The following is a 50,185-nucleotide window of genomic DNA, read 5'->3' as shown; positions in this document are numbered from 1 at the left end:
GCTTGAAGTATGAGGAAGTCTACTTGCACGAGTATACCTCGCCCAAAGAAGCGCGCCGCGGCATTCATCGGTACTTTGAATTCTACAATCATTATCGGCCACATCAGTCGTTAGATTACCGAACACCTGCAACTGTATACATGGAATAACATATCCACAGAGGGTGACTCCCGCGCCTTCGCTTGGGCTTTGTCCTCCACCAGTGGACATTATCATTGAGTAATTATACACATTACTTTTTCCAGTTCCCGGCGGGGGATCTCCCCTCCAACAATATATCAAAAGAACGCTTCGTGAATGATTTCACACCTTAAAAATTAAAAAAACTGTCTTGACTTCTTGTGCCACTATAGGAAAAACGAGGCCGAGAAAGCAATTGGAAAGATCAAGGTAAAAAACGATTCGCTCGTCTTTAACGGAACAACCATCATGGATAACCAAGTCGTTGAGGAAAAAGCGCCAACGCCTGGCGCGATACCGGCACCGACGATGATCGGGCAAGATGTGTTGTATGGCAAAGGATATTTTATCGACAAGTCTAAAACAAACGAAGCAAGTCAGCCAAGCACAGGTACGATATCGTATTCTCTGATTAAAGGCATTGGCGGCGGTGGAGACAAAACCTATCCGATAAACGGTATCAATCCTGTGACCGTGCATACGCCGGTGGTGAACTACGCCTCGGTGTCGGACGACCGGGCGCATAACCAGAAAACACAACCTTCTGCCGGACGTTCAGCGCTCATTTTGGATCGGCCCTTTACTGTGACGATTCCGACAAGCGGTCAGCACAAGGACATCAAGGGCTACGGCAATCGGGATTATGCCAAATACGTGAGAGACAAACAGGTTTGGTTTCCTTTCGATGTATATAAAGCGGATCGTACAACGTTCGTCCCGAAAGAAACATGGGTGTCCATCCCGGTCGGACAAACGCAGACGACCTTCTACTTGCCCGTTTGGGTGGATGAGGGCAATTACGACGTGTTATTCCGAACGTTTGCTGAGAACAGTCCGGCTTCCTTTACATCTCAAATGAATGCCAATCTGGACTTGATACATCATGTGGCTACGCAGGTGGTTCCGGTGGAAGTCATTGGCCGTCTCTATGATTTCCGGATCACCGACATTGCTGACTTTGCTTGGGAGTCGGTGTTCCGTACCCAAAAGGGCAGCGCAACGCCGACCGGAAACGCTTATTGGGTCGGAACGAAAGGCATTGACGGCGCACCGCGCGGCAATACGCCCCCTTACGTGCTGCCGGTACGGCAGGGCAGTCACCCGGAGGGCGGCAAAAAGAACGTGGCGGTCAAAACGGGCTACCATTTCAAATTCGAAGTCATGACGAAAGGCAACATGTTCGGCGCGGGAGACGGCATCCGCATTACACCGACCTTTTATTTTGTGGACAGCAAAGGGAAGAATCGGCAGGAAGTCGATCTTTACTATCATTCGGGCAATCAACGGTTTATTCGCATCGGCTCCAGTGATGATACGGAAAAACGATATGTGACGCTCGACGCTCGCTTGCGCAATGTGCCAAGGCAGGAGTTGACCGATACCGCCGCGACCCTTTGGTTGTTAAATGGTTCGCCCGGAGCGAGGCAGACGTTTATCAATCAATATATGAAGGATGTGCAGAAACCGACGTATGTCGGCGGCTATGACATTATGCTGCTGCCGTCGCAGCTTCGGACGTTTGTCGGCAGCATGAACGTGCCTTCCGGCGTCCATGTAGCCCGCGCCAACGCTTCGGTGCAGAAGTGGCATGGCGAATACAGTGTGCCTGCCGCGCCGTATGTGGTGCCCAAAGGTTTCAATCTGGCTGAATATGGGCGGAAAAACCGGCTGGATGATAAGTCGCCTATTTTCTTGAAGGATGGGTACATCGTCGTTAATCTCAATCTCGAAACGATCCGCAACAAGGACTTGAACCATCCTCATTTGCAGTATATATACGGACCGCTGAACAACCAATGGCAGATGGAAGGGTTTCAGCGAAGTTTCACCGATCCGTATGGCGTGACGTTCCAGTTGAAGGACGGGGATATTGTGTTTTATCATGCGAATCTATCCTCCTATGACGACTATGGCACAGGGGGAACCCATTAAAGAAAACTGATTTTTATACCAGCCGGGAGGAAAAGAACATGCTGGAAAGATTGCAAGCGGCCGTGTCGGAAGATGCGGTCTATGTTTATTCCGCTTCAACGGACAAGGATTCCGCACGCGGATGCATCGGGCACCTTCGCGGCTATTTTGGCAGCAGCGGCGAGACGTACTGGGCAACTTGGTTCGATCATGCGCCTGCGCTCAAAACGCCGTCCTTTCGGGCGGAACTGGATGCGGTGGTGCAGGCATTGACCGAGCAGGGACTGCTCCAAAGCCGCAGCCGGATGAACCGCTATTGCTTGTCGTATCCAGAGGCACGTTTATCCGGTGAGTGGCATTCCGGCGTTTACGGCTTTTGTTTTCAAACGGAGCGACATCGATACTATCTGCGCTGTTTTCCGCATACGGGAGATTACAATTTCTATCTGTACTGCTACGTCCGGCAGGATCGTTTGTCGGAGCGTTAGCGCTTGCTGAGGAGGAAGACCATGAACGATCTCGCGAGGTATAAACTGCTGGCGAAAGCGAAAGTCCCGCCTGCCGCAAAACTGCCGTACAGCTACCTGATGGACCGCGCGGGCGGACGGCATAGCTGCGTCTTGTTGTCCGGTAAAAAACTGGCTTTGGAGGTGGGCGTTTCCCCTTCCACTGTCCGCCGCAATCTTTATCGCTTGCAACTTATCGGACGCCTTCGGATTACGTCTCGTTATTCCGAAGAAGGCATTCGCCTGACCAATCAAATTACGCTTCTGTAAGGGAGGTGCTCTCATGACAGCCAAGTTGCAGCGCATCGTCGAACTGGCTACCGGCACGGCTCGCACGGTGACGAACCAGCCTGATCGCTGGGCAGATTTTTTGCGGACGGCGGCCTGGAATTATAAATATCCGTTTCAGGATCAACTGTTGATCTACGCCCAACGTCCTGACGCGACGGCTTGCGCGCCGATTGACGTTTGGAACAAACGGCTCGATCGCTGGGTGAAACGCGGCGCAAAAGGGATCGCCCTGATCGAAGATCGGGGCAACCATTTGGGCCTGCGTCATGTGTTTGATGTATCGGATACCCAGAGCAGACGCCAACCGGAGTTTTCGCTATGGCGCTTGCAGGACAGCGTACGGCTCATGTGATCGAGACGCTGGGAAATGCGTTCGGCGCGTCGGATGAGATGGAACCACATGCGGATCTGCCTGCTGCGCTCCTCGCAGCTGCACGAAATGCGGTGGATGACAACAGCGCCGATTATGCGGCCGAGTTGATGAAAGAGCGGGAGCACAGTTTACTGGAGGACCTGGACATCCAGCATGTGGAATTGCTGTTCAAGCAAACAGCCGAATCGGCCGTCGCTTACATGGCAATGACCCGTTGCGGACTCAATCCCGCACATTACATCAGCATCGAGGATTTGTCCGGCATCGGGTATTTCAACACGCTTCCTGCATTGTCCCATTTGGGCGCAGCGATTAGCGATGTGTCCGAGATGATGCTGCGAGAAGTGGAATCGACCGTCCGGGCGCTGCACCGGGATGCGCAGCGAACAAATGAGAGGCAATCGTTTCACACCCTTGCAAGACCCGATTCCTTGCCGCACAATGAAGCTACTCGACAAGAAAGGAAGGATGAATATGGAACTGACCTACACGCCGCAAGGGGATTATTTGCTGCCCAACCTGACGCTGAGCGAAGCGGAGACGACGATCGGGAAGTACGGAATGATGCGCAAGACGTTTCTGAAAACCGAGCGGAAGGGCATGTACGCCCATCTGATGTTGTCGGAGCAGTTGAACCAACATCTGGCGGACATCGACCAGACAGCGCGGGAGCAGATCGAGCGGACGATACAGGAATTGCTCGCATCCCACCCGGCTCCGGACAAGACGAGCAATCCGCTGGCCTGGACGGGACATATGAACAACTTGAAGCAACAAGCGGAGGAACTGATTCTCACGGAACTGATTTATCATTAACATGGTTTGATCGGGAAACGGAGGACCGCAGTCTTCCGTTTTTTCATGACCAGGCCATCATCAACGACATGCTCCGAGCAGCGCCGCTAAGGGAGAGCAAGACGGACATTGCGGCGTTTTTCCATGCACATGAGGATGAGCGCGAGCGACTGTTGTATGTGCGCGGCTTGTTTCCGGCTGGCATCACTGAGTTGACGCTTGATGAAGGCTTACAGGCTGGGTTTGAACCGTATCAAAACGTTTTGCATCAATGGATGGGTACGGCGGATGAACGCACGGCGCAAAGCTTTTACGATTGGGGTGTCATCACCGGGCATATCGCCAGCATGGTTCTGTTAAATGAATTTGACTTATCGCGAAAGACAGAACCCTCCATCCAGCAACAGACGCTGTGGATGGATCAAGCGGAGGACGCAAAAGCCTCCGCTTTTTTAATCCCGCAAGCGGTCATTGACGCTGTTTTGCAAAACGGCAGCGGTTTTGAGAACGGCAAGTATCGCATTGCGCTGCATTTCCAGCAGTCGCTGTCTGCGCAGGAGAACGCTGATTTCCTGAAACGGGAATACGGGATCGGCGGGCGTCTCCCTGCGCTGACCGGCACGGATATTCATATGAATTATGACAGCAAAGGCATTACACTCACTCGCGGTTCCATCATGAACCCGGATGCGCAGGTCGTGCTGCCGTGGATGAAAGTGCAGAAACGTATCGGTGAATTGTTGGCGGCGGGACGTTACTTGAATCGGCGGGAAGCCGAGCGATTGCCCGCCTTCGCTGAGGAACAGGAGGAAAAGCGGCGGCAGCAAGCGGCGGAAATGGCCAGGCACGAGTTGCCGCAGCTGGATGCATCGTCATCGGATGTGCTTCCCCAACCGGACGCGCAAGCGGAACTGGAACATATGACACCGAATCGGGAACGGGCGCGCTACGGTTATGATGTGGGGAGCATCGTCTGGATTGGTGCGGACGAATATGAAGTCGCGCAATTGGAATCGCAAACGGTGGTGCTGCAAGACCGGCAGTTCCCACTATTCATCAAAGAGTGGAATCGTCGGGATTTTGAGCGAATGCTGCGCGAAAATCCGCTGAACGATCATCTGATTACCGGGGAGCTAGAACCGGGATTAACAAATGAGGAAGGTTGGGAGCCGGTAGCGGAAGAAGATGTTTCGTCGACTAGATTAAACGATGAGCAGGAGCAACAGACAAAACAAGCGAATGTCCATTCACCAACTCAAGCATCGGATCGTCCGGCTACTCCGGCGGTTAACTACCGGATTACGGACGATGAACTGGGACATGGCGGCGCAAAAACGAAATTCAAATGGAACATAGAAGCGATTCGTCTGTTGAACAAGCTGGAGAAGGAGCAGCGGCAAGCGACAGCGGAAGAGCAGGCGGTGCTCGCTCGCTATGTCGGATGGGGCGGCCTTCCGCAGGCATTCGATGAAGCGAACACGCAGTGGGCAGCCGAATATGCGGAACTTCGAGAATTGCTGGAGCCGGAGGAATATGCATCCGCTCGTGCATCGACGCTAAACGCCCACTATACGTCCCCAATCGTCATCAAGGCGATGTATGACTGTTTGGAATCGATGGGCTTTCGCAGCGGCAATATTTTGGAGCCGTCCTGCGGCATCGGCCATTTTTTCGGTCTGGTGCCGGAGTCGTTCCAAGACTCGAAATGCCGGCACTGAAGTAACCGCCGATATTATCTTTTTACAAAAACGGGATCGCATGGTCACCGTAAGCGAGCAAACCGAAACATGGCTATCTCTATCCGAGACAGTGGATGGTGTGCTGGTGAACAGCTATTTCGCCGCCCATCCCGATATGGTGCTGGGCACGATGGTTTTTGACGACCGGATGTATGGCAATCGTCAGGAAACGTCCTGCAAGCCGTACCCGGACGCCAACCTGAATGAATTGCTTCGCGAGGCGCTTTCCAATATCCATGCCGAATGGGTGGAACTCGAACGGGAAGACCAGCTGGAGGAGGAAGAACCTTCTCTCCCTGCCGATCCGTCTGTCCGCAATTTCAGCTTTGCGCTGGTGGACGGTCACATTTACTTTCGGGAAAACAGCCGCATGCGTCGCGTCGATACATCAGCAACTGCGGCGGGCCGTATCAAGGGCATGATTCAGCTAAGGGACACTGTGCGCGAATTGATCGAGTACCAAACCGAAGACTATAGCGATGAGATGATTGGGCAGCAGCAACGCAAGCTGAATGCACAGTATGATCGGTTTACAGCGCAGTACGGCTTGATCAACAGCCGAGCCAACAGCCTTGCCTTTTCGGATGATAGCTCGTATTTCTTGCTTTGTTCGCTTGAAATCGTCGATGAAGAAGGATTGCTGCTGCGCAAGGCAGATATGTTCACCAAACGAACCATCCGGCAGCGTATTCAAGTAGAACAGGTGGATACCGCTTCGGAGGCACTTGCCGTTTCCATCGGCGCAAAAGCCCGTGTCGATTTGCCTTATATGGCAGAGCTTACCGGTATGACGGAAGAACAACTGATAGCGGAACTGCGTGGGGTCATCTTTCCCAATCCTGAACATCTGGACGAGGAAGGTCAGCCGATCTATGAAACGGCGGATGCGTACCTGTCCGGCAATGTACGGGAGAAGCTCCGGATGGCCAGACAGTTTGCGGCCTATGATGCTGAACGTTACAGCGAAAACGTTAAAGCGCTTGAAGCGGTGCAGCCAAAAGATCTGGATGCCTCCGAAATTGATGTCCGCTTGGGCGCAACTTGGCTTCCACCGGAAGACATTCGGCAATTTCTGTTTGATCTTGTGGACACGCCGCCGATGTACCAGACCTACATCAACGTAATGTATTCCGAATATACGGCTGCTTGGAATGTTAAAGGCAAAAGCGATGACCGCAGCAACAATATCAAGGCGAACGTCACGTACGGCACAAACCGCGTCAATGCGTACAAAATTCTCGAAGATACGCTGAATTTGCGGGACGTGCGCATATTTGACACGGTTTATGAGGATGGCGTAGAAAAGCGCGTGCTGAACAAGCAGGAAACGGCCATCGCCCAGCAAAAGCAGGAGATGATGAAAGAAGCGTTCCGCGACTGGATATGGCGAGATCCGCAGCGGCGCGAACGGCTGACAAGGCTGTATAATGATCGGTTCAACGCCATTCGTCCCCGCGAATACGATGGCAGTCATATTCGTTTCACCGGGATGAACCCGGAAATTCGGCTGCGCCAGCATCAGGTTAATGCGGTCGCCCGCGCGCTGTATGGCGGTAATTCCCTTTTCGCTCATTGCGTCGGGGCTGGAAAAACGTTTGCTATGACCGCCGCAGCGATGGAGAGCAAGCATTTGGGGCTGTGCAACAAGAGCATGCTGGTCGTTCCGAACCATCTGACCGAACAGTGGGCGGCGGAGTTTTTGCAGCTTTATCCGTCGGCGAATATTCTGGTGGCGACCAAAAAAGATTTTGAAACGAAAAACCGCAAAACGTTTTGCGCGCGAATTGCCACCGGCGACTACGACGCGATCGTCATCGGCCATTCGCAGTTTGAAAAAATACCGATTTCGACGGAACGTCAGCGACAGCAACTGTACGAGCAGATTTCGGAAATTACAAACGGCATCCGGGAACTCAAAGATGCCAGAGGCGAACGGTATGCGATCAAGCAGCTTGAAAAAACGAAAAAGACGCTGCAAACCAAGCTGGAAAAGTTGAACGATACGAGCCGGAAGGATGATGTCGTCACCTTCGAGGAACTGGGCGTAGACCGGCTATTCGTAGACGAAGCTGATTCGTACAAAAACCTGTTTCTTTACACGAAAATGCGCAATGTGGCCGGGCTATCGCAAACCGAAGCACAAAAGTCGTCGGACATGTTTGCCAAATGCCGCTATTTGGACGAACTCACCGGGGGCCGGGGCATTATCTTTGCGACGGGTACGCCGATCTCCAATTCCATCACTGAGATGTACACGATGCAGCGTTACTTGCAATACGAGCGGCTCAAACGGCAAGGCTTGCAGCATTTTGATGCATGGGCTTCGACATTTGGCGAAACCGTCACGGCGATCGAGCTTGCACCGGAGGGAACGGGCTATCGGGCGAAAACCCGGTTTGCTCGTTTTTACAATTTGCCGGAGCTGATGAACGTCTTTAAGGAAGTGGCAGATATTCAGACGGCGGACATGCTCCAGCTTCCGGTTCCAAAAGCCCACTTCCACAATGTTGCTGTGCCGCCAAGCGAGTTCCAACGCGACATGGTCACCGATCTCGCCCGCCGCGCCGAACGGGTGCGAGCGAAGCAAGTGGAGCCGCACGAGGACAATATGTTGACGATCACCAATGACGGACGCAAATTGGCGCTCGATCAGCGGCTGGCCAATCCGATGCTCCCCGACGACGAAGGAAGCAAGGTCAGCGCTTGCGCGGACAACGTCTACCAGCATTGGACGGACAGTCTGAAAGAGCGGCTCACGCAACTGGTGTTCTGCGATCTATCTATTCCGAAACAGGATGGCACTTTCAGCGTGTACGACGAGCTGCGGCGTAAACTGATGGATAAGGGCATACCGCCTGAAGAAATTGCCTATATTCATGACGCTAATACGGAAGTTAAGAAGAAAGAACTATTCGCCAAAGTACGCAGTGGGCAGGTTCGGGTCCTGCTCGGATCGACATTCAAGATGGGGGCGGGTACGAACGTGCAAACGAAGCTGATTGCCCTTCACGACCTTGATTGCCCTTGGCGTCCGCGCGATTTGGAGCAGCGCAGCGGGCGCATTATCCGGCAGGGGAACCAGAACAGCGAGGTGCATATTTTTCGCTATGTGACCGAGAACACGTTCGACGCTTACCTTTATCAAACGCTGGAAAACAAGCAGCGGTTTATCTCGCAGATCATGACCAGCAAGTCGCCGGTTCGGTCTGCCGAGGACATTGATGAGACGGCTTTGTCCTATGCCGAAGTTAAAGCGCTTGCGACTGGAAATCCGTACATCAAGGAAAAAATGGATCTCGACATCCAGGTATCGAAGCTCAAGCTGCTCAAAGCGAATCATTTAAGTCAGCGTTATGCGCTGGAGGATCGGCTGCTCAAAATGCTGCCGCAGCAAATCAAGTCTACGGAGGAACGCATTGTCGGGTATGAGCAGGACGTGGCCTTGTTCATGCGCGCCCAAGCGTCGGAAAAGGATAGCAGCGACGATTCCCGTTTTCCCGGTATGACCATCAAAGATTACACGTACTCGGAACGTGCTACTGCGGGCGTTGCCCTGCTGGAAGCCTGCAAAGGCATGACCTCTCCCGATCCGCAGGAAGCAGGCAGTTACATGGGCTTTTCCTTATGGCTATCGTTTGATAGCTTTGCAAAGGAATACAAGGTGACGCTGCGCGGCGCATTGGGCCATACGATTACGTTAGGACCGGATGCAGGCGGCAATATCACGCGAATAATCAATACATTGTCGGATTTGCCGAATAAGCTCGCCTATTGCCGTGACCAGCTCGCAACACACAAGCAACAGATGGTAACGGCGAAGGAACAGATCGAGGCACCGTTCAAGCAAGAACAGGAACTGCAAACGAAGTCCGCGCGGCTCGCGGAGTTAAATGTGCTGCTGAACATGGACAAACGGGAAAACGAAGCCGTGGACAGCGTGTCGGATGAGGAACCGGAAGCACCCGAACGGCGGGTTGCGGATCGAGAGCGATAACAGCAATGGAAAGGTATAAATCACATGACGAAATGGACTCCGGCTTTTGGGGTCCTTTTCGCATTTCTGGAGGAACGCACATGTTGTATGCCATCCCAAGCGGCGGCGGATGCTTTTGCCCGATTCTACCGCCTATTTGTTACGGAACCGATCCGACCGAGGAGGGAGAAACCGTGCCGGAATTGGAATTGATATCCAAAGGGAAGAACGGATTTGGAGACACTTATTATTACATCCGTGATTCGAACGGGGTGACCAGTCAAGTCTATGAAAGCGAGTTAGACGCATTCATGAAAAAGAAAGGCGCTACAGAGTTGAGGGAAAGAAGAGCTTATCTGTATCCCAAAAAGAAGGGTAAGGCACGATGAACAAATGAAGCAGGATGAAAGAAAATCAGCCTTACAATTAAGAGACACGATTTTTAAATCCCGTTGTGGCTAATTTACTTTTTTCGAGAGGAACTACGGCAATGAGCTATGTAAGCAAGGAACAAATCGAACGTGCAAAGCAATTGGACCTGCTCACCTATTTGCAATGTTTCGAGCCATACGAACTGGTGCGATGCTCGCGCAACGCCTATTCGACCCGCTCCCACGACAGCCTTAAAATCTCCAACGGTAAATGGTTCTGGTGGTCTAGTGGGATCGGCGGTCGTTCTGCGCTGGACTACCTCATTAAAGTAAGAGGCATGTCGTTTCCCGATGCGGTGCTGCAAATTGACGGTAATCCACCCGTTCACATGGATCCAGCTACTCCTGCCATCCAGCAGGATGGTTCAAATGCGCGACTGGAGCTTCCCGAACCGTATGAGAATTCGAATCGCGTCATCGCTTATCCCTCCAAACGCGGCATTTCCCGCGACGTAATTGATTTTTGTCTCAAAACGGGACGACTGTACGAAAGCCGAATGTACCACAACGCGATTTTTGTTGGGTTTGATTTGCAAGGCACTCCGCGCTATGCGGCGATTCGCGGGACAACCAAAACCCGATATATGGGCGAAGCGCCAGGCAGCGATAAACGGTATTCGTTCGCTATACCGGCCGATGATAACGGCACAGAGTTGCACTTGTTTGAAAGCGCGATTGACCTGTTATCGTACTGTACCCTTTCGGAAATCTCCGGGAAAGTCTGGCGACAATCGCATCAACTGTCGTTGGCCGGCATATACAGCCCAAAAGAAAACAAGGATGAGGACATTGCCCCGGCTGCACTTACCAACTATTTGCAAAGCTATCCTGAAGTGGAGCACATGGTGCTTCACTTGGACAACGACGAACCGGGCCGTTCTGCGGCAGCAATGATTCAGCAATTACTCAGCCAAACCTACGAGATTTCCGATGAACCGCCAATCAGGAAAGACGTTAACGACGACCTGATGATTTATCGTAAACAGCGCGAGGAGCCAACTCGATAGCACCGCTCGGTATAATGGTAATCAGAGCAGTGTCGGGCGAAAATAGAGGTGGCTTCAAAATTCTAATTCCGAGGAGGTAAGGCATGAGCGAACAGGGAAAAAATGAGCAGGCCGAGGAAATTGAGAAAGCACTTTTGGAGGCAGAGGAAGAAGCGCGAAACGATCCGACACGTTTAGGTCATCAAACGGTGATGGATCGTGTACGCCGGGTAATAGGCAAGGAACGTTGATGGAAGCCAAATACCATTATGTTTCGCACGAAGACGCTGAGCGATCAGCGTCTTTTTGTCGTTTCGATACCCCTCCCCTTTTTCCCGGCAGGTGCCTTCAGGGCGACGCGATCGTTACATCCAACCGGATGTAACGATCAGGACCGACAACCCCTATCATGTTGCGGATAACGACGAGTTGCAGGCCATCGCGGAAAGCTTTCGGAAGCATGGCGTGATCTCGCCGCTTGTCGTGCGACCGCGGGATGGAGGAGGTTATGAAATCATATCCGGACACCGACGAAAGGCGGCTTGTGAAAAAGCGGGAATCGCTGCGGTCCCCGCCTTCTTTCGTGAAATGGACCGAAACGCCGCGATTATCGCCCTGGTGGACAGCAATCTGCACCGCGAGCATGTGTTGCCGTCCGAAAAAGCATGGGCCTACAAGATGAAGCTGGATGCCATCAAACGGCAAGGGCAGCGCAACGATTTGGCCGATAGCGGAACTCCTGACCAACTCGGACAGAAGTCGCGGGAGCGCGTTGCCGTTGATGTAGGAACGAGTGCGACGCAGGTGCAGCGCTATATCCGGCTGACTGAATTGATTCCGCCGCTTCTGGAAATGGTGGACAGCGGCAAGGGGGCGTTCAGTCCTGCCGTGGAGCTGTCCTATCTGTCCGAAAAAGAACAGGAAGCCTTGCTGGAAACGATGGGTAGCGAGGGACGCACCCCTTCCCTTTCCCAAGCCCAGCGCATGAAAAAACTGAGCGCGAACGGCCTGCTCGACATGGACGCGATTTTCAAAATCATGATCGAGGAAAAACCGAGTCAACGGGAACAAATCAAGCTGCAAAAGGAAAGCATCAAGGACTATTTTCCGAAGGGCTATACGGCCCAGCAGATGGAACAGACCATATTGAAGCTGCTGGAGGAATGGAAGAAAAGGAGGGAACGGGGCCACGAGAACAGCCGCTGACTTTTTCCCGGCTGGTATTTGGGGTAGTAGTACCAGCGAAGCTGACACCATCCGCAAAGTAGATGTAATTAAATGGGAGCAACAGCTACCGGATGAAAGGGAAGCTGCCACTTCCCCCAAGCGCAGACGGTCAGCGAGTGGGTCATTTTTAAGTTGGCGTTAGTGGGTCAATTTAAATCCGGCCTTGACATACGCAACAGTCTTGAATTTTTTTCCGTAAATCTAAGCTCCCAATTTCGCTTCAAATGATCCCCTCCGAGAAAAGTTACCTAAAATGGTCAAAATCGATATACCGAAGCATACTTAATGAGACAAATATGGGAATAAATGATGCGAAGTTCTAATTCCCGAATCAAAGCTGGAACTTTATCGAAAGGAAATTCTGAAATGAGTAATTTGGGATGAAAATGAAGAAGATGGGAAAAGTAATGGTACTGCTTCCATTTAGTGCTTCACAGGGTAAGGTGAGTTTGATGCCGAAAATTTCAGTTTTACAGTCATACATGATCATAATACTTTCTGTCGGTTTGCTGAACCACGTCATCATCATACCGTTACTGCTCGGTTCATCAGGGCGAGATGCCTGGCTTGTAGTACTTCTTGTATTAATCGCTTCGCCAATTTGGATTGGCATTCTGAGCCATATCCTAAAAAACATGAACGGAATGCATGTTAGGGATTGGTTAAAGCAACAATTCGGAATGGTTCTCTCGGCAACCTTGATTGTCCTATACAGTGTACTTGTATGGCTTATGGGACTCATTTCCTTTAAGGACACTATAACATGGACAATTGCAACTTATATGCCTCAATCTCCAATGCTTGTTCTCGCAGGAACAACGCTTTTCGGATGCTTCTTCGCGGCATTTCAAGGGCTTCGCACCATTGCAATTTTAAGCGGGATATTGTTGCCTTTTGTTGTTATTCTGGGTGACCTTGTCATGACTGCAAACTTTCAGTTTAAAGACTACACCATGCTTTTTCCTCTACTCGAAAATGGGATATCTCCGCTTTGGAAAGGCATTCCCTACGTAGCTGGGGGATTGTTGGAGTTGTCGTTGCTGATTTTGTTTCAGCACAAGTTAACGAAAAAACCAGGTTTCAAAAGTTTAATGCTTATTTGCATCATATTATCCGGGCTAACGATCGGCCCTTTGATGGGCTCGATTACCATGTACGGCCCTGATGAAGCGGCACACCAACGATACCCCGCTTTCGAACAATGGAGAATGGTTCGACTGGGCGAGTATGTGGAGCATGTTGATTTTTTCTCGATTTACCAGTGGTTATCCGGTATGTACATTCGAGTTTCCCTTTCCCTGTTACTCTTAAGCGAATTGTGGAAATTGCAAAAGTATAAGTGGTTGCCTATGTTTCTGGGCGCTTTATTCATGCTGGTTGCTACATTGTTGCCAATCAGCGATATGCTTTTTCAAGACCTGCTCAGCCGATATTACTTTCCTTCGTTTTGTGTCTTTACCATTGGGGTCATGTTCGTATATTTCGTGCGAATTTTAATCTCAACACGGAGTAAAAGGAGCAATTGAAGATGATAAAGCTTTTCAGAAATAAATGGGCAAAGGACATAAAATCGTCGACACAACAAGGGGCGCCTGATACACAACCGCTTAATGAACAAACACTTCTTCAACGTTTCCAGATGTGTCGTGATGTAAAGGATCATGTTTACAAATTAAAAACGGGCGACGATCAATCAAGGATCGTTTTACTGTATTGCGATGGGTTATGTGACAACCAACAACTCATTCAGGATGTGGTGCTTCCTCACTTGACTCGGTTTTACGAAAATCACGGTTTTCAAAAGAACAAGGAAGTTCTGGAGTCGTGTCAATTACAGCTTGAGAGCATTTCCTTCGAGGAGTGGGGGCAGAAATCCGAAACGGACATTTTTGAGGGAAAACTGCTTTTGTTTATTCCGACACTAACTTCTTTGTTCTCCCTCGACATATCGAAAAAACCGGCACGCCAGCCCGAAGAATCCAATATCGAAGTCTCTATTCGCGGGCCGAGAGACGGTTTTGTTGAGGAACTCGGTGTCAATGTTGCGTTAATTCGGAAACGAATCAAGTCAACAAGCATGGTATACGAAACGAAAACAGTAGGTGTCCGGACAAAAACAACCATTGCAATTCTCTATATGCAAGACATTGTTGATCCGAAAATTGTCCAAGATATTAAGGCGAAATTGGATCGCCTTCACATTGACGGAGCATTCAGCGCCACTCAACTGGAAGAGCTAATGGAACCGGCCAAAGCTTTGTTTCCTTTGATGGGCTATACGGGAAGACCAGACTTTACCGTTAACTGCATGATGAATGGACGTGTAGCGCTGATTGTGGATGGTACACCGGCTGCATTGATCGCTCCGGCCAATTTGTTCCTGCTCCTGAAAACGCCAGAAGACATCCACTTTACTGCTTTGTCTGCTACGTTTGGACAATCGCTTCGTTTGCTTGGATTATCCGTATCACTTATGCTACCCGGTTTTTGGGTCGCAATTCTTGCGTATCATCAAGATCAACTACCCTATTACCTTCTTGCAACACTTGGCGTCAACCGGCTAGGTATTCCTCTTGGCGTGGCAGGGGAAATGTTTCTCGCGCTCATCTTTTTGGAAATATTGCGGGAAGCCGGTGTTCGATTGCCCTCCGCGGTTGGGTCTACAGTTGCGGTAGTAGGAGGGCTCATTTTAGGGGATGCAGCCATTCGTGCAGGATTTTTGTCCCCCGGCATCGTCGTCATAGGTGCAATTACGCAAGTATTCGGTTCAACTTTATCCAGCTTGTCACTATCTGGGACAATAAGCATTTTGCGCTTTTTTCTGTTCGCTATGTCATCGATTTTGGGGATCTATGGTTTCTTACTTGCGTTGTTTATCGTAATAACTCACTTAGCCTCTTTACATTCATGCGGTTTGCCTTACCTGGCTCCGGTTTCGCCTCCATATAAAGATTTCGCCAATGCCTTGTTTCGATTACCTTGGAAATGGCGGAAAACTCGGCCAGACATGCTAAATACTCAAGATTCTACAAGCCAAGGGGATAAGCAGAAATGAACGCATACAAATTTACCGCAGTTCTTCTGCTTCCCTTCTTTCTCACCGGATGTTGGAGCAGATACGAAGTGCAAAACATGAATTATGTAACTGCTGTTGGAATTGACTATGCGGATGGTCAATACATCATTTATGCGCAGTTGCTCGATTTCTCGACAGTGGCAAAACTGGAAGGACAACAGAAAGCGGAACAGCCTCAGGTCTGGATCGGTAGAGGAAAAGGTATCTCATTTACAGAAGCAGCGAATGATTTATACAGCACTTCGCAACAAAGGTTAAACTGGGGACAAATCTCTGCAATCTTGTTTAGCGAAAGGTTATTGAAGGAACGAAAAGTCGGTGAAGTGTTGGAACTGATCGACCGATATCGTGAGATAAGGTACTTAGCTTGGGTGTTCAGTACGCGCGATCCCCTTGACGAGGTCTTAATTGCGACTCCATTTTTCAGATTATCGCCCAAAGCATCGATTCTACATAACCCCGAACAGAATTATCGGCAGCGTTCTATCCTCGCTCCGATCCGCCTGCAAAAATTTGTAATGGATTCAAACGAAAAGGCGAAGACAAGCTATATACCAGAATTATCTATTCGAAAGGATCGATGGAAGGAAAATCAAAAACCGCATGAGCTGCTTAGATATTCTGGCATACAAATATACGATAAGGACAAATATTACGCACGCATGAGCCTCGAAGAAATAAAAGGATTGCCATGGCTGAATAAACACACAATCCGACTGCCCGTTGACTTGTTTTCCGATAACAAGCTTGTTGCAGTTCTCGTCGCAGAAAAACCCGAATATGACGTCAAACCAAGGGTTAAATATGACAAAGCATATTTCGATATTTCCGTTAAGGTGAAGGCCGGAGTAAATGAGCTACATGCAGACGTTACGGAGCAAGAACTCACGCAACTGGCTCAAAAAGAAATTGAGCATCAAATTAGGCAGACCTTTCAAACCGCGTTTGAAAAGAGAATAGATATTTATAATCTAGGGGAATCTCTTTTTCGCAGGAATCCGTATGCGTGGAAACGGATTGCATCTGGGACTGTACTAAACAAAGATTCCTTACGAACGATCAACGTTAACGTACAAATCGTGTACTCTGGCAGGTATAAACTTTCACCTTGATATTTGGTTGTGATTTACTTTGCGGGTGGTGTCAGCTTCGCTGGTACTGCCCCTATATGGGGCATTGGGCGACCGGTGCCCGTTTCATTTGAGTTATAACCTCCTTGACAAACTGCACCGGAAGGAACGGGCTATCGGGCGAAAACCCGGTTTGCCCGTTTTTACAATTTGCCGGAACTGATGAATATGTTCAAGGAAGTGGCCGACATCCAGACGGCGGACATGCTTCAGCTTCCCGTGCCGAAAGCTCATTTCCACAATGTTGCTGTGCCGCCAAGCGACTTTCAGCGCGATATGGTTGCGGATCTTGCCCGCCGCGCCGAACGGGTGCGAGCGAAGGAAGTGGAGCCGCACGAAGACAATATGCTGACGATCACCAACGACGGACGCAAACTCGCGCTCGATCAAAGGCTGGCGAATCAGATGCTTCCCGACGACGAAGGCAGCAAAGTGAGCGTTTGTACGGACAACGTTTACCGGTATTGGGCGGAACATCAGGAGCAGCGTTTGACCCAGTTGGTGTTCTGTGACTTATCCATCCCCAAACAGGATGGCTCCTTCAACGTCTACGATGAACTGAGGCGCAAGCTGATGGAAAAAGGTGTTCCTGCCGAGGAAATCGCATATATTCACGATGTTAATACCGAGGTGAAGAAAGAGGAACTGTTCGCCAAAGTGCGCAGCGGCCAAGTTCGGATACTGCTCGGATCGACGATGAAAATGGGTGCGGGCACGAACGTGCAAACGAAGTTGGTTGTACTGCACGATCTCGACTGCCCGTGGCGTCCGCGCGATTTGGAGCAGCGCAGCGGGCGTATTATCCGGCAAGGCAACCAGAACAGCGAAGTGCATATTTTCCGCTATGTGACAGAGAACACGTTCGATGCGTATTTATACCAAACACTTGAGAATAAGCAGCGTTTTATCTCGCAGATCATGACCAGCAAGTCGCCGGTTCGTTCCGCCGAGGATATTGACGAGACAGCCCTTTCTTATGCTGAAGTCAAGGCGCTGGCGACCGGAAACCCGTACATTAAAGAAAAAATGGACCTGGATATCCAGGTATCCAAATTAAAACTGCTCAAAGCCAACCACTTGAGCCAGCGCTACGCGCTAGAAGATTGGTTGCTCAAAATGCTGCCGCAGCAAATCAAGTCTACGGAGGAACGGATCGCCGGCTATGAACAGGATGGAACTTTGTTTTTAAGTTCTAAATCGACTGAGCGGGAGAGTGCGGAGGAATCGAAATTCCCCGGCATGGTCATCAAGGATTTTACCTATACGGAGCGGACGGCAGCAGGCGCGGCTTTGCTGGACGTTTGCAAAGGAATGACATCTCCTGATCCACAGGAAATCGGCAGCTACCGGGGATTTTCCTTGTGGTTGTCCTTTGACAGTTTCCACAAGGAATACAAGGCGACGTTACGTGGTGCGCTGGGTCATACGGTCGCATTAGGCGCTGATGCGGGCGGTAACATAACCCGCATCACCAATGCCTTATCCGACTTGCCTGCAAAACTGGAGCATGCCCGCGATCAGCTTGACACCTTGCGTCAGCAAATGGAAACGGCGAAGGAACAAATCGCGGCTCCTTTCGAAAAGGAGCAGGAATTGCAAACGAAGTCGGCGCGTCTTGCGGAACTGAATGCCCTACTCAACATGGACAAACGGGAAAATGAGGGCGTTGACAGCGTGCCGGACGAAGAATCAGAGATGCCGGAACGGCGGGCTATGGGCCGTGAAAGATAACGGCTTGGCACCGTCGTTCCCTCCCCTCCTTCCTGATATAGTGAAAGCAAGGAGGGGACGCAGATGGAATCGATAAATTTATCACAAATGGAGTCCATATTTGACGAGATTGAAAACAGGATAGTCAACCGCCTGCGCGCCAACGAGGAGGCATATGTTCAATTGCTCCGGCAAAGAAACGGTCTGAAAGAGCGGCATCCGTTCGTCAAATCGGTATTGGAAGGATACACTGCGGTCTTTCCAAGTGCCGAAGATCATCAGGCATGGCTAGACTACAAACAGGCGTTAGACGAATCCGATCAATTGGAGCTAATGGCGCTTTATATGCAAGGACATGCCGATTGTTTCGCTTATTAGCGTAAAATTGGCGCGTTGTAGCAAGATACACACCATTGAAGAGGCAATAGGACTGAAAGATACGGAGATTCAATCATAATATCCGCCTCTCAATAACGCGACGCCGCTATGGTTCGCAACGTCTTGTCGTACTCACGTGGTTTCTGGAAAGGGCTGTTCACCTGCTACGATCATTACTACATTCCGCAGACGAACAACAATCTGGAGCAATATTTCCGCAGAACAAAAGCTTGCCGCCGCCGGATCAAAGGACTTCGAAATTGGAACAGCTAAATCATGCGAAACGGAGAAATGATCGTCCATGTCAATGATGCGCTTCGACAAAAACATATCATTGCCCGCCTGCGGCCCGTGAGCTATGAAGCGTACGCAAAACGAAAAGCAAAATGGGGCGATCGCCTATCCGTTAGTACGACGTAGACGGTTTAATCGAGATCCCATAGTCTACCTGCAACGAACGGCTTGATACCGCTCAAACATTTTTCTGCTCTTCTCATGCTTTAGTCTTTGCTCCACGAATAAGAAAGAGGCGTGACTGGGAGACGTACCGGTCACGCCTCTTGCATATAATTCTGGCTTTATCCATTACCGTGAGTCTTAAACCCGATCCAAGTACAGATGATCAGAACGGCCATGAGAAGGGCGCTGGTAATCGCAACCGCTTGGAAGCCTTGTATGAAAGCATGGACCGCTAATTGCGATAGATGCACAGCTATTTCCTCGGGCCAACGATCCATCGTCGCCAGGGCGTTCGCCCACGATTCCCGGATGGCAAGGCTGGCGTCGAGCGGAGTAGGCGGAATCTGTCCATTCAATGAGCTTTGGTACACCGCTGTGCCGATACTACCCAATACGGCTACGCCGAACGCGATGCCGAACTCCGCGCTTGTCTCAGAAAGGGAAGAGGCTGAGCCGGACTTCTCCGGCGGTGCGGAGCCGATGACGAGGTCGGTACAGATAACGCCGATCGGGCTAGCCCCAAAGCCAACGAAGAACAGACCGAAGATGATAGGGACGAAGTTGTCAGCGTCTGCCCTGATCAGAATAAGGCAACCGATCAACGCAATGGCAAGATACAAACACAGTGCATTGCGTGTCTTCATTCGATGGACCCAAAGAGGCGCCGTTAATGATGAAACAATCATGACTCCGGAGGATAACAACATCCAAGTGCCGGCAATCAGAGGAGTCATGTTTTTGACCATCTGCAAATATTGCGTCGTGAATAAGAGGATACCGCTGAGGAAGAATCCGCCGAACAGCATAAGCGTCAGTGCAGTGTTGAATTGTCGGTTTTTGAACAATGACAAGTCCAGCAACGGAGAAGCCGCTTTACGTTGGCGATGAACGAATGCGACACCGACTGTAAGGCCTATCAGAATAGCGATTCCGGATTGCCAAACGTGATGATCCATCGTGACCTTCTTCAATCCGTAGATTATCGGCAACAAGGTGAATAGCGATAACATGACGCTGAGTATGTCGAGTTTGCCTGCACCGGGGTTTCGATATTCCGGAAGCAAGAAGGGGGACGTGATGAAAACTAACGCCATTACAGGTACACCGAGCAGGAAAACAGCGCCCCACCAAAACCGCTCCAGCAGCAGTCCTCCTATGACGGGACCGATAGCAGTACCGACTAGGAAACAACTCATCCATATGGCGATCGCAGCGGACCGTTGCTTGCTGTCTCGAAACATGCTGCTTATTAAAGCCAATGAATTAGGCATGATGGTCGCCCCCGCGATACCCAGGAAGGCGCGAGCGATTACTAACATCTCGGGATTCACGGAATATGCCGCAATGACAGAGGTAATTCCGAATACTGTTGCGCCAGCCAGCAGAACTTTCTTACGTCCGACCCGATCCCCGAGAGAACCCATAGTCACTAGGAATCCGGCGATCATAAACCCGTAGATGTCTAGAATCCATAACGTTTGGCTGGCGGACGGCTTCAAATCCGCACTAATTTGGGGGATCGCGAGATAAAGAACGCTTAAGTCAATCGATAGCAATAATGTGGGCAGAGCAAGCGTCGCAAGTCCGAACCATTCGCGAGGCCCTGCGGCGAGGGGGAAAACCTGGGGAACTTTGGCCATAGAAAACTCACTTCCTTTTCACATCATCATATTTCAGTTGCATTATGAAACTGAAATGAGTATAATCAGAATAGATAAATCATGTCAAGGGATGATCGCGAATGGCGTCAGAGAACAATCCGTACCGGTCGGATTGCCCGATTAATTATTCACTCGAAATGTTGGGCGATAGTTGGTCGTTGCTGATTATCCGGGATATCATTTTTGCTGGAAAAAGAACCTATGGAGAATTTCTGACTTCCGATGAGGGAATTGCCCGAAACATTCTTGCGAATCGGCTTCAACAACTGACGTGCAAAGGAATTCTCGAGAAGAAACCGCATCACACGGATAATCGGAAGGATCTTTATGTCGTGACGGATAAGGGGTTGGATCTCATTCCGATTTTGCTTGAATTGTCAGCATGGGGAGCCAAACACGAGCCGTCGACAAGCCACGGTCAGTCATGGGTGGCTGAGACGAATCTTGACCGAGAGCAGCTTGTGCAACGTATTCGTCAATCGGTTCTCGAAGGAAGATCTGTTTTTGACAGTGTTGGCGATTGATATTACTGATGATGAAGGGGATGGTTGCATGCAGGCAAATCATTGGAGTAGCAACATAACGGAGATTACGCTTTTCGTGGAGAGCCTACAGCGGTCAAAGCAGTTCTACCAAGAAACGTTCCAGCTTTCGACGAGATATGAAGATGAAGGTTGCGTCGTGTTTGATTACGGCAATACTTGCATTAATTTGATCCGCCATTCGAATGCGGGGGAATTGATTGAGCCGACTGTTGTAGGCCGCGCCGAAGATGGCGCCCAGACGTTGTTTACGATCCAAGTGCCGAATGCAGACCAGGTTTGCGAAGAGCTTTTGTCACGAGGCGTGAATCTGTTAAATGGGCCGACGACACGTCCTTGGGGACGGCGGACGGCGTGTTTTGCCGATCCTGACGGATATGTGTGGGAGATTGCGCAGTTGCTATAGGGGGATGGAAATGTCTGGAGAATCGATGGCGGTTATTAAGCAGTACGTGCGTGATCTGGAGTCATACACAATTGACCAGTTGCGTTGGAAGCGCACGGACGATGTATGGTCGATCGGACAATTGTATGTGCATATGGTCGAAGTGGCAAACGAATATATCGGTTACATTGAAGCATGCGCCAAAGAAACGCAACTGGAGTCTCGTGGCAAGACGGAAGACGGCTTGACGGCTTTTGCCGAACGGATGTGGCCGGATGTGCGAGTGAAGCTCGAGGAACCTGCGAACGCCACGCACAATCCCGAAAGCAAGGAAGGCATCCATGCTCTGCTGGAGCAGGTGCTGGAGAAGCTTTATTATTGGGCGGAACGCGTAGATCAGATCAATCCCGCTTGCAAGGCGCGTCATGGTTGGTTTGGCTGGCTCAACGCGCGCGAATGGTTTGAGATGGTCGGCATGCACAGCAGGCACCACTTGCGTCAGAAAGCGATACTCGATAAGTTGCTGGCAGAGTATCGGAGTTGAAACTCACAAGGAGGAGATTATGATGAAATTCTTGTATGTATACCGAGGCGGAGAAGTTCCGGAAAATCAATCCGATCAGAATATTCGTGAGCTATGGGAGTGGCTGGACCGAATGAAGGAATCGGGATATGAGAAGGTTCGTTTTGCAGGGTTTGGGCGGAAAGTCGTAACTCAGCATGCCGTCACAGATTACGCGGGAGATCTATTCGGCGTATCCGTGATTGAAGCAGATTCGCTGGAAGAGGCGATTAAGCTGACATCCGATTGGCCGGAGCTGCGGTACGGCGGCAGGATCGAAATAATGGAAGCGCTAGATGATTAGCGTGGCGATGGGTGCATTGGCAAATGTGGCACGTGACCGTTTAATACGAGAATCGTACATGTTAATAGTTCTGTCATTATGTTCTTGCAATGTTACCTGTTTTGGCATAAGATAACAGCATTTCAATATGCAAAGTGGCGAGTAACGCCCTGGTATTCCTTCGAATATGAAGGGGAAACTGGGGCTTTTTTTCGTTTAGAAAATGATGTCTTCGACGTGCGGCATTTCACAGGTCAAAGATAGCTCGCCTATGAAAGTTATCAATTACACTGCGAATGGACTCCAGATTTGGGGTCCTTTTCTCATTTTTGGAGGAATGCACATGATGTATGCCATCCCAAGTGGCGGGTGCTTTTGCCCGATTCCACTGCCTTCTTGTTACGGAACCGACTTGACCGAGGAGGGAGAGACTGCGGCAACATTGGAGTTGATATCCAAAGAGAAGAACGGATTTGGCGATACGTATTATTACATCCGACATTCGAACGGGGTGACCAGTAGGGTTTATGAAGGCGATTTAGACGCCTATATGAAAAAGAATGGCGCGACGGAGTTGAAGGAAGGAAGAGCTTACCTGTATCCCAGAAGGAAGAATAAGAGTAAGATACGATGAACGATAGACCATCTTACACTATTTGGATCTCGATTAGTTATGTGGACATGACGATGAAGGGATACGACTTGTTAAAGCAGTCGTGTCTTAGTTACTTCTTCGGAAAGGAGCTGCGGCGATGAGCTTCGTAAGCAAGGAACAGGTCGATCGAGCCAAAAGACTCGATTTACTCCCATATTTGCAAATGTATGAGCCTGCGGAACTGGTACGTTGTTCTCGCAACGTCTACACTACCCGAACACATGACAGCTTGAAGATCTCCAATGGCAAATGGTTCTGGTGGTCGCGTGGAATCGGCGGGCGTTCGGCGCTGGACTACTTGATCAAAGTGCGGGGCATGTCTTTTCCTGATGCGGTGTTGCTAATTGAAGACGTTCATCCAGACAGCGCGCCTGCATTTTCTTCGCAGCTATCGCAACATCGCCCGACGCAGTTTGAGCTTCCCGAACCGAATCGAACATCGCATCGCGTCACGGCTTATCTCAGTCAACGCGGTATCCATCGCGCGCTGATTGACTATTGTCTTGAAACAGGGAGATTGTATGAAAGCCGACGCTATCACAACGCGGTATTCGTTGGTTTTGACCTAGAAGGGTCGCCGCGCTATGCGGCGATACGCGGGACGACAAGCACCCGTTACATGGGGGAAGCAGCTGGCAGCGACAAGCGGTATTCGTTTTCCATTCCGGCTTCGGAAAACAGTACGGAACTGCATCTGTTTGAGAGCGCCATTGATCTTTTATCCTACTGTACGCTTGAATATCTTGCAAGCCGGGATTGGCGGCAGGCGCATAAGCTATCGTTAGCCGGAATATACAGACCCAAAACAATTGGAGAAGACTATACTCCCCCGGCTGCCCTAACGCAATACTTGCAGAGCTATCCGCAGGTAAATCGACTGGTGCTGCATCTGGACAATGACGAGCCGGGGCGATTGGCGGCGGCCACGATACAGAGACTCCTTTCTCCCGTCCTTCTCGTATCCGATGAGCCGCCTAAACTTGGAAAGGATGTAAACAATGAATTGATGGAATTACGAAGAAGACGCGAGGCGCCATCTCGATGAGCGGTTACGAGCACAGCATGTGGATGAGATGTGGACAGATTGGGGATAAGCGCAACCTCATTGAATGTATAGAATGTAATAGGTATAATAAAGTCAATATACAGCTATGCAAGGAGTGAGCAATATGATTATCAAACCTTCCGCCAGTATCCGGCAAAACTATAATGAAATCGCCGATCTATGCAAAACATCCGGGGAACCGGTTTATCTAACCAAGAACGGTGAAGGCGATCTTGTCGTAATGGACATCGAGACGTTCTCTCGTCGCGAGAAGATGTTAAAGCTGCGCGAAGAGCTGCTCGCTGTGCAAGAAGATCGTTTGGCGGGCCGTGCTGGCGTGACGCCGGATGAACTGGACGCTTACTTGGAGGGCATTATTGACGAGGTGCAGCATGGAAAAGATGCCCCGATATAAGATCATCGTTTCCGATCGCGCCCGCCAAATGCTGGCGACTCATGTGCGATTTCTTGCGGAGAAAAGTCCGGATGCGGCGCGAAAAACGAAGAACGAATTGCTGCAAGCGATACGTTCCTTGGCGCGAATGCCAGAACGCTATCCTTTTCTGGAAGCGGAATTTATCCCCTCAAACAAGTACCACAAGATGTTCGTGGAAAAATGGTATTTGGTGTTGTATCAAATTCAGGATGAAATCGTGTTTGTAGATTTCATTGTAGACTGCCGCCAGGATTACCGCTGGTTGGTGAGATAACAAAAAAGTTCGGAGAAGACGCTGAGTGGATCGGCGTCTTTTTGTTGTTTATTGGGGTTCCTCATTTTCCCGGCAGGTGCCTTGAAGGCGACGCGAGACGAATGTCTTGCGTTGCAGCAAGCACTGAATTTGGCTGGCCACCAAATTCGCTTGTTAGGGGCGATGCCCCTAAGACCCCTGCTTCTTGAAACAAATGGTTTCTGAACAAGTGAGTCTCAACGACGAAATGATTTCTGAGAACGAATTCGTTCTATACTGCTGATTTTCGAAAGGAGGTTTCATATTGCGTGAACGAAACATCAAAATCATGGTCCGATTAAACGAAATGGAGCGTAAGCACCTTGTTGCACAAGTGAAGAAATCGGGACTTTCTCAAGAAGCGTTTATTCGCTGCCTGCTCAATGGGTACGTGCCGAAACCGTTGCCGCCACCGGATTATTTCGCAATGATGCGCGAGCTTCACGCCATCGGAAACAATCTCAACCAACTGGCTGCGAAGGCGCACACGACCGGACATCTGGATCGGGCTGCTTTTCAGCAGGAGGCCGACCAGCTGCGCCGTGCCGTCCAGCAAATTCAACAGGCAGTGACCGAACCGGAGCGAAGAAGCGAATTGCCTGGAGGGCTTGCAAGCGGACAACCGCCGTAAGGGGGTATGACAAATGGCAACCACCGCAATTTGGGATGTGACCGACCGCTTGAAGCGTGTACTGGATTATGCCCGAAATCCCGACAAAACGGCACAGGATCGCCGGACCAGACAGCTTGCAGCAGGCGCTTGGCTATGCGACGGCAGATGCGAAAACGGAAAAGCAACTTTACGTAAGTGGCGTCAACTGCGATCCGTTTACCGCATATGAGCAAATGCAGCGCACCAAACGGCAATATCAAAAAACGGATGGCATTGTCGCCTTTCACGGGTACCAGTCGTTCGCGCCGGGTGAAGCGACACCGGAAATTGCCCATGCCATCGGCGTCAAGCTTGCCCAGGAGCTATGGGGAGATCGCTTTGAAGTTGTGGTAGCGACTCATCTGGACAAAGATCACTTGCACAATCACTTCGTGCTCAATTCCGTATCGTTCATAGATGGCAAACGGTATTACGACAATAAAGCTTCTTATGCCCGTATGCGGCAAGTGTCCGATAGGCTTTGTAAGGAACATGCGCTATCGGTTATCGAACAGCCGGAATCTAGCAAGACGAAACATTACGGAGAATGGAAAGCGGAACAGGAAAACCGCCCCACCTGGCGGGGACTGATACGTGAGGACATTGACACCGCGATTGCCGCTTCCATGACGATGACCCAGTTTTTCGCTACTTTGCAAAAGCAAGGATATGCGATCAAAACCAACGGAAAACATTTGGCGGTACGTCCGCCCGGTAAGGAGCGATTCGTCCGTTTGCGCAGTTTGGGAGACGATTATACGGAGGAAGCGTTAAAGGAGCGCATCTTGCAAAACCGCCAGCCGAAGCGCCAGCCGCCGCTTCCGTTGCCGCGCCGAAAGCGAGTGATCAGGGTGCGCGGCAGCTGGCGGTCTGGACGTAAATTCACTGGCTTGCAGGCGTTATATTTGCGCTATTTATATGAGATGGGCATCCTGCCCCGTCATCGTGCGTCCCCGCGAAGGACGCATTTTTTGTTGCGTCAGGAATTGCGCCACTTGACGCTCATCACCGAACAGACGAGGTTGTTGTGTCGCCGTAGCATCACCACGAAGGATGAACTTCTAGTCTATCTCGCTGGGCTTCGGGAGGAAATGAAACAAGGTTACAGTTCGCGCAAGGCATTGTACAACCGGCTGCGCCGCTGTAAGCAGCCGGAACAGCGTGACGCTATCAAATTGCAAATTGCTGAGACGACTCGCCAGCTTGCGAAATTGCGAAAGGAGGTGAAGCTTTGCACGGGCATCCTTACCCGGTCGGAGGGTATAGTCCATTTGTTGCGTGAATGCGAACCCGAATCTCATTTTCGAAAGGAGATGAATGCCGATGAGCGGCGGAAACGAAGCAGCCGATCAAGTCGTCAACATGAGCCTGCGGGGCATCGAGATGATGGCCAAGATTTCCGGCGAAGGCGCTAAGCATTTAGCGGTGTATTTATTCGCTGCCTTGCAAGGACAGAAAAAAACAAAAGGACGTATCCGTTTGGAGAGCTTGCTGCGCAGCGGCAAGGAATTAAAAGTATTTGCAGTCAAAAATGAAGATTTGCCAACCTTTTGCAAAGAAGCCAAGAGGTACGGCGTACTTTATTGCGCGCTGCGCGACAAAAAGAACGTGGACGGGCTTTGTGACGTAATGGTGCGAGCCGAGGACGCTTCCAAGATCAACCGGATCGTCGAGCGCTTCAAGCTGGCGACGGTAGACACGGCCAGCATCAAGCAAGAGATTGCGAATGCTCGCAGCGAAAAGCAGCTGGAAGAGAACCAAGCGGCACAGACGCCGAAGCAGATCGGCGAAACGCATGAAAGCGAGGCGATGTCGCCGCCTTTTCACGGAGGAAGCCAGGGAAGATTTTTTGGACGAATTGCTGGGAAAGACCGAACCGCCGGAGGAAGTTCAACTAGCAAGCGAGCAACCGGTAGTCGCACCCTCGGAACCGGCTATTCCGGCAGCCGAGCCGACAGTCAACGAACAGGTGCAACATCAGACGCCGCAGATCTCTCCCCCGATGCAGGAGGAGAGAACGAAGGAACGGGCTATTCCGTCCGTGCCTACCTCAGAGCGCAGCGCCGACAACGCAAAGGATACGACTGACCGCCAGCCGGCGCAGGAAAAAGTGTCGATACGAGAGCTGTTAAGTGAAATCCGGGAAGAAAATCGCGCAGCCGAAAAAAGACGGCGGGAAATGGAGCGTGAGCCGTCTTTGCCTAAACGCAGGGATCGCGGCAAGGCAAAATCGGGCGTCAAATCGCCAACACCCACTACCCGTAATCGAAAGCGAGGGAAATCCAAATGAACGATCTGGATGCATTATTCTCTGCCTCTTCCAATCAGCGAGAGCAGCCGTTTGACAAGGAAGCATGGGTAAAACAAAAACAGGAACAACGTCAGTGGACTTATGACACGATCGATACGACGTCGATGGCTATTGTACAAAACAGTGAACAGTTTCAGCGTTATCTGGATGTGCAAAGCCGTTTTGACCGGTACAGTGTTTCCAATGCGCTATTGATTTTGGCGCAACGTCCGGAAGCGACACGCATAGCGGATTTCGAGAGTTGGAAGGAACAAGGCGTATCAATCCGCCGTAAGGAAACCGGTTTTTATATTCTGGAACCGGGCGAGGAATACAGGCGGGAAGATGGAAGTACCGCGATCAGCTACAACCCGAAGAAGATGTTCGATATTGCCCAAACGACTGCAAAGAAACCGGAGCAACCAGTTTACCCGGATGATCGGACCCGCATCAAGGCGCTTATGGATCGCGCGCCTGTTCCTATATCAATCAGTGAAACGCTGCCTTCGGACGTGCATGCGCTCTACCAACCGGATGTGCGAAACATTATCGTTCGCCGCGGTCTGGCCGCTGGAGATATCTTCCGCGCACTGGCACAGGAACTGGCACATGCGGAAATGGATCGCTGCGATGGCCGCTACAGCAGATCGGAAGTTCAGTTTCATGCCTACAGTGCTGCCTATATCCTTTGCAAACAGGCTGGCGTTGAAACGACCACCTTCCGGTTCGACCGGGTGACTGAACGGTTCAAAGACATGGAGCCGCAGACAATTCGTGCGGAGCTGGCGACGATGAAAGAAGCTGAGCAGACGATTTCCCGGCGAATGCACCGCATACTGACCCCGCAGCGGCAACCGTCGCAACCGAGTCGTACCGATGCTGCCCGCTAAGGAGCGTGAGGAGCCATGAAATCGGAAGAACGTATTCTCAGTCTCGATCATTATGAACATGGCATTGTTATTAATGCGCTAAATAAGCTGCGCAATGACCTGATAGGCGAACGGCGACCGACCGATGCGGTGGACGATCTTCTGCTGAAAACGATGGATGCGCCCTATCAAAGAACGAAACGCCGGAGCCGCCATGAAACGCGCTAAAGCCGCAAGGAGTAATCTTTTACTCGTTGCGGCTTTTTACATCCCAGTCATTTGGCTGGCTCTTCTTGTCGCCCCGGCGTTATCCGGGGGTTTGCCTGCAATCTTGCTTCATCTAAGCGAGGCGAGTCCTTTGCAACTTCAGTGGGTCGAGGATTCGCTTCGGAGCCTGCTCGTCTGTACGCTGGCTTATGGACTGGCGGTTGGCGCGTATTTGGCTTCGCCGCGCAATTATCGTCGTCGCGAAGAACATGGCAGCGCCATGTGGGGCAAGGCGAAATCGATCAACGCTAAATACCAGAGCAAGCAAGCGGAGCAAAACAAAATATTGACGAAGCACGTGCGCATCGGGCTGGACGGACGCAAGCATCGCCGCAATCTGAACGTGCTCGTTGTGGGCGGTTCCGGCTCCGGCAAGACGCGGTTTTATGCAAAACCGAACGTGATGCAGGCGCATACGTCGTTTGTCGTTCTTGATCCAAAAGGCGAAATATTGCGCGACACCGGTCATTTGCTCAAAGCCAAAGGGTACGACATCAAAGTGCTGGATTTGATTCATCCGCATCGTTCCCACGGCTATAACGCGTTTGCCTATTTGCAGGACGACAAAGATGTACTAAAGCTTGTTACCAATCTCATTCGCAACACGACGCCCAAAAACAGCAACACGAATGACCCCTTCTGGGAACGTTCCGAAACCGCTTTGCTGGAAGCGCTCATGCTGTACTTGCTCTATGAAGCGCCGCCGGAGGAGCAGAATTTCCCGATGATTATGGAAATGATTGCTGCTGCCGAGGTGCGGGAAGAAGACGAAACGTACCAAAGTCCGCTGGACGAGTTGTTTGAGCGGCTGGCGATGCGCGACCCGGAACATTTGGCCGTCAAGCAATACAACATCTTCAAGCTGGCGGCGGGAAAGACAGCGAAATCCATTCTGATCGGGCTAGGCGTGCGCTTGGAAAAGTTCAATTTGCACAGCATCGCCGGAATGAGCTTGGTCGATGAAATGGACTTGCCGCATATCGGCACGCGGAAGACGGCGCTGTTTGCCGTCATCCCCGATAATGACAGCAGCTTTAATTTTATCGTGGGCATGCTGTACACACAGCTTTTTCAAAGCCTCATGTACGAAGCGGATTACCGGCACGGCGGCCGTCTACCGCTGCATGTGCATTTTGTCATGGACGAGTTCGCGAATGTCGCCCTGCCCGATGAGTTTGATAAGCTGCTCTCTACCATCCGCAGTCGGGAAATATCGGTGTCCATTATTTTGCAAAACTTGGCGCAGCTTAAAACGCTGTACAAGGACGCATGGGAATCCATCGTCGGCAACTGCGACATGTTTCTTTATCTGGGAGGCAATGAACAGTCCACGCACAAATATGTGTCGGAATTGCTCGGCAAAGAAACGATCGATACGAACACTTACGGCCAAAGCAAAGGACGTAGCGGCAGCTATTCGATCAACTACCAGCAGTCTGGCCGCGAATTGCTGACTCCCGACGAAGTGCGACTGCTCGATAATCGCTATGCGCTGCTGTTTATCCGTGGGGAACGACCGGTGCTGGATGACAAATACGAGGTGCTGCGCCATCCTCATGTCTCGCTGACGACAGACGGCGCAGGTCAGGCATATCAGCACGGCGGTACGGAGCTTGCGCTCGATTGGCGGACGGTGCAATTGGATGAGAACGGTGAATATGAGCTTTTGTCAGAAGAAGAACTGGAGGCGTTATTTTTATATGAAGGGAAGGATCGCGTTTGAAACGGAAAACGAAATGGCTGATGGCTTTCTATATGATGACAATACTTTTCGGGACGATGCTGGTTTCCACCGTCTATGCCCAAAGCGACCCGATGACGACAGTCAACAACTTGTCCAATTTTATATTCGGGTTGATTCGTGCGGTCGGCATGATTATTTTGGGATTTGGCGTTGTGCAGATCGGCTTGTCTCTTAAGTCGCATGACCCTTCGCAGCGCGCGAACGGTTTTTTAACCTTGGCCGGGGGCGTCATCATCACGTTTACCAAAGAAATTTTGAACCTGATCACAGGCTAAGCCATGAAGGATGAGGAATGGGCCAACGCCTGTTCCTCCCTCGACAGAAGGGTGAGCGTATGTCGAAAAACAGTTGGATTGCAGATAATTTGGAGAACGCCCTGGATACGTGGGAGCAGAAAATGAATGAAATCTGGCACCTGGTCACCCAGTCGCCTGCCGATTTCAAGGGAGGCGCCATTTGGCGCATCATCACGGATATTCATGGCGCGTTGCAGGCAACGGGGCTGGCGTTGCTGGTTTTGTTTTTTGTCGTCGGGGTGATGAAAACAGCGGGCAATTTTGCCGAACTGAAGCGGCCGGAGCTGGCGGTCAAGTTGTTTGTCCGGTTTGTACTGGCCAAGGCAGTCGTCACCTACGGACTAGAACTCATGATGGCATTGTTTACGATTGTGCAGGGCATCATCTCAACGATGATGTCTCGTTCGGGCTTTGGCGCGGTGGATGGCATGTCGCTGCCGGATACGATTACGCAAGCGATCGAAAATGTCGGGTTTTGGCAAAGCATACCGTTATGGATTGTGTCTTTGCTGGGCAGCTTGTTTATTACCGTTTTGTCCTTCATCATGATTTTGTCTGTGTACGCGCGTTTTTTTCGGATTTATTTGTACACGGCGATTGCCCCCGTCCCACTTGCTTCGTTTGCGGGTGAGCCGAGTCAGAGTATTGGCAAATCATTTTTGAAAGGATATGCGGCCGCCTGTATGGAAGGGGCGATTATCGTGCTGGCGTGCATCATCTACGCCGCGTTTGCCAGCGCGCCTCCGGCAGTCCAAGCTGGCGCTGGCGCGGTCACGATGGTATGGACGTACATCGGCGAACTCATTTTTAACATGTTGGTCTTGGTCGGCACGGTGAAGATGGCCGACCGGGTCGTTCGGGAGATGCTTGGATTGTAAAAACGGTTCCGCATTTTCAAATCATCTGCAAGTGCCAGGCGAATAGTGTATCGCGAACGCGGATAACCGCCGGTCAGAACAGATGGCGGTTTCGGGAGGTTAGTCTGATGGAAGTGAAAATCAACCGGGAAATCCGGGAATATACCGAAAGTTTGTTTTTTGGACTGTCCCTGCGACAGTTCTTTTTTCTGTCTTGGCGGTCATGTTGGCTATCGGTCTGTATTTTGGATTGCGCGGCCGCTTTGGTGTGGAAACGCTTAGTTGGATGTGCATCTTAGGAGCAGCCCCTTGCGCCGCGCTCGGATTCATTCGTTACCACGGCATGACGGCCGAACAACTGCTCTGGGCATATCTGAAATCTGAATTCTTCATGCCCAAACGTCTTGTTTTTCATGCGACCAATATGTATTACGAAGCGCTGAACATGCAGCGGCGAGAGCAAGGAGAGTGAGTCTGTTGAAAACACTCAAACGAATGATGAAACAGGACAAGGAACGGTTTGTCATTCCAAAAAGCGTACAGCAAGTGATCCCGATTCGCGCCATTTGGCCGGACGGGATTTTTTTGTGGGTAACAAGTTTTCCAAATCGTTTCGTTTTGAAGATATAAACTATGCGGCGGCTTCGAGAGAGGACAAGGAAGCGATGTTTCTTGGTTATTGTGAGCTGCTAAATTCATTTGATAGTGGAGCCACGACGAAGATTACGATTCATAATCGACGCTTGAACCGGATCGACTTTGAAGGCTCTGTCTTGATTCCTTCACGCCAAGACGAGTTGGATGTGTACCGCGAAGAATATAATCAGATGCTGCTGGACAAGGCAGTTGGCGCAAACGGCACCTTTCAGGAGAAATACATTACGGTATCCATTTTCAAAAAGAATGTGGAAGAAGCGCGCCAATATTTTGCCAGAATCGGTTCGGAACTGATGGCGCATTTCTCGCGTCTCGGCTCAAAATGTGTGGAACTGGATGCGGTGGATCGCCTACGTATGCTTCATGATTTCTTTCGCATTGGCGAGGAAGCAGACTTTCAACTCGACTTGTCCGCCATGATCCGCAAGGGACATGACATCCGGGATTACATTTGCCCGGATACATTTGAGTTCGAACGTGATTACTTTCGGATGGGACGCTACTTTGGCCGGGTCATTTTCCTTCGGGAATACGCGAGCTACATCAAGGACAGCATGGTCGCCGAATTATGTGACCTAAATCGGAATTTGCTGCTATCTCTTGATGTGATTCCGATTCCGACCGATGAGGCTGTCCGCGAAGTAGAGAACCGGCTGCTCGTCGTGGAGACGAATATAACGAATTGGCAGCGGCGGCAAAACAACAACAACAATTTCTCGGCCGTTATTCCCTATGATATGGAGCAGCAGCGCAAGGAAAGCAAGGAATTTCTGGACGATCTGACGACACGCGACCAGCGTATGATGTTCGGACTGCTCACAATGGTGCATATTGCGGAGAGCAAGGAGGAACTGGATAGCGATACCAAAGCCTTGCTAACCACAGCTCGCAAGCATCTGTGCCAGTTCGCCCCGCTAACCTTTCAGCAGATGGACGGATTGAATACGGTGCTTCCGTATGGACTACGCAAGGTGCATGCGCTGCGAACGTTGACAACGGAAAGTACCGCTGTTTTTATTCCGTTTCGGGCGCAGGAGGTCATCCATCCCGGCGGCATATATTACGGCCAAAATGTTATCAGTAAAAATATGATTATGGCCAATCGCAAGCAATTGCTAAACGGGAACAGTTTCATTCTCGGCGTATCCGGCTCAGGTAAAAGTTTTACGGCAAAGCGTGAGATAGTCAACTTGGTGCTGGCAAGCGATGACGATGTGATCCTGATTGACCCTGAGCGCGAGTATTCGGCGCTGGTGGATGCGCTGGGCGGCGAAACGATTCACATATCCGCAACCTCGCCGAATCATATCAATGCGATGGACATCAACCGACAGTACGGCGACGGAGCCAATCCGATCATCCTTAAGTCGGAGTTCGTGCTGTCGCTGTGCGAACAACTGATGGGCGGCTATCCCCTCGGCGCGAAAGAAAAATCGTTGATCGACCGCTGCACCGCGAGCGTGTATCGAACGTATCTGCAAAATAATTACAAAGGTGAACCGCCAACTCTGCAACACTTTCATAACGAACTGCTCAAGCAATCGGAGCCGGAAGCGCAGGACATCGCATTGGCGATTGAGTTGTTTACTTCCGGCAATCTGAATACGTTCGCCAAGCCGACCAATGTCAATGTCTATAAGCGACTGGTTTGCTACGATATTCTCGATTTGGGCAAACAGCTACTTCCGATTGGGATGTTAGTCATACTGGACAGCATCCTCAACAGGATTACGCAAAACCGAGCGAAAGGGAAAAATACATTTATTTTTATTGATGAAATCTACCTATTGTTTCAGCATGAGTATAGCGCCAACTTTCTGTTCACGCTCTGGAAGCGCGTTAGGAAGTACGGTGCTTTTTGTACAGGGATTACGCAAAACGTGGACGATTTGTTGCAAAGCCATACGGCACGTACCATGCTGGCGAACAGCGAATTTATTGTCATGTTGAACCAAGCCAGCACGGATCGCAATGAACTGGCGAATTTACTCAATATTTCGGATTTGCAGCTCTCTTATATCACCAATGTCGATGCCGGAAACGGCTTGATAAAGATAGGCAGTTCCCTTGTGCCCTTTGCCGACAAGTTCCCGCGAAACACAAAATTGTATAGCTTGATGACGACGAAATTATCCGAGTTCTCGGATAACTTCGTTTATTAGAGGAAATTCGTTATTCGAGAAGATGAGGAGAAGCCCCGCAGATCGGGGCCTCTCACTTCATTTTCTCGAATAACATAAGAAGTATTTATCGCAAAAATTCCGGTAATGAGTTCTGAACTTCCGGCAGCCTTCCCTCTTTCGCTTCGTCTTTGGGAAACCATTTTTCACTCCATTCCTTCATGTATTTGTCGACGGTCTGTTGCGTAACTTCGATGTATACCTGTGTCGTGCTCGGAATAGGGACACAATTCACTCCCTTCATTTTTCAGCGACTTTTTTTGAAATGGACTGCACGTTTTGCCTTGAACGCTGTTATGAAAACCGGTTTTGTATACGAAGGTCAGCTTGTATGGATTAGGTTGCTCTGGATCGGCGTCCGTGCCGATGATGATTCTTCTTCGTGCTCGGATCGTAATCGTACCCCAAGCAGCTTTGGAAGCCGACCAACTCGCCGTCCATCGTCAGCGTATTGATATTCTCGTCTTCAAAAAATACAGCAACGCCCTTATCCTTTAGCATACGGACGTACTTCAGCGTATCGAGCGTGTTTCTGGCAAAACGGGAGATGGACTTCGTGATGACCATGTCGATTTTTCCGTCCATGCAGTCGTTAATCATGCGCTGGAAATCCACGCGCTTCGTCACCTGTGTGCCGGTAATCGCTTCGTCCGCATACATATCAACCAACACCCAGTCGCTGCGCTTGCTCACGAGATCTGTATAATAAGCGACCTGCGACTTGTAGCTGTTCAACTGCTCCTCGGAGTCGGTGCTTACTCGGGCATATGGGGCAACACGGAGAACATCCGACGATTTCCCGCCGTTTCGATCAGCTATTTTTCGGCTAGCTTTAATCACTTCCACTTCAAGCGCCATAGCCTCATCCTCCATTCTTATTAACTCGCCATCAGTATAATAAGAGTTGGGCGGACCGACAAATGTGCAAATTATGAAGTCAGGTCCGAAATGATGCCGTACTCTCTCATGGTTTTGCCCTTGATCTGATGGAACTCACTTTCAGTGATTAAAGAGAGATTCAATAACTGTTTAATCATCGCAATTTGCATGCTATATCTGATCAGCTTTGAGTTCATACCCGACCTCCCGATCATTCAGACATGCTGAAAAGCAGAGATGCGCACCCGAAAAATTTCACTTATGCGCATCTCTGTTTCCGCCTCTGTTTTGGTTGCATACCTAAAAGTCTTATCCAGCGGACAGTGGTTAACTGTACTCATAGGCGTCAGCCTCTTCCAGGATCGCTGCAAGCCGCCCCCATTGCGATGAGCTATGGCTGGGCGGAAGTATCATTATCCCTCCGTATGGGTCTTCGCCTTAAATGGTACCGCCATTCATTGATTGCATGGCAAAATCGCTCGCATTCCATCGGTTCTGCTAACAAGGCATACAAAAACAAGAATCGACAAAATGGTCGTGGCGCGCCTGCAACGTGGCTATCCTTCATGGCCATGCGGGGAACGTACCGGATAAGATTGTATTTGGTTGTTAAGGAGCGATGAGGGCGACATTTATCCCTCTACTATCCGCTACGTTTTCGGGATAAAATCGGACTCCGGTTGCAAGATTTCGAGAAAAATATTTTACGGGATGGAAAACGAGGAGGTTGGCAGGGAGTTGGTAAAATAAAAAGACGGTGCAAGAAATTCCTGTTCACGCTTTTTGGCAGCTTCCAATACAATCTTGAAATGTTTACTGCTTAACCTTATGGTATGCTATATTTTCTATTCGACTTGTTATCGCATGTTATCGCATCCATTGACGTATTCATAAATCATTTGTAATTTAGCATCTCCTTAATGCCGCTAAATTTAACAATTTATGTATCCAATCCATGGCGTAAAGGGCAGACTTATTTTGCATTTGCATATGGATTCCTTTTTCTTACAAATGTAATGCCACGATTCCCTGAAGCCGGGCCATACCCGGCGGTGAATCGGAATACTCGCCGCGGGTGACCGCGAAACCGATGACGACTTGCGACAAGTCGACTTCCAACAGGCCGGCCACGCTGTGGAACACTTCACGCTGAATAAGCTCGTCGGATTCCAGCAGGAAGTCCATCGCCCGATAGCCGTGCTGCACATCGAAGGACGACAGTTGTGGAATGACAACTTCACGATCCACCCAGTCTTCGGCTGCCAGCTTGCTGCCGGGATCAAGCACATGATTGGCCACCATGGCAAAATGGCGCGTTCTACCGTCACTTCGGAATTCCCGGTCCGCCAAGCGCTTATGAAGGCCTAATCGATGCCGAACTCCAAAAACTCCTTCCAAAACTGATCCAGTAGCCAGGTACCGCCGAGTACCTGAGACATCAACAGCTTCACGGCAGAGCGCCGAGGCTTCGTAGCAGGCGTCTCAAGCGGATCGCAGATAAAGTGATGAATGCATGTTTATGAAGGTGAATTAGACTCATTTATGAAAAAGAATGGTATAACTAAGTTGAAGAAAAGCAGAGCTTTTCGGTATCCCCAAAAGGCTGTGTTTCCGCCTCATATAGACAACCAACCCGATAAAAATGACCAGAAACCGGGCGGATGCCGTTGTTCACTTCTATGCATCTGCCATAGACTGGTGTTGTAAGTTCATCAAAACTCACCTACCAAGGAGGAATGGTTTCGAATGCAGTTTATCAAACAGGAAATGCCCATGTATACGCATGACCACGCCGCTTATGTCAGGCAAATGTACGACTGGCACGTGAAAATGGCTCAGTATCAAGACCAATTGCGTGCCTTTCATCTGGAAAGAGCGAAACAATTTCAAAAGATGGCCGAAGAAAGAGTGAAAACATCAGAAATACCCAGCGGCACCAGCGCCGCTTAAAGGCGAACCGACATGGAGCGATGTGATGAATTGGCAGCATTCCGAATCAAAATCTGGGACCGTTATTTAACCCTTCGTTCCCAATATGGAACCCGGATGCCCTTGTCTTTCGACCAGTTCTGGTACGACTTTTTGGCCAGGCGCATGATATCCGACTGTGGAGTAGAGCAAGTATATGAGGACTTCTGCAACAACTGGGAGAATCAGTGCGTGGAAAATGTTTGCGATTCGAGCCATAGGTAGAATGCCGGAAGTTTTTTTAAACGAACCGATTCATACTTCGTTTTGTCCCGAGGAGGTGGCGGCCATGACAGAGGGGCAACCGGCGAAGAGCGAGGAAATGCTGCAAACCGCATTCCGATTAAACAAAATGTCCGACTTGCTCCGTGCGTAAGTTGGAAAATTCGTTGTATAATTTTCGAAGACAACTTATCCTGAGAAATAGGACCACCAAAAGGCCGGCTGTTGCCCAAAATGGGCAGCTCCGGTCTTTGATATTTGTATGCAGGGGACAAGGGTAGATGGGATCGAATCCAAGCGGAACTTTCACGATGCGGATAACTGCATAGGATGATTCGTTTCTGGACAACTTAAATGCTGTTTGCATAAATTTGGAAAGGCGGATACCTGCATGTCACTAACATTCAGTACAAGCGTTGAAAACCGGGCTATCTCTACCCCAAGACAACCGAATCGATGTAAAAATTGCATCTGGGGCAACTGGGATGGGTTGAAACAATTCTGTTCGAAACCTGTCTGCATTAAGAATCAACCAATATAAGGGGTCCACTTCTTTTACTTGATCAGGTTCGGCTATCTGTAAAGAATTCATGGCCAGTGACTGGCATTTTTGCCGAGGACGCATATAATGACGTGATCCAACTTTGAGGAGTGGTAAATCATGTCCATTGCGGCTCAAACAAGTACAAAGAGTTTACCTCCCTTATCCATATGGGGAGTTCATGCATCTGTCGCCGGAAGACCGATTGTGTGGGGCAAACTCGTGATGCGTGTTTTGCCGGATCAACAAATTCAGGGCACCATCCAATTTCGCGGAACGCCGATTTCAATTGAAGGAAGCTGGAATGAAAGCGCGCAGCAGATCATGTTTCATTCCCCCTACGCCTCCTACTCCGGCCATTTAACCATCTATGACGATGTCAAGATTCAACTTCGGCATTTGGTTCTCACCGGACGTCTGCAGATGCTCCCCCCCTCTTTACAAGCGGGCGAATATGGAACCTGGGTAGCGACAACTGATATAAACTTGGCGGGGTATAGCGGCTATATCCCACCGCAACCGCCTTCAACTTCGTTGCCGCCGGTTGGTGTATTTGTAACGTCGAATATACTGTATGGAAACTCGCGTATATAAAGAGGCAAAGCAGGCACATATCGAATGAAAAATGATCGGTATCCGGATAACGGAAAGGGGTGGCATCGGTGGACGAAAATTAGATTCATCATGTAAACGAACAAGCCTATCAATTGATTGTCTAAGCACACCGCAATATGACTGACATTTGGCGCACTCACGTACTATTTACGCGACAATGGTGGTTGGGAGTAGGTTTATCGATATGCCCCTGGCTATTTTGGATCGGATTTCGGGATAAGAGAGCTACGGGACAGTTTCTCCTATCCGGGTTTACGATGATTATCGTGTCGTCGTGGCTGGACAAGCTTGGGATTGCCATGGGACTTTGGCATTATCACTGGGAGGTCATACCGTTCATGCCGGCCAATTTTCCTTGGAATTTTTCACTTCTTCCCGTCACGGTTATGTTCTTACTCCAGTACAAGTCTGGCATACATCCGTTGTTCAAAGCTCTCCTATTTGGGGGATTTTCCGCTTTTGTGGCCGAGCCGGTCTCACAAATGGCCGATTTATACCACCCCGTTCACTGGAAACATACCTATTCTTTTCCTATCTATGTTGGGCTGTATTTGCTGGCTTCAAACATTGCCAAGAAGGGCATAGATTGCGGTAAGTCTTTTCAGGAAGACTCTAACCCCTGACAATAGCCAATCACCAAATTTTACCATTCATTATTTTTCTGACGGGTTGACATATTACATATGGATGCCATTTCAGGAGGTGATCAACATGACGGTAGCTTCTCAAGTGAAAACAGCTGTAGCTTCATTAAAAAGCGCACAGGCCAGCTTTGAACAGTTTGCGTTAAATACACAAAACCAGCAGGCCAAAACCACGTTCACAAATGCAGCGCAACAGACACAAAACATCATTGACCAGGTCACTCCACGGATACAACAAATTGAACAGGAAGAACCGCAGTATAAAGGGTTCTAAAAAGGCCATGCCGATCTTTTCTCGGCATGGCTGCCCCTTTATCTTTATTCCCTCGTAGACGACAGGATTGGGAGGCTGATTTTCTTGGCATGGATAGCAGGATTATGGCTAGTAAATACGGCACTATTGATCATTATTGCGGTTCGGGAGGTGCGCCGCCCCGCCAAAGCGTTAACTTGGATATCAGTCGGACTTGTATTACCGATTATCGGATTCGTTTGTTACCTGTTCGTAACGAATCCTGTGCAAATGCGGCGGGACAAGCTCGTTTCTTCGCACAATAACCCGATAGCGTTGCCTCCAGCATGTGGTGACTCCGCTTTTGTTATCGCTCGGGCTTTGCAACCTTTGTCTGTCAGTGGCCTTCGAACCGGTTACGTCCAAATCCTCACGAACGGGATGGAAACCTACGGAAAACTCCTTCAATCAATTCAGGCCGCACAAAAGACAATCGATCTTGAATATTACATATACCGGAATGACCATATCGGTAAACGTATCACAGATGTGCTGATTGACCGGGCTTTATCCGGTGTGAACATTCGTTTTATAAGGGATGGCTGGGGAAGCCGGTCATTTCCCAAACATACGGTTCGCCGGATGATGGAAGCAGGCATTGAATGCAGGACCATCTTTCCCTTGCGATTCCCCTGGGTACTATCCAACTTGACATACCGGGATCATTGCAAGATCGTCATCGTCGACGGAAAGGAAGCCTTCATGGGAGGAATCAACGTTGGGGACGAGTATACCGGAATGAAGCCGGATGTCGATTTTTGGCGCGACACTCATATGCGGTTAACCGGCGAAACAGCGGATGATGTGAAAGCCGTTTTTGAGGCTCACTGGAAAATGGCGTCACCGGACATGCTCCATTCAACGAGAAAGGCAAAATTTCTCCCTGAATCGGCTCAACTTTCTGACGATAAAGCCATTCATCCATTTCCATCCGGCAAAACAGAACGAGGATACGGATGGGAATGGGGATCGGAGCTGGGAACGATGGAAGGCACCCACATGGGAAAAGCTTCCCCATCCAAGGATTCGCATAACGTCTATATACAGATATTCGAAGGCAATCCCGGGCTGCCTACTCCGGTCATTCGGGAAATGCATTTCATCTGCCTGACGCAGGCGACCCGAACCATCGACGTGACCAACCCTTATTTTATACCCGATGCGGATATCATGATGGCCATCAAAACAGCCGCGGCGCGTGGCGTTCGAGTGAGATTACTGGTGCCGCGCCAAGTGATTCCTAAAGTTGCAGGCGCTGCAAGCCGTACGTATTATGGCGAACTCGTGGAAGCAGGGATCAATGTGTTTCAGTACAACAAAGGGGTATTGCACGCCAAAGTCATGATTATCGATGGCGAGATTGCCGAAGTGGGTTCTTCCAACTACGATCTCCGTAGTTACCGTTTAAACTACGAAGTGTGTGCAGTGATGTATCATTCTGATGTGGCCCGGGAGCTTACGGAACAATTCGAACGGGATCTCGCCGAGGCTACTCCATATCGTTTGGAAGATCATATGCATCGTACTTCTTCCGAGCGCATGCTTGATCAAGCAGCGCGTTTGTTATCTCCTTTGTTATAAATCTCAAAAATTACATGGAATTGAATCGAAGTCCAATATACACATGTATATGGCGAAAGGGGAGAAGGCTTCCAACGAATACAAGTAATATCGGATTTGGGCAACAGTCTATGGTGCAAATATCACGCCCGGCATATAGTGTAGAAAAAAAGGAGCTGCATCATAGATGATCATGATGAAACCGATTGAAGTTGAAGGTCATCAGGTTATAAGTATCGAGGTCGCCCTGCCCAAAACAACACTTCTGGCCATCACAACCGATCACGGATATATCATGTGCGGAGCGCTTGATATTCGTTTGTTAAATGAGAAATTAAACGATCGCCGCATTGTGGCAGGACGTGCAACCGGGGTACGAACAATAGAGCAATTGCTGGATGCCCCACTCGATATGGTGACCACAGAGGCGGAATTACGCGGAATTTGCCCTGGGATGAAAGGAGCAGATGCGCTTTTAAAGATGGTAAACGAGGTTAGTTAATTTTAAATCCATACTTAAGGAAAGTAGGGGGATTTTTTGTTAACGGGTCTGCATATTGTTTTCCTTGGAGGCGATGCCCGACATCTTGAAATCATTCGGTCATTCACAGACCTGGATGCAAATGTTGTGGTAATCGGTTATGAAGATTTGCACGAACAACTTCTTGAAGTTCAGCATTCCAAGCTTACGAGGGAGGTGCTTCGCAATGCTGATGTATTGATATTACCGGTTGTCGGTACAGACGACCATGGCAGAGTAGAGTCTTCATTTTCATCTGAAACGTTATTGCTGAACAAGGAATATATGTCTTGCTTGCCGAAACACGCAAAAGTCTGTACTGGCATAGCCAAGTCTTACTTGAGGAACCTTTGCGTGGAACTAGGAATAGATCTGATTGAATTATTCAGCAGGGACGATGTTGCCATATACAATTCCATTCCCACTGCGGAAGGCGCCTTATTGATGGCCATTCAACATACGGACATTACCATACATGGTTCGCGTTGTATGGTGCTGGGTTTGGGGAGAATCGGTCTTACGTTAGCCGGTATGCTTCACCGCCTGGGAGCACACGTCAAAGCGGGGGTGCAGAAACCGGAGCAGTTTGCACGTGCATGGGAGATGGGGATTGAGCCGTTTTATACGAAAGATTTGTACGATGAAGGCGTAAATGTGGATATTATTTTTAACACGGTTCCGGCGCAAATCCTTACTTCTCGTGTGTTGACCCGTATTCCGCATCACGCTATTATTATTGATTTGGCTTCCAAACCAGGTGGAACCGATTTTCGTTTTGCCGAAAAACGTGGAATCAAGGCCTTGTTGGCACCAAGTTTACCGGGATTGGTCGCGCCAAGAACGGCTGGACGTATATTGGCGAGAACGTTATGTCAATTGATCCAGGACGAACGGAGTCAAGATCGTGAGCAAATGGATTCACTTGCTTTTTCTTCCGGGTTATGAGATCGCGAACGCTGTAAAACGAATTATTTAGAGAGGCGTCATTACTTGTTTATACTTCATAGAGAGGCCGGCAAAAGCCGGCCTCCGTCTATTTCCGTAAGAATCGGATAATGAAGCGCGTGGTGGATCGGCTCTTTCGTAGATCAGAAGTCGGTTTCCAAGGCTAGAGTTCGAGGAACCTCCAAGTTAAGCTGGTCTCAGTAACCCCCGCAGAAGAATTCCCTGAACACTCGGCATTACAATCGATCGTAGGGCAAGTATTGCAGGATAAAAAGAATTACTCGGGAGTACTCGTGCAAGAGAGGTTAGATGGCAAAGTGCGATCCATGAATGATCACCGGGACGAGACAAATAGGCTACCAGAAAAAGTAAGTCAGGCAGCCTATTTGCTCTAAATACAAGGAGGGGACTGTACCCCACCATTAGTATATATACCGTGGAGGTTGTATAAGTACAATTATCGAGTTGGAACGAGGTCCGATCAGTGCTGATAGATAAAAATTCTTCGAGGTAAACTTTATCAAGTATCGTCCAAAATATGCCAAATAAGGTATATTTTTATTATACCTGACCGGCTTTCGGTTGGCTGTACGGGTCGCCTAGACGGGTCAGCGCCAATTGGACGGCTTCACTGCCCAGTTTTACCTTCAGGCAAATGCTATTGAACCAATTCCAGCTACCACGTCGTCAAGTCACTAACCATATCCTTGCCAAGTATTGCAAGCATCTGCGGGCGGAACTCTGCGGACAGCAATTCCTTCATCAAATCCATTTGTTCGTTTGTAAAATGGTATGCCTCTGCTTGTTGCTCCGCTTTTCTGCCATTCACGGTAATATGTAAAATGCGCTCATAGCTTGTCGTCGTCTCTTCGCTGGAGCTTCCGTCCTCATGCTGCACCGTAACTGTTTCCGTATGTTCAATCGTTTCAACATGGGATTCCAACTGATTCATCTCCCAGAACACCTCATGGAGGATACCGATTCTTGTTGAATCAAGCGTAACTACATCCATTCCGTTTTCTGTATCCATGACCGTCTTCACCGCAAATACGGCTATAATGTCCGCCCAATTATCGATTCGCGTGTTATCTGCACTATCAGTATAATGGATCTCCACTCGGTCTACGTTTCCAGCGGATTTCTGTATTTCTTCCAGCTTTGCCTCAAATTCAGCGTCCATCTCTTGAACGATTTGAGAAAGCGGCTATACATCAGCATCCGTATTTTCGCCGGATACGAAAATACCAAATGGAGAGGAAATAACGGCGGCTATCGCCATTACTATGCACAGCAATACGATCACTGAACTACTGATCCCCAAAAGCGCCGCCAATCCTTTGACAAGCATCGCGGCGGCTCTTACAACCATTTTAATAATGCGAAGATTCAGTCTCGCGGCAGCTTGTGCCCTTTGAAGAGTGCGGCGGGTTGCCATCGCCATTTGCGCAGCCCGCTTGGCTGTCTCGACGGCGTTCATTTTCAGTTCCGCGCGATCAACCTTTTGAGCCTGTCCTAGCCGCTGCCCCGTTTTAATAAATGGAGACAATATTTTGAATGTTCGTTCTTTCCTCTTGATCGTTTGACCTGCAATTTCAGACACGAGCGCATTTCGACGAGGCGCACGTACATTTGCTGTATGCGATGGCGCATCGGCGCGCGTCTTTTTCCCGGCTGGTTTAACTACTTGTTTCGGAGCCGGGCTGGGAATCCTGTCTTTGCGAGAACGATGCGAAAGCCGGGCATTGGCCCGGCTCCGTATGAAGCGTTGTTTTCCTGATTGTTGATCTGAATGCAAGAGATATCTGCCATCAATCGGCTTACGAAGACGAAGCCTGCGAGCTTGACGTGATGTAGGCGTAACCGAAGGCTCAGGCTTCGTTTCAACGGGTTTGTTTCCTGGGACAGTATTTCCATTCGGTAATGTCTGCTTTTTAAGAATGTGTCGAATCAATCTGCTGCTGACACGCATGCTCATTCCCATTTGAGTTCGCACCATTTTCTTCATGGTCGATTCGGAGCGGTGCTGTGCATATGCTGCGGGAGTTTGACCATGCGCTTTGTCATGTTCTGTCTGCCGCTCAACGCGAGGCCTTAAACGATTCACGCGCTTCATCGCTTTGGGGAGCTTGTCCAACTGTTTGATGTCCCTTACCACAGTTCTCATTTTGATTTTCTTCATTATCCGATTCCACTCCCGTCACAAGCGGCCATTTAGCGAATTTGCTCCGTCCGCCGTTTGAAAATCTGATCATGACTGCGGCAAAATTCCGGATACCGAAGGTAGATCGCTTCAAAAAAATAAGGGGCGTAACCGCATGCAAACAACTCGTTAGGAGCGGAATAGCGTTCCGCGCCTTCTTCCGTCCAGCCGTTCCACAGATTAAAGGCAAGTCGGCTGGACGCGAATGGAACTGCTCGTTTGCCAAGAGGCCGCGAGCCCTTCGGGCTTAATGCCTCCATGAGAAAAATCGAACAAATCGCGGATATGCTTGCGGGTTTTCTTGCCGATAACAACCTTTTGAAGCAGAACTATTCTGGACTTATTCGGCACCGCCGTCATCCCATGCCTCAGCCTACCGTATATTCTCCAGAAGAAATCAGTAGCATGGAAAACTCCTTCGATTTATCTTCTCAGGCCGGGATCAGGAATTATGCAATCACCCTGTTCATGACGCGCTACGGCATCCGCGCACGTGATGTTGCCGCGCTGACCTTTGGTGATATCGACTTCGATAAAAACCGGCTGCATTTCATACAACAGAAGACAGGCGACCCTTGGGAAGGAGAATTATTTCCTGAAGTAAAAACGGCAGTGCAGAACTACATGAAGAATGTTCGACCGAATCTTATAGGATGCTCCCGCGTTTTCATATCTCTCGCTCCGCCCTATGCGCCGATCGATAGTTATGCTATTAATTCGATGGCTTGGAATCAATTTCGACACGCAAATATCGATATTGCCGGAAGAAAGCATGGTAGTCGCGCATTCAGGTCCTCTATTGCCAGTAACATGGTTAACGATGGTGTGCCAACGGAAATTGTACGAAAAGTTTTAGGCCACGGAACAGAGTATGCGCTCAAGCATTATGCGAGGATCGATATGAAAAGTATGCGGCTTTGCCCCATTTCTGTTTCAGAGCCAACAGGTATTTTTGCCGAAGTACTGTCTGGGAAGAAGGCGATCTCTCATGTTTGAAAGCATTTTGGGTAACGAGATGACTTCTTTTCTGGAACTTAGGAAGGCAAGTGTCGTACCGCAAACATTTGCATCTGATGCCGCCAATCTGACTGCACTTGATCTCTATCTTGTGAAACACGATTACCAGGAGAAAAACCTGTCAGAAAAAATACTTGAGGCATGGATGGGAACGCTTCGCGGAAAAAGCAAAACGGTGAAAGAAAAAGTGATTGCCATTAGAAATTTCGTGAAATATCTCAATGGGATGGGCAACCATTCTTTTCTGCCCGATGCTCCAAAAGCCAAGTCGGACTATATTCCTTACATCTACTCAGACGAAGAACTGGTATCTATCTTCCATTACGCTGACCATTTGGACATAAAGGCACCGAAATCATGTAGTCCTTATCTGTTGGTTAAAATCCCAATGATTCTCCGTATCCTTTACGGATGCGGGACAAGACTCGGGGAAACATTGGCTTTGCGAAGAAAGGATATTGATTTTGAAGCGCATACGATTTTCCTCCAGCATACGAAATTTTCAAAAGAAAGATTGATTCCCGTCCATGTAACCCTGATTAACATTCTTGAAAGGTATTGCTTAACATTAGGCATTATGCTTTCCCCTGATGCTTATCTGTTTCCTGGAGCCCGACCGGAACGCCCCTTCACGAAAAGGCAGATGGGAACTTGGTTTGCAGAAATTTTAAGACGTGCAAACATTGATCAAAGGGAGAGAGAACAGAATGAGAGAGGCGCTTGCTTACATTGCTTTCGCCATGTTTTTGTTTTGAAATCCATGCGGCAATTGGAAGCGGAGGGCCATCCTGTCGACATGAACGACTTGTTTTTGCCGACCTATCTGGGTCATGAATGTTTGCTTGATACGGACAAGTATATGAGGTTTTCCGGCGCGCAGATACCAGAGTCATTGGCTGCGTTCGAAACCTTTACCGCGGGGCTCATCCCCAAAGTGGAGGTGCCGTATGAAGAAGAATAAAGCAGCATCTGAGTTTCGCTCTCTATTAGGGAAATTTTTCACTGCTTACCTTCCGATTTCGGTAAATGCCAGTCCAAACACCATTGAATCGTACAAATGCGCATTCAGGCTCTTGTTCCAATATCTGAACGATGAAGTTGGGATTGGTTCCAACCGAATCACCTTTGAAACGCTCAACTTCGATTTGCTCACGAACTTCTTTGATTGGTTGGCAACCGCACGAAAGAACAGCCGGACAACAATGAAACAGCGGCTAGGAGCGTTGTCATCTTTTGCTGAATATGCCCAGAATCGAAATCTAGAAGCTGGATATGTCTTCCGGAACAGTTTGGGGAGAATCTCAAAGAAATCGTTCAGACGAGTGAAAGGAAAACAACGATGCGTTTTCACCCTGCAAGAATTGGAGATATTCTTTTCATTACCAGACGCCTCTGACAGAATCGGGTGGCGGGATCTTGTGCTTCTGGTTGTTATGTATGCCAGCGGAGCAAGAGCGCAGGAAATCTGCGACCTCACCGTCAAGGATGTTTCACATGACAGCAACAGAAATGCCATTTTAACAATTGTAGGAAAAGGCGAGAAGCCGCGGCGTGTGAAGATTACAAACGATGCCACCGAAATGCTGAACAAATACATGGCCTACAGAAAAATTGGGGACCAGCCAACCCGCCACGTATTTTCAAGCCAAAGAAATGAGCAGATGTCCGTATCCTGTGTTGAGGAAATCTTTGCAAAATATGAAAGAACGGCTAAGGACGCACACCCGGATAAGTTTTGCTCCGGCAGCTACATACCGCATGTCATGAGACACACGACCGCCACACATCTACTAGAAGCTGGTGTTCCGCTCGCAGTCATAAAGAACATTCTCGGGCACGCTTCTATCCAGACAACACAGGTATACATCGAAGTTACGCAACAGACCGTCGACAAATACATGAAGGAATGGAGTGAAAAATGGTTTCCCAAAGACGAAGCGAAAGAGGGAAGGCTGCCGGAAGTTCAGAACTCATTACCGGAATTTTTGCGATAAATACTTCTTATGTTATTCGAGAAAATGAAGTGAGAGGCCCCGATCTGCGGGGCTTCTCCTCATCTTCTCGAATAACGAATTTCCTCTAATAAACGAAGCCCGGGGAGTAGCGGCTGACAATCAAGTGATGGATTGCAAGGGAGGGGCAAAAGTTTGGTTGTTCTAACAATGAAGCAACCTGCTCCTTTGTAAAGGTTTGTAGCATCAGCTTTTCTGCTTTGACGACATGCAGCGATTCGGCGATATTCTCGGTAATCCATCCTTCCTCGAACAGATACCTCAAAAATTGTTTCACAGCTTTAATTCGACCATTCACTGTGTTGTCCGATTTACCTTGATCAAAAAGATAAGCAATAAAATGATTCTTAATCTCCCGCACGGATAGGGTGTAAATATCCAGCGGAATTTGTTGGGCTTGAAATGCTTCCTTCATTTGACGAACGCTGTCCTGATAAAAACGAAGTGTCAGCGGCGAAAGGTTTTTGGCTTTGCAATCTAGAATAAAAGAACGAAGCAGTTCGTCATAACTAAGTTGCTGCTTTACGGTGCTTGAGTGCTCTACACTCGTTAGTACATTTTGCCGACGTTTTGCACTCATTCGCCAGACACCTCGCTTTCATCGAAAGCAAAGGGAAAATCGGCAGCTAGATGTTCGATAGGACTGAACTTTTCGTGCTGAATGTGTAAGTCTCGGGAAAACAATTCTACATACATTTCGGTTGTTTCGATTCGCTCATGACCCAGTACGTTTTTAAGCGTGAAAATGTCGCCGCCATTCATCAAATATTTTTTTGCGAAAGTATGTCGGAATGTGTGGCAGGAGCATTGAACGCCCTGAATGTTGGCCGTACTGCAATAGCGAGCAATCATCATTCGGATGCCACCCGCTTGAAAGGGCGTATTATCTAAAGTGATCCAAAGGAAGTTGTGGTTCAACGTTCCCCGTTCCAATAAATAGTGTTGCAGCATTTCTGCGAGAACGGATTGAATGGGCACAAGTCGGAATTTTCGACCTTTGCCTTTCTGTATTTGAATTACGCCCTCGTCAAACAACAAATCCTGAATTTGAATACCAGCTAATTCTTTCAACCGGATACCAGTATCAAGTAACGTCAACATCATGACGTAATTACGCAGACCAGTGAAGGTTGTCCGATTCGGCTGAATGAGCAATTGATGTAATTGCTCATCGGTAAATGTATGTGCAAAGGACGGTTGAACTTTGAATGGTTTAAGTGTGATGGCAATATTCGATTCCATCCAACCTTCTGTAAACAGAAATTTGAAAAGCTCCTTGTAGACGCATAGGTTGCAATTCACGGTTCGAAGTGCAAGTCCTTCATCGAGCATACTCGGTATGATACGATTATGAAAAAGATCAGGACAAAGCTCATCCCATTGTACTTGTTGATCAACGAGATGCTGATTAAGTTTTCCCAATCCGTTACGATACCTTCGGATGGTTCCTTTGGTCAAATTTCGTGACTTGCAGTCTTGAAGAAAAAACTGAACAGCGTTCTTCCATGCGATGGTAATGTTGGTGCCATTTTGATTCTGCATTTCGCATATCCTCTTTATGGAGTTATGCGAACCAAAGCGGTTATGCGAAGTAGAGTAGAGGGATTCGTATAACAATTGGATATACGGTTTCGTATAACTTCTACGAAAAACCGGGTTATTTGAAGGATATTCGTATTCCTCTGAAATCTCCGTAATCCCTTGATACATAAGGGTTTATCGGAGTCTCGGAGGTCGGATTTTTCCGCCGAGCGGCTCGTATAACACCGCAATCACAGCTCTGCAGACTTTGTTCATCCAGTTGCAGCACTTCATGTCCGTTATTTTGCAGCGCATCTTTAACATTGCTTAGACTCATGACCTATGCACTTCGAGGTAATCCTTGGTAAATTTCCGGTTTTGGCGTAGTCCAAAGAAGCACCAAATAATGCT

At 49.3% G+C, this 50,185-nt stretch carries 60 protein-coding genes; 47 read left to right on the top strand and 13 right to left on the bottom strand.

The window, feature by feature from the left end:
• From FS806_RS16405 to FS806_RS16340, 17 genes are all read left to right on the top strand, one after another.
• The coding region (locus FS806_RS16405; protein ID WP_144938741.1) for an integrase core domain-containing protein at positions 1 to 149 on the top strand (149 nt) is incomplete at its 5' end.
• Positions 150 to 429: 280 nt separating this feature from the next.
• The gene (locus tag FS806_RS16400; RefSeq protein WP_260982129.1) at positions 430 to 2,112 is read left to right on the top strand and encodes a hypothetical protein; all 1,683 of its coding nucleotides are present in this window, start codon (positions 430 to 432) and stop codon (positions 2,110 to 2,112) included.
• A 38-nt stretch (positions 2,113 to 2,150) separates the two neighbouring features.
• Entirely contained in the window at positions 2,151 to 2,579 is a 429-nt protein-coding gene (locus FS806_RS16395) for a hypothetical protein (protein WP_144938738.1), read from the top strand.
• 21 nt (positions 2,580 to 2,600) lie between these two features.
• Positions 2,601 to 2,867 (top strand): HTH domain-containing protein, encoded by a 267-nt coding sequence (locus FS806_RS16390; protein ID WP_144938735.1) that lies wholly within the window; start codon positions 2,601 to 2,603, stop codon positions 2,865 to 2,867.
• A gap of 13 nt (positions 2,868 to 2,880) precedes the next feature.
• On the top strand, positions 2,881 to 3,240 hold the full coding sequence (locus tag FS806_RS26260; RefSeq protein WP_144938732.1) for a hypothetical protein: 360 nt from the start codon (positions 2,881 to 2,883) through the stop codon (positions 3,238 to 3,240).
• 396 nt (positions 3,241 to 3,636) lie between these two features.
• Positions 3,637 to 4,077: a TnpV protein gene (locus FS806_RS26795; RefSeq protein WP_313960596.1), complete on the top strand. Its 441-nt coding sequence runs from the start codon at positions 3,637 to 3,639 to the stop codon at positions 4,075 to 4,077.
• Between the two features lie 68 nt (positions 4,078 to 4,145).
• Complete coding sequence (locus tag FS806_RS27220) at positions 4,146 to 5,774, top strand: hypothetical protein (protein WP_260982127.1); 1,629 nt, start codon at positions 4,146 to 4,148, stop codon at positions 5,772 to 5,774.
• Between the two features lie 40 nt (positions 5,775 to 5,814).
• On the top strand, positions 5,815 to 9,789 hold the full coding sequence (locus tag FS806_RS26785; protein ID WP_225312764.1) for a helicase-related protein: 3,975 nt from the start codon (positions 5,815 to 5,817) through the stop codon (positions 9,787 to 9,789).
• An 80-nt stretch (positions 9,790 to 9,869) separates the two neighbouring features.
• Complete coding sequence (locus FS806_RS16375; protein ID WP_029198836.1) at positions 9,870 to 10,157, top strand: hypothetical protein; 288 nt, start codon at positions 9,870 to 9,872, stop codon at positions 10,155 to 10,157.
• 101 nt (positions 10,158 to 10,258) lie between these two features.
• On the top strand, positions 10,259 to 11,206 hold the full coding sequence (locus FS806_RS16370) for a DUF3991 and TOPRIM domain-containing protein (RefSeq protein WP_144938729.1): 948 nt from the start codon (positions 10,259 to 10,261) through the stop codon (positions 11,204 to 11,206).
• Positions 11,207 to 11,289: 83 nt separating this feature from the next.
• Positions 11,290 to 11,436, top strand: a complete 147-nt coding sequence (locus FS806_RS25800) for a hypothetical protein (RefSeq protein WP_153783375.1) — start codon at positions 11,290 to 11,292, stop codon at positions 11,434 to 11,436.
• Positions 11,437 to 11,491: 55 nt separating this feature from the next.
• The gene (locus FS806_RS16365) at positions 11,492 to 12,391 is read left to right on the top strand and encodes a ParB/RepB/Spo0J family partition protein (protein WP_260982126.1); all 900 of its coding nucleotides are present in this window, start codon (positions 11,492 to 11,494) and stop codon (positions 12,389 to 12,391) included.
• A gap of 401 nt (positions 12,392 to 12,792) precedes the next feature.
• On the top strand, positions 12,793 to 13,938 hold the full coding sequence (locus FS806_RS16360) for an endospore germination permease (protein WP_144938726.1): 1,146 nt from the start codon (positions 12,793 to 12,795) through the stop codon (positions 13,936 to 13,938).
• A gap of 2 nt (positions 13,939 to 13,940) precedes the next feature.
• Positions 13,941 to 15,467, top strand: coding sequence for a spore germination protein (locus tag FS806_RS16355; RefSeq protein WP_144938723.1), 1,527 nt, complete (start codon positions 13,941 to 13,943; stop codon positions 15,465 to 15,467).
• Complete coding sequence (locus tag FS806_RS16350; RefSeq protein WP_144938721.1) at positions 15,464 to 16,600, top strand: Ger(x)C family spore germination protein; 1,137 nt, start codon at positions 15,464 to 15,466, stop codon at positions 16,598 to 16,600. The genes FS806_RS16355 and FS806_RS16350 overlap by 4 nt, the downstream gene beginning before the upstream one ends.
• A 168-nt stretch (positions 16,601 to 16,768) precedes the next feature.
• Complete coding sequence (locus FS806_RS16345) at positions 16,769 to 18,349, top strand: helicase C-terminal domain-containing protein (protein WP_260982125.1); 1,581 nt, start codon at positions 16,769 to 16,771, stop codon at positions 18,347 to 18,349.
• 63 nt (positions 18,350 to 18,412) lie between these two features.
• Positions 18,413 to 18,706 carry a hypothetical protein gene (locus FS806_RS16340; RefSeq protein ID WP_144938715.1) on the top strand — a complete coding sequence of 98 codons (294 nt, stop codon included), beginning with the start codon at positions 18,413 to 18,415 and terminating at the stop codon, positions 18,704 to 18,706.
• A gap of 132 nt (positions 18,707 to 18,838) precedes the next feature.
• On the opposite strand, the gene FS806_RS16335 is transcribed toward FS806_RS16340, so the two are convergent.
• Entirely contained in the window at positions 18,839 to 19,009 is a 171-nt protein-coding gene (locus tag FS806_RS16335; protein ID WP_222126695.1) for a hypothetical protein, read from the bottom strand.
• A 275-nt stretch (positions 19,010 to 19,284) separates the two neighbouring features.
• Complete coding sequence (locus FS806_RS16330) at positions 19,285 to 20,805, bottom strand: MFS transporter (protein WP_144938710.1); 1,521 nt, start codon at positions 20,803 to 20,805, stop codon at positions 19,285 to 19,287.
• A gap of 101 nt (positions 20,806 to 20,906) precedes the next feature.
• Here FS806_RS16330 and FS806_RS16325 point away from each other — a divergent pair, with 101 nt between their 5' ends.
• The 19 genes from FS806_RS16325 (at position 20,907) to FS806_RS16240 (ending at position 34,820) form a co-directional block, all read left to right on the top strand.
• Positions 20,907 to 21,350: a winged helix-turn-helix transcriptional regulator gene (locus FS806_RS16325; protein ID WP_144938707.1), complete on the top strand. Its 444-nt coding sequence runs from the start codon at positions 20,907 to 20,909 to the stop codon at positions 21,348 to 21,350.
• Positions 21,337 to 21,774, top strand: a complete 438-nt coding sequence (locus tag FS806_RS16320; RefSeq protein ID WP_313960597.1) for a VOC family protein — start codon at positions 21,337 to 21,339, stop codon at positions 21,772 to 21,774. The genes FS806_RS16325 and FS806_RS16320 overlap by 14 nt, the downstream gene beginning before the upstream one ends.
• Positions 21,758 to 22,297 carry a DinB family protein gene (locus FS806_RS16315; protein ID WP_191964390.1) on the top strand — a complete coding sequence of 180 codons (540 nt, stop codon included), beginning with the start codon at positions 21,758 to 21,760 and terminating at the stop codon, positions 22,295 to 22,297. The genes FS806_RS16320 and FS806_RS16315 overlap by 17 nt, the downstream gene beginning before the upstream one ends.
• Positions 22,298 to 22,316: 19 nt before the next feature.
• The gene (locus tag FS806_RS16310; RefSeq protein WP_186328394.1) at positions 22,317 to 22,619 is read left to right on the top strand and encodes a YciI family protein; all 303 of its coding nucleotides are present in this window, start codon (positions 22,317 to 22,319) and stop codon (positions 22,617 to 22,619) included.
• Between the two features lie 322 nt (positions 22,620 to 22,941).
• On the top strand, positions 22,942 to 23,232 hold the full coding sequence (locus FS806_RS16305; protein WP_144938698.1) for a hypothetical protein: 291 nt from the start codon (positions 22,942 to 22,944) through the stop codon (positions 23,230 to 23,232).
• Between the two features lie 118 nt (positions 23,233 to 23,350).
• On the top strand, positions 23,351 to 24,298 hold the full coding sequence (locus FS806_RS16300; protein ID WP_144938695.1) for a DUF3991 and TOPRIM domain-containing protein: 948 nt from the start codon (positions 23,351 to 23,353) through the stop codon (positions 24,296 to 24,298).
• Positions 24,299 to 24,422: 124 nt separating this feature from the next.
• On the top strand, positions 24,423 to 24,713 hold the full coding sequence (locus FS806_RS16295) for a type II toxin-antitoxin system Phd/YefM family antitoxin (RefSeq protein WP_144938692.1): 291 nt from the start codon (positions 24,423 to 24,425) through the stop codon (positions 24,711 to 24,713).
• Positions 24,691 to 25,008 carry a type II toxin-antitoxin system RelE/ParE family toxin gene (locus tag FS806_RS16290; protein ID WP_144938689.1) on the top strand — a complete coding sequence of 106 codons (318 nt, stop codon included), beginning with the start codon at positions 24,691 to 24,693 and terminating at the stop codon, positions 25,006 to 25,008. Before FS806_RS16295 ends, FS806_RS16290 begins: the two co-directional genes overlap by 23 nt.
• Positions 25,009 to 25,291: 283 nt before the next feature.
• Positions 25,292 to 25,657, top strand: a complete 366-nt coding sequence (locus FS806_RS16285) for a plasmid mobilization protein (protein WP_144938686.1) — start codon at positions 25,292 to 25,294, stop codon at positions 25,655 to 25,657.
• Positions 25,658 to 25,670: 13 nt separating this feature from the next.
• Positions 25,671 to 25,868: a hypothetical protein gene (locus tag FS806_RS26780; protein WP_260982130.1), complete on the top strand. Its 198-nt coding sequence runs from the start codon at positions 25,671 to 25,673 to the stop codon at positions 25,866 to 25,868.
• Positions 25,774 to 27,093 carry a relaxase/mobilization nuclease domain-containing protein gene (locus FS806_RS16280; protein ID WP_225312776.1) on the top strand — a complete coding sequence of 440 codons (1,320 nt, stop codon included), beginning with the start codon at positions 25,774 to 25,776 and terminating at the stop codon, positions 27,091 to 27,093. The genes FS806_RS26780 and FS806_RS16280 overlap by 95 nt, the downstream gene beginning before the upstream one ends.
• Positions 27,002 to 27,766: a PcfB family protein gene (locus FS806_RS16275; protein ID WP_144938683.1), complete on the top strand. Its 765-nt coding sequence runs from the start codon at positions 27,002 to 27,004 to the stop codon at positions 27,764 to 27,766. The genes FS806_RS16280 and FS806_RS16275 overlap by 92 nt, the downstream gene beginning before the upstream one ends.
• A gap of 198 nt (positions 27,767 to 27,964) precedes the next feature.
• On the top strand, positions 27,965 to 28,858 hold the full coding sequence (locus tag FS806_RS16270; protein ID WP_144938680.1) for an enolase-like domain-containing protein: 894 nt from the start codon (positions 27,965 to 27,967) through the stop codon (positions 28,856 to 28,858).
• 15 nt (positions 28,859 to 28,873) lie between these two features.
• A complete protein-coding gene (locus FS806_RS16265) occupies positions 28,874 to 29,065 on the top strand; it encodes a hypothetical protein (RefSeq protein WP_144938677.1) in 192 nt (63 codons plus the stop codon).
• A gap of 130 nt (positions 29,066 to 29,195) precedes the next feature.
• Positions 29,196 to 30,827 carry a VirD4-like conjugal transfer protein, CD1115 family gene (locus FS806_RS16260; protein WP_260982124.1) on the top strand — a complete coding sequence of 544 codons (1,632 nt, stop codon included), beginning with the start codon at positions 29,196 to 29,198 and terminating at the stop codon, positions 30,825 to 30,827.
• Positions 30,824 to 31,123, top strand: a complete 300-nt coding sequence (locus FS806_RS16255; protein WP_483874189.1) for a glutamyl-tRNA amidotransferase — start codon at positions 30,824 to 30,826, stop codon at positions 31,121 to 31,123. Before FS806_RS16260 ends, FS806_RS16255 begins: the two co-directional genes overlap by 4 nt.
• A 59-nt stretch (positions 31,124 to 31,182) precedes the next feature.
• On the top strand, positions 31,183 to 32,022 hold the full coding sequence (locus FS806_RS16250) for a VirB6/TrbL-like conjugal transfer protein, CD1112 family (RefSeq protein WP_144938671.1): 840 nt from the start codon (positions 31,183 to 31,185) through the stop codon (positions 32,020 to 32,022).
• Positions 32,023 to 32,224: 202 nt separating this feature from the next.
• Positions 32,225 to 32,473: a PrgI family protein gene (locus FS806_RS16245; protein WP_260982123.1), complete on the top strand. Its 249-nt coding sequence runs from the start codon at positions 32,225 to 32,227 to the stop codon at positions 32,471 to 32,473.
• A 115-nt stretch (positions 32,474 to 32,588) separates the two neighbouring features.
• Entirely contained in the window at positions 32,589 to 34,820 is a 2,232-nt protein-coding gene (locus FS806_RS16240) for a VirB4-like conjugal transfer ATPase, CD1110 family (protein ID WP_260982122.1), read from the top strand.
• Between the two features lie 85 nt (positions 34,821 to 34,905).
• Here FS806_RS16240 and FS806_RS26255 read toward each other — a convergent pair whose 3' ends face one another.
• From FS806_RS26255 to FS806_RS16225, 4 genes are all read right to left on the bottom strand, one after another.
• Entirely contained in the window at positions 34,906 to 35,082 is a 177-nt protein-coding gene (locus FS806_RS26255; protein WP_222126694.1) for a hypothetical protein, read from the bottom strand.
• A 92-nt stretch (positions 35,083 to 35,174) separates the two neighbouring features.
• Complete coding sequence (locus FS806_RS16235) at positions 35,175 to 35,696, bottom strand: recombinase family protein (RefSeq protein WP_222126693.1); 522 nt, start codon at positions 35,694 to 35,696, stop codon at positions 35,175 to 35,177.
• Between the two features lie 71 nt (positions 35,697 to 35,767).
• Entirely contained in the window at positions 35,768 to 35,887 is a 120-nt protein-coding gene (locus FS806_RS26775; protein WP_482194160.1) for a conjugal transfer protein, read from the bottom strand.
• Positions 35,888 to 36,722: 835 nt separating this feature from the next.
• Entirely contained in the window at positions 36,723 to 37,115 is a 393-nt protein-coding gene (locus FS806_RS16225; RefSeq protein WP_144938668.1) for a hypothetical protein, read from the bottom strand.
• A gap of 348 nt (positions 37,116 to 37,463) precedes the next feature.
• Between FS806_RS16225 and FS806_RS16220 the strand changes: the two genes are divergently transcribed.
• From FS806_RS16220 to dpsA, 8 genes are all read left to right on the top strand, one after another.
• The gene (locus FS806_RS16220; RefSeq protein WP_029197842.1) at positions 37,464 to 37,667 is read left to right on the top strand and encodes a hypothetical protein; all 204 of its coding nucleotides are present in this window, start codon (positions 37,464 to 37,466) and stop codon (positions 37,665 to 37,667) included.
• Positions 37,668 to 37,911: 244 nt separating this feature from the next.
• Positions 37,912 to 38,061: a hypothetical protein gene (locus tag FS806_RS26250; protein ID WP_222126692.1), complete on the top strand. Its 150-nt coding sequence runs from the start codon at positions 37,912 to 37,914 to the stop codon at positions 38,059 to 38,061.
• Positions 38,062 to 38,568: 507 nt separating this feature from the next.
• Positions 38,569 to 39,042, top strand: a complete 474-nt coding sequence (locus FS806_RS16215) for a hypothetical protein (RefSeq protein WP_144938665.1) — start codon at positions 38,569 to 38,571, stop codon at positions 39,040 to 39,042.
• Positions 39,043 to 39,179: 137 nt separating this feature from the next.
• Positions 39,180 to 39,686, top strand: a complete 507-nt coding sequence (locus FS806_RS26770; RefSeq protein WP_313960595.1) for a CBO0543 family protein — start codon at positions 39,180 to 39,182, stop codon at positions 39,684 to 39,686.
• 88 nt (positions 39,687 to 39,774) lie between these two features.
• Complete coding sequence (locus tag FS806_RS16205; RefSeq protein ID WP_023556419.1) at positions 39,775 to 39,981, top strand: DUF1657 domain-containing protein; 207 nt, start codon at positions 39,775 to 39,777, stop codon at positions 39,979 to 39,981.
• Between the two features lie 84 nt (positions 39,982 to 40,065).
• Entirely contained in the window at positions 40,066 to 41,580 is a 1,515-nt protein-coding gene (locus tag FS806_RS16200) for a phospholipase D-like domain-containing protein (protein ID WP_144938662.1), read from the top strand.
• A 166-nt stretch (positions 41,581 to 41,746) separates the two neighbouring features.
• A complete protein-coding gene (locus FS806_RS16195; protein ID WP_021624005.1) occupies positions 41,747 to 42,061 on the top strand; it encodes a YunC family protein in 315 nt (104 codons plus the stop codon).
• 36 nt (positions 42,062 to 42,097) lie between these two features.
• Positions 42,098 to 43,024: a dipicolinate synthase subunit DpsA gene (gene dpsA, locus FS806_RS16190; protein ID WP_144938659.1), complete on the top strand. Its 927-nt coding sequence runs from the start codon at positions 42,098 to 42,100 to the stop codon at positions 43,022 to 43,024.
• A 676-nt stretch (positions 43,025 to 43,700) separates the two neighbouring features.
• Here dpsA and FS806_RS16180 read toward each other — a convergent pair.
• The 4 genes from FS806_RS16180 to FS806_RS27115 are packed head-to-tail and all read right to left on the bottom strand — an operon-like array spanning position 43,701 to position 45,584.
• Entirely contained in the window at positions 43,701 to 44,204 is a 504-nt protein-coding gene (locus tag FS806_RS16180; protein WP_222126691.1) for a hypothetical protein, read from the bottom strand.
• 24 nt (positions 44,205 to 44,228) lie between these two features.
• The gene (locus tag FS806_RS16175) at positions 44,229 to 45,203 is read right to left on the bottom strand and encodes a hypothetical protein (RefSeq protein WP_144938653.1); all 975 of its coding nucleotides are present in this window, start codon (positions 45,201 to 45,203) and stop codon (positions 44,229 to 44,231) included.
• Between the two features lie 32 nt (positions 45,204 to 45,235).
• Positions 45,236 to 45,484: a DUF6075 family protein gene (locus tag FS806_RS16170; RefSeq protein WP_144938650.1), complete on the bottom strand. Its 249-nt coding sequence runs from the start codon at positions 45,482 to 45,484 to the stop codon at positions 45,236 to 45,238.
• Positions 45,405 to 45,584: a DUF6075 family protein gene (locus FS806_RS27115; RefSeq protein ID WP_222126690.1), complete on the bottom strand. Its 180-nt coding sequence runs from the start codon at positions 45,582 to 45,584 to the stop codon at positions 45,405 to 45,407. Before FS806_RS27115 ends, FS806_RS16170 begins: the two co-directional genes overlap by 80 nt.
• On the opposite strand from FS806_RS27115, the gene FS806_RS16165 reads away from it, so the two are divergent.
• From FS806_RS16165 to FS806_RS16155, 3 genes are read left to right on the top strand one after another with little or no spacing between them, the layout of a single operon-like run.
• Positions 45,510 to 46,220 (top strand): tyrosine-type recombinase/integrase, encoded by a 711-nt coding sequence (locus tag FS806_RS16165; RefSeq protein ID WP_397347628.1) that lies wholly within the window; start codon positions 45,510 to 45,512, stop codon positions 46,218 to 46,220. The genes FS806_RS27115 and FS806_RS16165 overlap by 75 nt on opposite strands.
• A complete protein-coding gene (locus tag FS806_RS16160) occupies positions 46,213 to 47,202 on the top strand; it encodes a tyrosine-type recombinase/integrase (RefSeq protein WP_144938644.1) in 990 nt (329 codons plus the stop codon). The genes FS806_RS16165 and FS806_RS16160 overlap by 8 nt, the downstream gene beginning before the upstream one ends.
• Positions 47,189 to 48,235 carry a tyrosine-type recombinase/integrase gene (locus FS806_RS16155; RefSeq protein WP_144938641.1) on the top strand — a complete coding sequence of 349 codons (1,047 nt, stop codon included), beginning with the start codon at positions 47,189 to 47,191 and terminating at the stop codon, positions 48,233 to 48,235. The genes FS806_RS16160 and FS806_RS16155 overlap by 14 nt, the downstream gene beginning before the upstream one ends.
• Before the next feature lie 85 nt (positions 48,236 to 48,320).
• On the opposite strand, the gene FS806_RS16150 is transcribed toward FS806_RS16155, so the two are convergent.
• The 3 genes from FS806_RS16150 to FS806_RS16140 all read right to left on the bottom strand — a co-directional run bounded on the left by FS806_RS16150 (position 48,321) and on the right by FS806_RS16140 (position 50,111).
• Complete coding sequence (locus FS806_RS16150) at positions 48,321 to 48,833, bottom strand: tyrosine-type recombinase/integrase (protein ID WP_144938638.1); 513 nt, start codon at positions 48,831 to 48,833, stop codon at positions 48,321 to 48,323.
• Complete coding sequence (locus FS806_RS16145; protein ID WP_144938636.1) at positions 48,830 to 49,795, bottom strand: tyrosine-type recombinase/integrase; 966 nt, start codon at positions 49,793 to 49,795, stop codon at positions 48,830 to 48,832. The genes FS806_RS16150 and FS806_RS16145 overlap by 4 nt, the downstream gene beginning before the upstream one ends.
• 115 nt (positions 49,796 to 49,910) lie before the next feature.
• Complete coding sequence (locus FS806_RS16140) at positions 49,911 to 50,111, bottom strand: YkuS family protein (protein WP_144938633.1); 201 nt, start codon at positions 50,109 to 50,111, stop codon at positions 49,911 to 49,913.
• Between the last annotated feature and the right edge of the window lie 74 nt (positions 50,112 to 50,185).

The organism is Paenibacillus sp. 32O-W, assembly GCF_007679495.1.
GTDB classification, from domain to species: domain Bacteria; phylum Bacillota; class Bacilli; order Paenibacillales; family NBRC-103111; genus Paenibacillus_L; species Paenibacillus_L residui.
This window is presented reverse-complemented; position numbering and strand designations above follow the sequence as displayed.

Coding starts and splice junctions, on each gene's coding strand:
- FS806_RS16400 (WP_260982129.1), top strand. CDS start 430: ATGGATAACCAAGTCGTTGAGGAAAAAGCGCCAACGCCTGGCGCGATA.
- FS806_RS16395 (WP_144938738.1), top strand. CDS start 2,151: ATGCTGGAAAGATTGCAAGCGGCCGTGTCGGAAGATGCGGTCTATGTT.
- FS806_RS16390 (WP_144938735.1), top strand. CDS start 2,601: ATGAACGATCTCGCGAGGTATAAACTGCTGGCGAAAGCGAAAGTCCCG.
- FS806_RS26260 (WP_144938732.1), top strand. CDS start 2,881: ATGACAGCCAAGTTGCAGCGCATCGTCGAACTGGCTACCGGCACGGCT.
- FS806_RS26795 (WP_313960596.1), top strand. CDS start 3,637: ATGCGCAGCGAACAAATGAGAGGCAATCGTTTCACACCCTTGCAAGAC.
- FS806_RS27220 (WP_260982127.1), top strand. CDS start 4,146: ATGCTCCGAGCAGCGCCGCTAAGGGAGAGCAAGACGGACATTGCGGCG.
- FS806_RS26785 (WP_225312764.1), top strand. CDS start 5,815: ATGGTCACCGTAAGCGAGCAAACCGAAACATGGCTATCTCTATCCGAG.
- FS806_RS16375 (WP_029198836.1), top strand. CDS start 9,870: ATGTTGTATGCCATCCCAAGCGGCGGCGGATGCTTTTGCCCGATTCTA.
- FS806_RS16370 (WP_144938729.1), top strand. CDS start 10,259: ATGAGCTATGTAAGCAAGGAACAAATCGAACGTGCAAAGCAATTGGAC.
- FS806_RS25800 (WP_153783375.1), top strand. CDS start 11,290: ATGAGCGAACAGGGAAAAAATGAGCAGGCCGAGGAAATTGAGAAAGCA.
- FS806_RS16360 (WP_144938726.1), top strand. CDS start 12,793: ATGAAAATGAAGAAGATGGGAAAAGTAATGGTACTGCTTCCATTTAGT.
- FS806_RS16355 (WP_144938723.1), top strand. CDS start 13,941: ATGATAAAGCTTTTCAGAAATAAATGGGCAAAGGACATAAAATCGTCG.
- FS806_RS16350 (WP_144938721.1), top strand. CDS start 15,464: ATGAACGCATACAAATTTACCGCAGTTCTTCTGCTTCCCTTCTTTCTC.
- FS806_RS16340 (WP_144938715.1), top strand. CDS start 18,413: ATGGAATCGATAAATTTATCACAAATGGAGTCCATATTTGACGAGATT.
- FS806_RS16335 (WP_222126695.1), bottom strand. CDS start 19,009: ATGGACGATCATTTCTCCGTTTCGCATGATTTAGCTGTTCCAATTTCG.
- FS806_RS16330 (WP_144938710.1), bottom strand. CDS start 20,805: ATGGCCAAAGTTCCCCAGGTTTTCCCCCTCGCCGCAGGGCCTCGCGAA.
- FS806_RS16325 (WP_144938707.1), top strand. CDS start 20,907: ATGGCGTCAGAGAACAATCCGTACCGGTCGGATTGCCCGATTAATTAT.
- FS806_RS16310 (WP_186328394.1), top strand. CDS start 22,317: ATGATGAAATTCTTGTATGTATACCGAGGCGGAGAAGTTCCGGAAAAT.
- FS806_RS16305 (WP_144938698.1), top strand. CDS start 22,942: ATGATGTATGCCATCCCAAGTGGCGGGTGCTTTTGCCCGATTCCACTG.
- FS806_RS16300 (WP_144938695.1), top strand. CDS start 23,351: ATGAGCTTCGTAAGCAAGGAACAGGTCGATCGAGCCAAAAGACTCGAT.
- FS806_RS16295 (WP_144938692.1), top strand. CDS start 24,423: ATGATTATCAAACCTTCCGCCAGTATCCGGCAAAACTATAATGAAATC.
- FS806_RS16290 (WP_144938689.1), top strand. CDS start 24,691: ATGGAAAAGATGCCCCGATATAAGATCATCGTTTCCGATCGCGCCCGC.
- FS806_RS26780 (WP_260982130.1), top strand. CDS start 25,671: ATGGCAACCACCGCAATTTGGGATGTGACCGACCGCTTGAAGCGTGTA.
- FS806_RS16275 (WP_144938683.1), top strand. CDS start 27,002: ATGAGCGGCGGAAACGAAGCAGCCGATCAAGTCGTCAACATGAGCCTG.
- FS806_RS16270 (WP_144938680.1), top strand. CDS start 27,965: ATGAACGATCTGGATGCATTATTCTCTGCCTCTTCCAATCAGCGAGAG.
- FS806_RS16265 (WP_144938677.1), top strand. CDS start 28,874: ATGAAATCGGAAGAACGTATTCTCAGTCTCGATCATTATGAACATGGC.
- FS806_RS16250 (WP_144938671.1), top strand. CDS start 31,183: ATGTCGAAAAACAGTTGGATTGCAGATAATTTGGAGAACGCCCTGGAT.
- FS806_RS16245 (WP_260982123.1), top strand. CDS start 32,225: ATGTTGGCTATCGGTCTGTATTTTGGATTGCGCGGCCGCTTTGGTGTG.
- FS806_RS26255 (WP_222126694.1), bottom strand. CDS start 35,082: ATGAAGGGAGTGAATTGTGTCCCTATTCCGAGCACGACACAGGTATAC.
- FS806_RS16235 (WP_222126693.1), bottom strand. CDS start 35,696: ATGGCGCTTGAAGTGGAAGTGATTAAAGCTAGCCGAAAAATAGCTGAT.
- FS806_RS26775 (WP_482194160.1), bottom strand. CDS start 35,887: ATGCAAATTGCGATGATTAAACAGTTATTGAATCTCTCTTTAATCACT.
- FS806_RS16220 (WP_029197842.1), top strand. CDS start 37,464: ATGCAGTTTATCAAACAGGAAATGCCCATGTATACGCATGACCACGCC.
- FS806_RS26250 (WP_222126692.1), top strand. CDS start 37,912: ATGCCGGAAGTTTTTTTAAACGAACCGATTCATACTTCGTTTTGTCCC.
- FS806_RS16215 (WP_144938665.1), top strand. CDS start 38,569: ATGTCCATTGCGGCTCAAACAAGTACAAAGAGTTTACCTCCCTTATCC.
- FS806_RS26770 (WP_313960595.1), top strand. CDS start 39,180: ATGACTGACATTTGGCGCACTCACGTACTATTTACGCGACAATGGTGG.
- FS806_RS16205 (WP_023556419.1), top strand. CDS start 39,775: ATGACGGTAGCTTCTCAAGTGAAAACAGCTGTAGCTTCATTAAAAAGC.
- FS806_RS16195 (WP_021624005.1), top strand. CDS start 41,747: ATGATCATGATGAAACCGATTGAAGTTGAAGGTCATCAGGTTATAAGT.
- FS806_RS16180 (WP_222126691.1), bottom strand. CDS start 44,204: ATGGACGCTGAATTTGAGGCAAAGCTGGAAGAAATACAGAAATCCGCT.
- FS806_RS16175 (WP_144938653.1), bottom strand. CDS start 45,203: ATGAAGAAAATCAAAATGAGAACTGTGGTAAGGGACATCAAACAGTTG.
- FS806_RS16170 (WP_144938650.1), bottom strand. CDS start 45,484: ATGGAGGCATTAAGCCCGAAGGGCTCGCGGCCTCTTGGCAAACGAGCA.
- FS806_RS16165 (WP_397347628.1), top strand. CDS start 45,510: ATGCTTGCGGGTTTTCTTGCCGATAACAACCTTTTGAAGCAGAACTAT.
- FS806_RS27115 (WP_222126690.1), bottom strand. CDS start 45,584: ATGACGGCGGTGCCGAATAAGTCCAGAATAGTTCTGCTTCAAAAGGTT.
- FS806_RS16160 (WP_144938644.1), top strand. CDS start 46,213: ATGTTTGAAAGCATTTTGGGTAACGAGATGACTTCTTTTCTGGAACTT.
- FS806_RS16155 (WP_144938641.1), top strand. CDS start 47,189: ATGAAGAAGAATAAAGCAGCATCTGAGTTTCGCTCTCTATTAGGGAAA.
- FS806_RS16150 (WP_144938638.1), bottom strand. CDS start 48,833: ATGAGTGCAAAACGTCGGCAAAATGTACTAACGAGTGTAGAGCACTCA.
- FS806_RS16145 (WP_144938636.1), bottom strand. CDS start 49,795: ATGCAGAATCAAAATGGCACCAACATTACCATCGCATGGAAGAACGCT.
- FS806_RS16140 (WP_144938633.1), bottom strand. CDS start 50,111: ATGAGTCTAAGCAATGTTAAAGATGCGCTGCAAAATAACGGACATGAA.